This is a genomic window from Pseudomonas sp. PS01298 (assembly GCF_029959745.1).
Classification (GTDB): Bacteria; Pseudomonadota; Gammaproteobacteria; order Pseudomonadales; family Pseudomonadaceae; genus Aquipseudomonas; species Aquipseudomonas aylmerensis.
This window is the reverse complement of the sequence record NZ_JASCPP010000001.1, coordinates 115,344-173,014: the sequence shown is the minus strand read 5'-3', so window position 1 is coordinate 173,014 and position 57,671 is coordinate 115,344. Positions and strand designations below refer to the sequence as shown.

At 59.9% G+C, this 57,671-nt stretch carries 52 protein-coding genes and 1 pseudogene (1 of these 53 only partly in view); 35 read left to right on the top strand and 18 right to left on the bottom strand.

Annotated elements, in window-relative coordinates; genetic code table 11:
* Positions 1-73 precede the first annotated feature (73 nt).
* Together QMX97_RS00760 and QMX97_RS00755 are read right to left on the bottom strand one after the other, a co-directional pair.
* The gene (locus QMX97_RS00760; RefSeq protein WP_065902730.1) at positions 74-400 is read right to left on the bottom strand and encodes a DOPA 4,5-dioxygenase family protein; all 327 of its coding nucleotides are present in this window, start codon (positions 398-400) and stop codon (positions 74-76) included.
* Positions 401-431: 31 nt separating this feature from the next.
* Complete coding sequence (locus QMX97_RS00755; protein WP_282395599.1) at positions 432-1,382, bottom strand: LysR family transcriptional regulator; 951 nt, start codon at positions 1,380-1,382, stop codon at positions 432-434.
* Positions 1,383-1,485: 103 nt separating this feature from the next.
* Here QMX97_RS00755 and betC point away from each other — a divergent pair, with 103 nt between their 5' ends.
* The 3 genes and pseudogenes from betC (at position 1,486) to QMX97_RS00740 (ending at position 5,633) form a co-directional block, all read left to right on the top strand.
* Positions 1,486-3,000: a choline-sulfatase gene (gene betC / locus QMX97_RS00750; protein ID WP_282395598.1), complete on the top strand. Its 1,515-nt coding sequence runs from the start codon at positions 1,486-1,488 to the stop codon at positions 2,998-3,000.
* A 16-nt stretch (positions 3,001-3,016) separates the two neighbouring features.
* Positions 3,017-3,931: pseudogene (gene choX / locus QMX97_RS00745) on the top strand (choline ABC transporter substrate-binding protein).
* Positions 3,932-4,064: 133 nt separating this feature from the next.
* Positions 4,065-5,633 (top strand): SulP family inorganic anion transporter, encoded by a 1,569-nt coding sequence (locus QMX97_RS00740; protein ID WP_065902726.1) that lies wholly within the window; start codon positions 4,065-4,067, stop codon positions 5,631-5,633.
* A 126-nt stretch (positions 5,634-5,759) separates the two neighbouring features.
* On the opposite strand, the gene aroE is transcribed toward QMX97_RS00740, so the two are convergent.
* Positions 5,760-6,578 (bottom strand): shikimate dehydrogenase, encoded by an 819-nt coding sequence (gene aroE, locus QMX97_RS00735; RefSeq protein ID WP_065902725.1) that lies wholly within the window; start codon positions 6,576-6,578, stop codon positions 5,760-5,762.
* Positions 6,578-7,510, bottom strand: coding sequence for an oxygen-dependent coproporphyrinogen oxidase (hemF, locus tag QMX97_RS00730; protein WP_065902724.1), 933 nt, complete (start codon positions 7,508-7,510; stop codon positions 6,578-6,580). Before hemF ends, aroE begins: the two co-directional genes overlap by 1 nt.
* Before the next feature lie 160 nt (positions 7,511-7,670).
* On the opposite strand from hemF, the gene QMX97_RS00725 reads away from it, so the two are divergent.
* On the top strand, positions 7,671-8,648 hold the full coding sequence (locus QMX97_RS00725; protein ID WP_065902722.1) for an NADPH:quinone reductase: 978 nt from the start codon (positions 7,671-7,673) through the stop codon (positions 8,646-8,648).
* Positions 8,649-8,715: 67 nt separating this feature from the next.
* Here QMX97_RS00725 and QMX97_RS00720 read toward each other — a convergent pair whose 3' ends face one another.
* From QMX97_RS00720 to QMX97_RS00710, 3 genes are all read right to left on the bottom strand, one after another.
* Entirely contained in the window at positions 8,716-9,273 is a 558-nt protein-coding gene (locus tag QMX97_RS00720; protein WP_065902720.1) for an L-threonylcarbamoyladenylate synthase, read from the bottom strand.
* A 54-nt stretch (positions 9,274-9,327) separates the two neighbouring features.
* A complete protein-coding gene (gene dprA / locus QMX97_RS00715) occupies positions 9,328-10,422 on the bottom strand; it encodes a DNA-processing protein DprA (protein WP_065902719.1) in 1,095 nt (364 codons plus the stop codon).
* Positions 10,423-10,485: 63 nt separating this feature from the next.
* Entirely contained in the window at positions 10,486-11,262 is a 777-nt protein-coding gene (locus QMX97_RS00710; RefSeq protein WP_106805563.1) for a peptidoglycan-binding protein, read from the bottom strand.
* A gap of 135 nt (positions 11,263-11,397) precedes the next feature.
* Here QMX97_RS00710 and def point away from each other — a divergent pair, with 135 nt between their 5' ends.
* The 5 genes from def (at position 11,398) to QMX97_RS00685 (ending at position 16,078) form a co-directional block, all read left to right on the top strand.
* Positions 11,398-11,904, top strand: a complete 507-nt coding sequence (gene def, locus QMX97_RS00705; RefSeq protein WP_053127413.1) for a peptide deformylase — start codon at positions 11,398-11,400, stop codon at positions 11,902-11,904.
* Positions 11,905-11,973: 69 nt separating this feature from the next.
* Positions 11,974-12,927, top strand: coding sequence for a methionyl-tRNA formyltransferase (gene fmt, locus QMX97_RS00700; RefSeq protein ID WP_282395592.1), 954 nt, complete (start codon positions 11,974-11,976; stop codon positions 12,925-12,927).
* Positions 12,924-14,234, top strand: a complete 1,311-nt coding sequence (gene rsmB / locus QMX97_RS00695; protein ID WP_201146228.1) for a 16S rRNA (cytosine(967)-C(5))-methyltransferase RsmB — start codon at positions 12,924-12,926, stop codon at positions 14,232-14,234. The genes fmt and rsmB overlap by 4 nt, the downstream gene beginning before the upstream one ends.
* 22 nt (positions 14,235-14,256) lie before the next feature.
* Complete coding sequence (gene trkA, locus QMX97_RS00690) at positions 14,257-15,630, top strand: Trk system potassium transporter TrkA (protein WP_065902713.1); 1,374 nt, start codon at positions 14,257-14,259, stop codon at positions 15,628-15,630.
* A 136-nt stretch (positions 15,631-15,766) separates the two neighbouring features.
* Complete coding sequence (locus QMX97_RS00685) at positions 15,767-16,078, top strand: hypothetical protein (RefSeq protein ID WP_106805565.1); 312 nt, start codon at positions 15,767-15,769, stop codon at positions 16,076-16,078.
* A gap of 130 nt (positions 16,079-16,208) precedes the next feature.
* Here the strand turns inward: QMX97_RS00685 and QMX97_RS00680 are convergent, their stop codons facing one another.
* The gene (locus tag QMX97_RS00680; RefSeq protein WP_282395590.1) at positions 16,209-17,096 is read right to left on the bottom strand and encodes a lysophospholipid acyltransferase; all 888 of its coding nucleotides are present in this window, start codon (positions 17,094-17,096) and stop codon (positions 16,209-16,211) included.
* 40 nt (positions 17,097-17,136) lie between these two features.
* Positions 17,137-17,694, bottom strand: a complete 558-nt coding sequence (tag, locus tag QMX97_RS00675) for a DNA-3-methyladenine glycosylase I (RefSeq protein WP_065902709.1) — start codon at positions 17,692-17,694, stop codon at positions 17,137-17,139.
* An 81-nt stretch (positions 17,695-17,775) separates the two neighbouring features.
* On the opposite strand from tag, the gene glyQ reads away from it, so the two are divergent.
* The 4 genes from glyQ to QMX97_RS00655 all read left to right on the top strand — a co-directional run bounded on the left by glyQ (position 17,776) and on the right by QMX97_RS00655 (position 22,172).
* Positions 17,776-18,729: a glycine--tRNA ligase subunit alpha gene (gene glyQ, locus QMX97_RS00670; protein WP_003187265.1), complete on the top strand. Its 954-nt coding sequence runs from the start codon at positions 17,776-17,778 to the stop codon at positions 18,727-18,729.
* Complete coding sequence (gene glyS, locus QMX97_RS00665) at positions 18,726-20,780, top strand: glycine--tRNA ligase subunit beta (RefSeq protein ID WP_065902707.1); 2,055 nt, start codon at positions 18,726-18,728, stop codon at positions 20,778-20,780. Before glyQ ends, glyS begins: the two co-directional genes overlap by 4 nt.
* A complete protein-coding gene (gene gmhB, locus QMX97_RS00660) occupies positions 20,780-21,319 on the top strand; it encodes a D-glycero-beta-D-manno-heptose 1,7-bisphosphate 7-phosphatase (RefSeq protein WP_174245652.1) in 540 nt (179 codons plus the stop codon). The genes glyS and gmhB overlap by 1 nt, the downstream gene beginning before the upstream one ends.
* 82 nt (positions 21,320-21,401) lie before the next feature.
* Positions 21,402-22,172 carry a lysophospholipid acyltransferase family protein gene (locus tag QMX97_RS00655; RefSeq protein ID WP_065902705.1) on the top strand — a complete coding sequence of 257 codons (771 nt, stop codon included), beginning with the start codon at positions 21,402-21,404 and terminating at the stop codon, positions 22,170-22,172.
* A gap of 182 nt (positions 22,173-22,354) precedes the next feature.
* Here the strand turns inward: QMX97_RS00655 and QMX97_RS00650 are convergent, their stop codons facing one another.
* Positions 22,355-24,634, bottom strand: coding sequence for a CHASE2 and HATPase_c domain-containing protein (locus QMX97_RS00650; RefSeq protein WP_282395585.1), 2,280 nt, complete (start codon positions 24,632-24,634; stop codon positions 22,355-22,357).
* A gap of 3 nt (positions 24,635-24,637) precedes the next feature.
* Complete coding sequence (locus QMX97_RS00645) at positions 24,638-25,552, bottom strand: FecR domain-containing protein (protein WP_282395649.1); 915 nt, start codon at positions 25,550-25,552, stop codon at positions 24,638-24,640.
* A gap of 314 nt (positions 25,553-25,866) precedes the next feature.
* Here QMX97_RS00645 and QMX97_RS00640 point away from each other — a divergent pair, with 314 nt between their 5' ends.
* On the top strand, positions 25,867-26,592 hold the full coding sequence (locus QMX97_RS00640) for a response regulator transcription factor (RefSeq protein WP_282395584.1): 726 nt from the start codon (positions 25,867-25,869) through the stop codon (positions 26,590-26,592).
* Between the two features lie 94 nt (positions 26,593-26,686).
* Here the strand turns inward: QMX97_RS00640 and gyrB are convergent, their stop codons facing one another.
* From gyrB to dnaA, 4 genes are read right to left on the bottom strand one after another with little or no spacing between them, the layout of a single operon-like run.
* Complete coding sequence (gene gyrB, locus QMX97_RS00635; RefSeq protein ID WP_065902697.1) at positions 26,687-29,104, bottom strand: DNA topoisomerase (ATP-hydrolyzing) subunit B; 2,418 nt, start codon at positions 29,102-29,104, stop codon at positions 26,687-26,689.
* Between the two features lie 4 nt (positions 29,105-29,108).
* Positions 29,109-30,212 carry a DNA replication/repair protein RecF gene (gene recF / locus QMX97_RS00630; protein ID WP_065902696.1) on the bottom strand — a complete coding sequence of 368 codons (1,104 nt, stop codon included), beginning with the start codon at positions 30,210-30,212 and terminating at the stop codon, positions 29,109-29,111.
* Positions 30,213-30,232: 20 nt separating this feature from the next.
* Complete coding sequence (dnaN, locus tag QMX97_RS00625) at positions 30,233-31,336, bottom strand: DNA polymerase III subunit beta (protein ID WP_053258802.1); 1,104 nt, start codon at positions 31,334-31,336, stop codon at positions 30,233-30,235.
* Between the two features lie 38 nt (positions 31,337-31,374).
* Entirely contained in the window at positions 31,375-32,892 is a 1,518-nt protein-coding gene (gene dnaA / locus QMX97_RS00620) for a chromosomal replication initiator protein DnaA (RefSeq protein ID WP_106805571.1), read from the bottom strand.
* Between the two features lie 585 nt (positions 32,893-33,477).
* Here dnaA and rpmH point away from each other — a divergent pair.
* The 5 genes from rpmH (at position 33,478) to mnmE (ending at position 37,406) form a co-directional block, all read left to right on the top strand.
* Positions 33,478-33,612, top strand: coding sequence for a 50S ribosomal protein L34 (rpmH, locus tag QMX97_RS00615; protein ID WP_003213577.1), 135 nt, complete (start codon positions 33,478-33,480; stop codon positions 33,610-33,612).
* 16 nt (positions 33,613-33,628) lie between these two features.
* A complete protein-coding gene (gene rnpA / locus QMX97_RS00610; RefSeq protein ID WP_003177079.1) occupies positions 33,629-34,033 on the top strand; it encodes a ribonuclease P protein component in 405 nt (134 codons plus the stop codon).
* On the top strand, positions 34,026-34,271 hold the full coding sequence (gene yidD / locus QMX97_RS00605) for a membrane protein insertion efficiency factor YidD (RefSeq protein WP_010207715.1): 246 nt from the start codon (positions 34,026-34,028) through the stop codon (positions 34,269-34,271). The genes rnpA and yidD overlap by 8 nt, the downstream gene beginning before the upstream one ends.
* 2 nt (positions 34,272-34,273) lie before the next feature.
* Positions 34,274-35,956 carry a membrane protein insertase YidC gene (gene yidC / locus QMX97_RS00600; RefSeq protein ID WP_065902690.1) on the top strand — a complete coding sequence of 561 codons (1,683 nt, stop codon included), beginning with the start codon at positions 34,274-34,276 and terminating at the stop codon, positions 35,954-35,956.
* 79 nt (positions 35,957-36,035) lie between these two features.
* Entirely contained in the window at positions 36,036-37,406 is a 1,371-nt protein-coding gene (mnmE, locus tag QMX97_RS00595) for a tRNA uridine-5-carboxymethylaminomethyl(34) synthesis GTPase MnmE (RefSeq protein ID WP_213551889.1), read from the top strand.
* A 68-nt stretch (positions 37,407-37,474) separates the two neighbouring features.
* Here the strand turns inward: mnmE and QMX97_RS00590 are convergent, their stop codons facing one another.
* From QMX97_RS00590 to QMX97_RS00580, 3 genes are all read right to left on the bottom strand, one after another.
* Positions 37,475-39,910 carry a TonB-dependent siderophore receptor gene (locus tag QMX97_RS00590; RefSeq protein ID WP_282395576.1) on the bottom strand — a complete coding sequence of 812 codons (2,436 nt, stop codon included), beginning with the start codon at positions 39,908-39,910 and terminating at the stop codon, positions 37,475-37,477.
* Between the two features lie 90 nt (positions 39,911-40,000).
* Positions 40,001-40,945 (bottom strand): FecR domain-containing protein, encoded by a 945-nt coding sequence (locus QMX97_RS00585; protein WP_065902684.1) that lies wholly within the window; start codon positions 40,943-40,945, stop codon positions 40,001-40,003.
* Positions 40,945-41,451: a sigma-70 family RNA polymerase sigma factor gene (locus QMX97_RS00580; protein WP_065902682.1), complete on the bottom strand. Its 507-nt coding sequence runs from the start codon at positions 41,449-41,451 to the stop codon at positions 40,945-40,947. Before QMX97_RS00580 ends, QMX97_RS00585 begins: the two co-directional genes overlap by 1 nt.
* Positions 41,452-42,005: 554 nt before the next feature.
* On the opposite strand from QMX97_RS00580, the gene mnmG reads away from it, so the two are divergent.
* From mnmG to glmS, 16 genes are all read left to right on the top strand, one after another.
* Positions 42,006-43,898, top strand: a complete 1,893-nt coding sequence (gene mnmG / locus QMX97_RS00575) for a tRNA uridine-5-carboxymethylaminomethyl(34) synthesis enzyme MnmG (protein WP_282395573.1) — start codon at positions 42,006-42,008, stop codon at positions 43,896-43,898.
* Entirely contained in the window at positions 43,895-44,539 is a 645-nt protein-coding gene (rsmG, locus tag QMX97_RS00570) for a 16S rRNA (guanine(527)-N(7))-methyltransferase RsmG (protein ID WP_065902677.1), read from the top strand. The genes mnmG and rsmG overlap by 4 nt, the downstream gene beginning before the upstream one ends.
* A gap of 18 nt (positions 44,540-44,557) precedes the next feature.
* Entirely contained in the window at positions 44,558-45,355 is a 798-nt protein-coding gene (locus tag QMX97_RS00565; RefSeq protein ID WP_010207696.1) for a ParA family protein, read from the top strand.
* A 9-nt stretch (positions 45,356-45,364) separates the two neighbouring features.
* Positions 45,365-46,237: a ParB/RepB/Spo0J family partition protein gene (locus QMX97_RS00560; protein ID WP_015886650.1), complete on the top strand. Its 873-nt coding sequence runs from the start codon at positions 45,365-45,367 to the stop codon at positions 46,235-46,237.
* Between the two features lie 148 nt (positions 46,238-46,385).
* Entirely contained in the window at positions 46,386-46,793 is a 408-nt protein-coding gene (locus QMX97_RS00555) for a F0F1 ATP synthase subunit I (RefSeq protein ID WP_043048220.1), read from the top strand.
* 16 nt (positions 46,794-46,809) lie between these two features.
* A complete protein-coding gene (gene atpB / locus QMX97_RS00550) occupies positions 46,810-47,679 on the top strand; it encodes a F0F1 ATP synthase subunit A (protein ID WP_034101609.1) in 870 nt (289 codons plus the stop codon).
* A 134-nt stretch (positions 47,680-47,813) separates the two neighbouring features.
* Positions 47,814-48,071, top strand: a complete 258-nt coding sequence (gene atpE, locus QMX97_RS00545; protein WP_002555987.1) for a F0F1 ATP synthase subunit C — start codon at positions 47,814-47,816, stop codon at positions 48,069-48,071.
* A gap of 56 nt (positions 48,072-48,127) precedes the next feature.
* Positions 48,128-48,598, top strand: coding sequence for a F0F1 ATP synthase subunit B (locus QMX97_RS00540; protein WP_015886647.1), 471 nt, complete (start codon positions 48,128-48,130; stop codon positions 48,596-48,598).
* A 12-nt stretch (positions 48,599-48,610) separates the two neighbouring features.
* Positions 48,611-49,147, top strand: coding sequence for a F0F1 ATP synthase subunit delta (locus tag QMX97_RS00535; RefSeq protein ID WP_015886646.1), 537 nt, complete (start codon positions 48,611-48,613; stop codon positions 49,145-49,147).
* Between the two features lie 21 nt (positions 49,148-49,168).
* Complete coding sequence (gene atpA, locus QMX97_RS00530; RefSeq protein ID WP_003177064.1) at positions 49,169-50,713, top strand: F0F1 ATP synthase subunit alpha; 1,545 nt, start codon at positions 49,169-49,171, stop codon at positions 50,711-50,713.
* Between the two features lie 50 nt (positions 50,714-50,763).
* Positions 50,764-51,624: a F0F1 ATP synthase subunit gamma gene (atpG, locus tag QMX97_RS00525; RefSeq protein ID WP_003233565.1), complete on the top strand. Its 861-nt coding sequence runs from the start codon at positions 50,764-50,766 to the stop codon at positions 51,622-51,624.
* A 27-nt stretch (positions 51,625-51,651) separates the two neighbouring features.
* Positions 51,652-53,028 carry a F0F1 ATP synthase subunit beta gene (atpD, locus tag QMX97_RS00520; protein WP_015886645.1) on the top strand — a complete coding sequence of 459 codons (1,377 nt, stop codon included), beginning with the start codon at positions 51,652-51,654 and terminating at the stop codon, positions 53,026-53,028.
* Positions 53,029-53,072: 44 nt separating this feature from the next.
* On the top strand, positions 53,073-53,489 hold the full coding sequence (locus QMX97_RS00515) for a F0F1 ATP synthase subunit epsilon (protein ID WP_003177061.1): 417 nt from the start codon (positions 53,073-53,075) through the stop codon (positions 53,487-53,489).
* A gap of 122 nt (positions 53,490-53,611) precedes the next feature.
* Positions 53,612-54,979: a bifunctional UDP-N-acetylglucosamine diphosphorylase/glucosamine-1-phosphate N-acetyltransferase GlmU gene (glmU, locus tag QMX97_RS00510; protein ID WP_282395567.1), complete on the top strand. Its 1,368-nt coding sequence runs from the start codon at positions 53,612-53,614 to the stop codon at positions 54,977-54,979.
* Between the two features lie 229 nt (positions 54,980-55,208).
* The gene (locus QMX97_RS00505; protein ID WP_028618576.1) at positions 55,209-55,976 is read left to right on the top strand and encodes a DeoR family transcriptional regulator; all 768 of its coding nucleotides are present in this window, start codon (positions 55,209-55,211) and stop codon (positions 55,974-55,976) included.
* Positions 55,977-55,986: 10 nt separating this feature from the next.
* Positions 55,987-57,671, top strand: partial view of a glutamine--fructose-6-phosphate transaminase (isomerizing) gene (gene glmS, locus QMX97_RS00500; protein WP_065902670.1) — the 5' portion only. 148 nt of this gene lie beyond the right edge of the window; 1,685 of the gene's 1,833 nt are visible here — the first part of the coding sequence; its start codon is at positions 55,987-55,989; its stop codon lies beyond the right edge, outside the window.

The window sequence follows — 57,671 nt, the reverse complement described above, 5'->3', positions numbered from 1 at the left end:
GGAACCGGCCTGGCGGCAATAGCGCTCTTGAGGCGCCATCGCCGACAGGCCGGATCCTGCATCAGGTCGCAGGTCAGAAAATAGACAGGTCCAATTCGCGCATCGCCCCCATCCAGATCGCGTAGTCGGTGTGATCTTTCAGGTCATCGCCGGTATCGGGGTGCAGGAACACCACCAGGCCATTGCGGTTGAGCGCCAGCCACGGCAACACCACGCCGATGTATTCGGCGTCGAACGCCAGTTGGCAACTCCAGTCCGGGTGCGGGCCGACGGGCCGTTCATGCACGCGGCCCATGCGCAGCGGAAACAGCCTGGCACCGTCCTCGCACAAGGCCCGCGCCTGGTCGATGGTGCTGGCGTCAAAGTAGATGTGGGCGTGGTAGCCCTTGATACGTTGCATGTCGGACTCCGGATCCACTGTGCGCCAAATCCTAGACCGCAATCGATGGCAGGGCCAGCCCGGTCAGCGACTGCGCGCTGCTGGCCTGCTCCGCCACCAGCCAGTCGACAAAACGCTCGACCAGTTGCCCACGCCGCTTGCGCTGGGGTTGCACCACGTAATAGCCGAAGCGCGAGATCACGGTGTCGCCGATTGGCCGGCACAGCCAGTTCTGTTCCAGCAGGTTATCCACCAGGTGGCGCCAGCCGATGGCCACGCCCTGGCCGGCAATCGCCGCCTGGATCAGCAGGGTGTAGTTGTCGAAGCGCAGTTGCCCCGGTGTGGGCGCGGTGCTGATGCCCAGCTCGCGAAACACACCACTCCAGTCGAACCATTGGCTGTTGTTTTCCTGGCGCAGGTGCAGCAAGGGGAAATCCTGCAAATTCTGAACGGTCAGCGGCACGGCCTGGTCCTTGAGCCACTGCGGGCTGCAGACCGGGAATACTTCCTCGTTGAACAGCCACAGGCTGTCGCCCTGTTTGAACCGGCCATCACCGAAGAGCACTGCGACGTCGATATCGCTGCGCAGGGTCGCGTGGTTGCGCTCGCTGGTCACCAGGCTCACGTCGACCTGAGGGTTGGCCTGGTGGAAGCGATGCAGGCGCGGCATCAGCCAATAGGCGGCGAAGGCGAAGTCGGTGGCCACTTGCAGCACTTCATGCTGGTCCTGCTGGGTAATCGCGCTGAGGCCGTGATTAATGCTTTGCAGGCCGCCTTGCACATGCTCGAACAGCAGGGCACCGGCGTCGGTCAGCTCGATGCCACGGTAGATGCGATCGAACAGGCGGATCGCCAGCTGTTCTTCCAGGCGCTTGATCTGCTGGCTGATCGCGGGCTGGGTGGTGCTCAGCTCCATCGCGGCAGCGGTAAAGCTGCGGTGGCGCGCGGCGGCTTCGAAGGCGCGCAACAAGTCGAGGGACAGGTCACCGAGGGCTTCATACATAAGCTGTGCTTATCCTAGACATTGCTTTTCATGGGCTTTACCCCATTTTCCATGGGCTGCATGCTCATTCGCATAAACACCGCCTATGGAATGCCGAAGACCCATGAAGCGCAAGAACATTCTTTTCATCATGGCCGATCAAATGGCCGCGCCGCTGCTTCCGTTCTACGGACCTTCCCCGATCAAGTTGCCCAACCTGAGCCGCCTCGCCGCGCAGGGTGTGGTGTTCGACGCCGCTTATTGCAACAGCCCGCTGTGCGCGCCGTCGCGATTTACCCTGGTCAGCGGCCAGTTGCCGAGCAAGATCGGCGCCTACGACAACGCAGCGGATTTCCCCGCCGATGTCCCGACTTATGCCCACTACCTGCGTCGTCTCGGTTATCGCACGGCGCTGTCGGGCAAGATGCATTTCTGTGGCCCCGATCAGTTGCATGGCTATGAAGAACGCCTGACCAGCGATATCTACCCGGCCGACTACGGTTGGGCAGTGAATTGGGATGAGCCGGACGTACGCCCCAGCTGGTACCACAACATGTCCTCGGTGCTGCAAGCCGGCCCTTGTGTGCGCACTAATCAGCTGGATTTCGACGAAGAGGTGGTGTTCAAGGCCCAGCAATACCTGTTCGACCATATCCGCGAAGACGGCGACCAGCCGTTCTGCCTGACCGTGTCGATGACCCACCCGCACGACCCGTACACCATTCCCAAGCCGTTCTGGGACCTGTACGACGATGCCGACATCCCTTTGCCTGCAACACCCGCGCGAGGCGACCTCGACCCGCATTCGCAACGCCTGCTCAAGGTCTACGACCTGTGGGACAAGCCGCTGCCGCTGGCCAAGATCCGCGATGCCCGCCGCGCCTACTTCGGCGCGTGCAGCTATATCGACAGCAATGTCGGCAAGCTCCTGCAAACCCTGGAAGACACCGGCCTGGCCGATGACACGATCATCATCTTCTCCGGCGACCATGGCGACATGCTTGGCGAGCGTGGCCTCTGGTACAAAATGCACTGGTTTGAAATGGCTGCGCGCGTGCCGCTGCTGGTCAGTGCGCCGGGGCAGTTTGCCGCGGGCCGCGTGACCCACGCCGTTTCCACTGCCGACCTGTTGCCGACCCTGGTGGAGCTGGCCGGCGGCGAGCTGGACCCACGCCTGCCGCTGGATGGCCGCTCGCTGCTCCCGCACTTGCTGGGGCAGGGCGGGCATGACGAAGTGTTCGGCGAATACATGGCCGAAGGCACCATCAGCCCGCTGATGATGATCCGCCGTGGCGCCTACAAGTTCATCTACAGTGAGGACGATCCTTGCCTGTTGTTTGATGTACATAACGACCCGCACGAGCGGGAGGACCTCAGCCAGGCACCGGAACACCGGCCACGGTTCGAGGCGTTTTTGCGTGAAGCGCGGGCCAAATGGGACATCCCGGCGATCCACCAGCAGGTGCTCGCCAGCCAACGCCGTCGTCGCCTGGTGTTTGAGGCGCTGACCCAAGGCAAGCTGAAGAGCTGGGATCACCAGCCACTGGTCGACGCCAGTCAGCAATACATGCGCAACCATATCGACCTCGACGACCTGGAGCGCAAGGCACGTTATCCACAACCCTGCCAAAACCAATAAATACAGAGGGAAGGCCATGCAAAAATTGACTGTGGTGCTGGGCATGCTGGCGTTGAGCTGCGCCAACGTGTACGCCGACACCGGTTGTGAGACGGTGAAGATGGCCGATCCAGGCTGGAGCGACATTGCCGCGACCAATGCCATCACCGGTTTCCTGTTGAGCGGCATGGGCTACAAGGCCAAGGTCGACACCCTGGCGGTGCCGATCACCTTTGGCGGGCTCAAGGATGGCTAGGTGGATGTGTTCCTCGGCAACTGGATGCCGGCGCAACAGGGCTTCTACGACAAGTTCGTGGCCAATGGCGATGTGGTGCAACTGGCGAAAAACCTCGACGGCACCGAGTTCACCCTCGCCGTACCGGACTATGTGTGGGACGCCGGGGTACATGACTTCGCCGACCTGAACAAATTTGCCGACAAGTTCGACAAGAAGATCTACGGCATCGGCTCCGGCGCGCCGGCGAATATCTCGCTGCAGGAGATCATCAAGAAAAATGACTTCGACCTTGGCCAGTGGAAGCTGGTGGAATCCAGCGAACAGGCGATGCTTGCCGAGGTGTCGCGGGCAGTGAAGAAACAGAAGTTCGTGACCTTCCTCGGCTGGACGCCGCACCCGATGAACGTGCAGTTGAAAATGCATTACCTCAAGGGTGGCGAAAAGTACTTCGGTGACACCGGCAGCGTGTACACCTTGACCCGCAAGGGTTATGCACAAGCCTGCCCGAATGTCGGAAAACTGCTGACCAACCTGAGTTTCACCCAGGACATGGAGAACGCGATCATGGCGCAGGTGGCCAACAACAAAGTCAGCAATGCCGATGCGGCGAAGGCGTGGATCAAGGCTAACCCGGCGGTATTGGACAAGTGGCTGGACGGCGTGAAAACCGTGGATGGCCAGGATGCACTGGCCGCCGTAAAAGCCAAACTCTGAAGGCAACACCACCCCCTGTAGGAGCCGGCTTGCCGGCGAAGCACTCGAAAACGCCGCGTTTTTTCACACAACCCGCGTTATCGTTACCCACCTTCGCTGGCCCGCCAGCTCCTACAGTATTTCGAGCAGCCCGATGCCCCGGCCCACCCGCCAATCACTCTTCCCCTTCCTCGCCTGGCTCCCGCGCCAGACCCGCGCCAGTGTCGGCCGCGACGCGATGGTCGGCCTCAGCGGTGCCGTGCTCGCCTTGCCGCAGTCGATTGCCTACGCGCTGATTGCCGGTCTCCCACCCGAATACGGCCTGTACGCCGCCATCATCCCGGTGCTGATCGCCTGCCTCTGGGGCTCGTCCTGGCACCTGATCTGCGGCCCCACGGCGGCCATTTCCATTGTGCTCTACGCCAGCGTCAGCCCGTTGGCCGTGCCCGGATCACAGGACTACATCACCTTGATCCTGCTGCTGACCTTCCTCGCCGGGGTGTTCCAGTGGCTGCTGGGCATGTTGCGCTTCGGCGCGCTGGTGAATTTCGTCTCGCATTCGGTGGTGCTGGGTTTCACCCTCGGCGCCGCCGTGGTGATCGCACTGGGGCAATTGCCTAATCTGCTCGGGCTGGATTTGCCCAGCCAGGCCACAGCGATCAACAGCCTGCTGGCGCTGATCGACCATGGCGGCGAGTGGGACCACGCTTCCTTGGGCCTCGGTTTAGGCACGTTGCTGGTGGGTGCGTTGCTCAAAGTGCTGGTGCCGCGCTGGCCGACACTGCTGATCGCGCTGGCCCTTGGCAGCCTGGCCGCCTGGGTATGGCCGGCGATGTTCGGGCATGTGGCGCTGGTCAGTTCGTTTATCGGCAAGCTGCCACCGTTCAGCCCGTTGCCGATGGACCTGGACATGATCCTGCGCCTGCTGCCCAGCGCCGTTGCAGTGGGCATGCTGGGGCTGGTGACCAGCCTGTCGATTGCCCGCTCGCTGTCGGCGCGCTCGCAACAATTGCTCGATGCGAACCAGGAAGTTCGCGCGCAGGGTTTATCCAATATTGTTGGCGGATTTTTCTCCGGCTATCTGTCAGCCGGTTCCTTTACCCGCTCCGGCCTCAGCTACGAGGCCGGTGCCTGCTCACCCTTGGCCGGGGTGTTTTCTGCCCTCTGGGTCGCGCTCTTCGCACTGTTTGGTGCGGCGCTGATCGCGCATATTCCGATCCCGAGCATGGCCGCCAGCATCTTGCTGATTTGCTGGGGCCTGGTTGACCAACGCGGCATTCGCGCATTGTTCCGGGTCAGCCGCGCCGAGTTCGTGGTGATGAGCCTGACGTGCGTCGCCACGTTGTTGCTGGAGCTGCAAACGGCGATCTACGCGGGGGTGCTGGCCTCGCTGTTTTTCTACCTCAAGCGCACGTCGCAACCGAGGGTCCAGCAGTGGCGCGACGGAGATGAAGATGTGTTGCGCGTGGGCGGCTCGATCTTTTTCGGCGCCAGCCATTACCTGCAAGTGCGCCTGCAAAGCCTTTCGGGCGAGCGGGTGGTGATCGAGGCGCAGCAGATCAACTTTATCGACTATTCCGGCGTCGAGATGCTGCACCAGGAAGCGCGGCGGTTGCGGGGGTTGGGGCGTAGCCTGACGTTGCGCCGGGCCAGGCCGCAGGTGGTGGAAGAGTTGAAAAAGCTGGAAGGGGCGGATAAATGCCCCATCCATTTCGAAGACTGAACGCGGTTAAACCTGTGGAAGCTGGCTTGCCTGCGGTTGCGGTGTATCAGTGCCAGGTGTGTGGCTGACCCACCGCTATCGCAGGCAAGCCAGCTTCCACATTGGCCATGCCCACATCAGATAGCTTCAGGCCAGCTGCCGCCGCAGCTCAGCTAAAACCGGGGCCGACTCCGGGCGCACGCCGCGCCACAGGAAGAACGCTTCCGCGGCCTGTTCCACCAGCATGCCCAGGCCATCCATCGCCACGGCGGCACCTTGCTCAGTAGCCCAGCGACAGAACGCGGTCGGTTCCTTGGCGTACATCATGTCGTAGCAGAACGTCTTGCCCGGTTCGATCAGGCTGCCGGCAATCGGCGGTACATCGCCTGACAGGCTGGCGGACGTGGCGTTGATGATCACGTCCACCGGCTCACGCAGCCAATCGAAACCACTGGCGGACACCGGGCCCAGATCGTCGAACAGCTCGGCGAGCAATTCGGCTTTTTCCACCGTGCGGTTGGCGATGATCAGTGAGGCGGGCCGCTCGGCCAGCAACGGCTCCAGCGCGCCGCGCACCGCACCACCGGCACCCAGCAACAGAATGCGTTTGCCCTGCAGGCTTAACCCGGCGTTGACCGTCAGGTCGCGCACCAGGCCGGCGCCGTCGGTGTTATCGCCGAGCAAGGTGCCGTCGGCCAGTTTGCTCAGGGTGTTCACAGCACCGGCGCGTTGGGCGCGTTCGGTCAAGGTATTGGCCAGGCGGTAGGCGTCTTCCTTGAACGGCACGGTGACGTTGGCACCACGGCCCTGCTGAAAAAACTCACGGGCGCAGGCGGTAAAATCCTCCAGCGGCGCCAGCAGGGTGCTGTAGTCCAGGTGCTCGCCGGTCTGCTCGGCGAACATCCGGTGAATCAGCGGCGACTTGCTGTGGCCGATAGGGTTGCCGAATACCACATAACGATCCATCAGACGGCCGCCTTGGGCGCAGCCACGCCAAGCCAGTCGCGGTCTTGCAGGAAGTAGTCAGTGAGGCGTGCTTCTTCGCTGCCGGCTGCGGCTTTCCAGTCGTAGCTCCAGCGCACTTGCGGCGGCAGCGACATCAGGATCGACTCGGTACGCCCGCCCGACTGCAGTCCGAACAGGGTGCCGCGGTCGTAGACCAGGTTGAACTCAACGTAGCGGCCGCGGCGAAACTCCTGGAATTCGCGCTGCTGCTCGGTGTAGGCCATGGCTTTGCGGCGCTGCACGATGGGCAGGTAAGCGTCGATGTAGGCGTCGCCGATCGCGCGGATGAAGGCGAAGCAGGTGTCGAAGTCCCACTCGTTCAGGTCATCGAAGAACAGCCCGCCGATACCCCGGGGCTCGTTGCGATGCTTGATGTGGAAGTAGCTGTCGCACCAGGCCTTATAGCGCGAGTAGACCTCTGCACCGAACGGCGCACAGGCCTGCTCGGCCACACGGTGCCAGTGGATGCAGTCTTCTTCGTTGCCGTAGTAGGGCGTGAGGTCGAAGCCGCCACCGAACCACCACACCGGCTCTTCGCCGTCTTTTTCAGCGATGAAAAAACGCACGTTGGCGTGGGAAGTCGGCACATGCGGGTTGTGCGGGTGGATCACCAGCGACACGCCCAGGGCTTCAAACCCGCGACCGGCCAGCTCGGGGCGATGCGCGCTGGCGGACGGTGGGAGGCCGCTACCGAACACGTGGGAAAAGTTAACGCCGCCTTTTTCGATCACCGACCCGTTTTCGATCACACGGGTGCGCCCGCCGCCGCCGGCAGGCCGGGTCCAGGCGTCTTCGATGAAGCGAGTGTCCGTCTCGAAGGTTTCCAGGGCGCTGCAAATGCGGTCTTGCAGGTCAAGCAGGTAGGCCTTTACAGCCTCGGTGCGGGTAGTCATGGCATCACCTTGAATCGGGCAAAGCTACGCGAGGCCATTGGGCGTCGGCGGCAAATGGGCGCACAGGATACCACTGCACCCTGTGTCGCCGCAGTTGACGAAGGTCAAGCTTAGGAGTGGGATAGTGGGCTACGCGAAATAGACCTCAGGAGAAGTGCAGATGGCCAAACGTATCCAGTTCAGCGCCCATGGCGGCCCCGAAGTGCTTGAGTATGTGGACTACACGCCGGCAGAGCCGGGCCCGCAGCAGGTTCGCGTGCGTAACGAGGCCATCGGCCTGAACTTCATCGACACCTATTTTCGCAGTGGGCTCTACGCGCCGCCGGCCCTGCCATCGGGGCTCGGCGCGGAAGGCGCCGGCGTGGTCGATGCGGTCGGCAGTGAAGTCAGCCAGTTCAAGGTCGGCGACCGCGTGGCCTATGGCAGCGGCCCGCTGGGCGCCTACAGCGAATTGCACGTGCTGCCCGCCGCCAACCTGGTGCACCTGCCGGACGACATCAGCTTCGAACAAGCCGCCGGCGCCATGCTCAAGGGCCTGACCGTGCAATACCTGCTGCGCCAGACCTATGAGCTCAAGGGTGGCGAGACCATCCTGTTCCACGCCGCTGCCGGTGGCGTGGGCTCCCTGGCCTGCCAATGGGCCAAGGCGCTGGGCGTCAAGCTGATCGGTACGGTCAGCTCGCCGGAAAAAGCCGCGTTGGCCAAATCCCTCGGTGCCTGGGAAACCATCGACTACAGCAAGGAAAACGTCGCACAGCGCGTCCTGGAATTGACCGACGGCAAAAAGGTCCCGGTGGTGTACGACGGCGTCGGCAAGGACACTTGGCTGACCTCTTTGGACAGCGTGGCACCACGCGGCCTGGTGGTGAGCTTCGGTAACGCGTCAGGCGCGGTGGACGGGGTGAACCTGGGGATTCTGGCAGCCAAGGGCTCGCTGTACGTGACCCGCCCGACCCTGGCGACCTACGCCAGCAACCCGAAAGACTTGCAGGCCATGGCTGACGACCTGTTTTCGATGATCAAGAGCGGCAAGGTGCGCATTGATATCAATCAGCGGTTTGCGCTGGCGGATGCGGCCAAGGCGCAGACGGAGCTGTCGGGGCGTCGCACCACCGGGTCGACCATTCTGCTGCCGTAAGGCTTGAGGGTGCCATCGCCAGCAAGCCGGCTAAAGCGGGCCTGCCGGCGATGGGCACGATGCGCCCTCAGGACGGCCGCACCACCTCACCGGTTGCCAGGTTTCGAATCAGGCTCGGGTTCTTGCGCCCACCCAGGGCGCCGCCCAATACCAGGTCCACCTGGCCGCGGAAGTACTGCTCCACGCGAATTCGCGTGCGCGCGGCAGGACGGCCTTGAGGATTGGCCGACGTCGAAATCAACGGCCCGACCAGCGAACACAGGTCCCGCACCAGTGGGTGGTCGGTGACGCGCAACGCGACGGTGTCGTGCATCCCGGTCACCCATTCCGGCAACAGATCCTGGTGGGGCACCAGCCAGGTGTTCGGCCCCGGCCAAGTGCTGGCCATGCGGTCGATCCAGTCCTGCGGGAAGTCTTCGAAGAGAAAATCGAACTGGCGAATGTTGTCCGCCACCAGGATCAGGCCCTTGTCTACCGAGCGGTTCTTGATCGCGAGCAGACGGTCGACTGCCTCTTCATTCCACGGATCGCAGCCCAAGCCCCACACCGCCTCGGTTGGGTAGGCGATCACCGCGCCTGCGCGAATTTCTCGTGCGGTTTCCAGCACACGCCACCTGTTGACCATTGCTCACTCTCCGGACTAAAGCTCTGCGCAGTTTACCGATCTTCGTTACAAAACCTAGCAGCGCGCAAGCCAGCGCCCGCTTTCGCAGATCACCTGGCCTTCCAGCTCCAGTTCCGTCAGGGTCGCCAACACCTGGGACAACGGACGCCCGCTGGCAATCGCCAACCCCTCACTGGTGTGAGGCGCCGCGTGCAGCAGCGCCACCAGCGGATGCACCACCGGTATCGGCACCGGGCGAGACAACGCCTGCCAGCCGCGCAACCCTTCCAGAATGTGCTCGATGGTTTCCACCAGTACCGCGCCGTCGCGGATCAACTGGTGGCAGCCCTTGGCGCCGGGATGATGGATAGAGCCCGGAATCGCATACACCTCACGCCCCTGTTCAGCCGCCAGTTTCGCCGTAATCAATGAGCCGCTGGCGATGCTGGCTTCCACCACCAGCACGCCCAGGGACAGCCCGCTGATGATTCGGTTGCGTCGTGGAAAGTTGGCCGCATGGGGCGCGGCATCCAGCGCAAACTCGGAAACCACTGCGCTGCCATGGGCAATCATCGCTTCTGCCAGGCGTTTATGGCGCTGTGGATAAAAATTTTCCAGCCCCGTGCCGAGCACGCCGATGGTCTGGCCGCCGACGTCCAATGCCGCTTGATGAGCCGCACCGTCGATGCCCAACGCCAGGCCACTGGTGATGACAAAACCGGCGCTTGCCAGGCTGCGGGAAAAGGCAGCGGCGGTGTCCATCCCTGGGCGTGATGCCCGGCGACTGCCGACCATCGCCAACTGCGGTTTTTCCAGGATCCCGGGGTCGCCTGCGACGAATAAAAGCGGCGGCGCATCGTCGATCTGGGCAAGCAAGGCGGGGTAGTCCGGCTGGTCCCACATCAGCAAATGCTGGGCCGGGTGCTCAAGCCAGCCCAATGCCCGGCTGGCACCGTCGCGGATCTCGTGACTGCGCCGAGCCTCGGCGCTGATGGCTGGCAAACCCAGGGAACGCCAGGCACTGGCCGGCGCGCTGATAGCCTTTGAGGCCGAGCCGAATGCCTCGATCAATAAGCGGAAACGCTTCGGGCCCACCTCCGGCAGCCTGTGCAAGCGTAGTCGGGCTTCCAGTTCTGAAGGGGATATTTCACTGCTGTTTATCGGATACATCTGATCATCCTTGACCGGAACAAGCTGTGGATAACTCTGTTGGTAACTTATTTAGCAGGCTATTTATTGCGTTTGATCAGCACTCTCGAAACGATCCATTACGGCCAGGGGTCGGGAAGCACTGAGCACCAGGCCATAACTGAGCTTTTCATAGGTGCGAAACACCAACAGCGTGCCGGCGCGTTCGTCCGGTAGCGTGACCGGTGCGCCAGTCAGGGTGTCGCGCACGGTCGCGCCGGCCTTGATCAATGTCAGCAGTTGGCCTTCGACCACACCGTCACGGCGGCCTTTGTTCAGGGTGACGGCATCCAGCACGCCGATCTGGGTCACGCCCCTGGGGATATCGATGATCTGTCCCGCAATGAACGGCGCCGACCGGGATGCGCCAAAGTTGGCCGGATCGATGGCAGGTTGGACGCGCAGCAAGCGATCGCCAGGCCGGACCTCCTGGGTGACCCGATGCACGGCGAGGGTGGTGAGATCACCTGCGGTTACAAATTGTGCGGTGCCGATGTCATCCGCGTTGATACCCAGCAGCTCCTGGGTGTGCGGATCGGTGTAAGCCTTGCCGCGTCGCACGATTGCATAACCCGGCTGGGCAGGGTCCAGGACGCCCCGGGCATGCACGTGCTCGTCATGGGCGCCCAATACCCGGCCGTTGCCGGCGGCGACAATGTAGGGCGCGGTGTCCAGGTCGGTGGGCGAATCAAGAATGCGGTTGTGCAACAAAAAGCGCTGGATGGCCTGATAGGCCGGCGGATCCAGGCGCTGGACGGGTGCAGGAAGCAGGGCCATGGCAAGCGGGGCCCACAGCAGCAAGACGAGTAGCGATTTCCTCATGGGGTGAATCTCCTTTATTATGTGCGTTCGCGTGAAATGCCATAGCCTTCGCGGCTTGCGAGCCTTTCACACCGGCTGTCTGGGTCCATCCCAACGCCGATTTGCCTCTACCTCACATGTGCAGCAATTACGCTTATGGCTATTTTGAACATCCTCGAATTCCCCGACTCGCGCCTGCGCACGATCGCCAAACCGGTGGCCGTAGTGGACGACAAGGTTCGTCAGTTGGTCGATGACATGTTTGAAACAATGTATGAAGCCCCGGGCATCGGCCTCGCCGCGACCCAGGTCAACGTGCATCAGCGCGTCGTGGTCATGGACCTGTCGGAAGACCGCAGCGAACCGAGGGTGTACATCAATCCCGAGTTCGAACCGCTGACCGACGAGATGGGCGAATACCAGGAAGGCTGCCTGTCGGTGCCGGAGTTCTACGAGAACGTCGAACGCCCGCTGCGCGTGAAGATCAAGGCCCTGGACCGCGACGGCAAGCCGTTCGAGCTGATCGCCGAAGGCCTGCTGGCAGTCTGCATCCAGCACGAATGCGACCACCTCAACGGCAAGCTGTTTGTCGATTACCTGTCCACGCTCAAACGTGACCGGATCAAGAAGAAGCTGGAAAAAAAGCATCGCCAGCAAGCTTGATGCCCTTCTTCCAAAGGCTTGCTGCGGCAAGCCTTTTTCTTTTGTGACTGCTTTTAACCGAGACCTCCCATGACCGAGCCATTGCGCATTGTTTTTGCCGGCACCCCCGAATTCGCCGCCGAACACCTCAAGGCGCTGCTTGCCAGCCCCTATGACATCGTCGCGGTGTACACCCAGCCGGATCGCCCGGCCGGTCGCGGGCAAAAACTGATGCCGAGCCCGGTCAAGCAACTGGCGCTCGAGCACAACATTCCTGTGCTGCAACCGCCGACCCTGCGCAATGCCGAGGCCCAGGCCGAACTGGCCGCGCTGCAGCCGGACTTGCTGGTCGTGGTCGCTTATGGCCTGATCCTGCCGCAAGCGGTGCTGGATATCCCACGCCTGGGTTGCATCAACAGCCATGCGTCGCTGCTGCCGCGCTGGCGCGGTGCGGCGCCGATCCAACGCGCCGTGGAAGCCGGTGACCGTGAAAGCGGCGTCACCGTGATGCGCATGGAGGCTGGCCTGGACACCGGTCCGATGCTGCTCAAAGTCACCACCCCGATCACCGCCGCAGACACTGGCGGCAGCCTGCACGACCGCCTGGCCGAACTGGGCCCGCCTGCCGTGATCCAGGCCATCGCCGGGCTCGCCGCCGGTACCCTGGAAGGCGAAGTGCAGGACGACAGCCTGGCCACCTACGCCCACAAGCTGAACAAGGACGAGGCGCGCATCGACTGGAACCGCCCGGCCGTGGAGCTGGAGCGCCTGGTGCGCGCGTTCAACCCGTGGCCGATCTGCCACAGCAGCCTCAATGGCGAAGCCCTGAAGGTATTAGCCGCCACCCTGGCCGACGGTAAAGGTGCTCCCGGTGAAATCATCGGCGCCAGCAAGGACGGCCTGCTGGTCGCCTGTGGTGAGCAGGCGCTGTGCCTGACCCGTCTGCAATTGCCCGGGGGCAAGGCGCTTAATTTCAGCGATTTGTTCAACAGCCGTCGTGAGAAATTTGCCCTGGGCACGCTTCTCGGGGTGGTCGCGCAATGAATCCGCGTCTGGCCGCCGCCAAGGCTCTCGCCGCCGTCCTCAACGGCAAGGCTTCGCTGAACAGTTCGTTGCCCACGCAACTGGATAAGGTCGACGACCGCGACCGTGGCTTCACCCAGGACCTGGCCTTCGGCACTGCACGCTGGCAGCCGCGCTTGTCGGCGCTGGCGGCCAAGCTGCTGCAAAAGCCCTTCAAGGCGGCGGATGCCGATGTCGAAGCATTGCTGCTGGTGGGCCTCTACCAGTTGCTCTACACCCGTGTGCCGGCCCACGCGGCCATCGGCGAAACCGTCGGTTGCGCCGATAAACTGAAAAAGCCCTGGGCCAAGGCGCTGCTCAATGCCGTGCTGCGCCGCGCCCAGCGTGAAAGCGAAGCGCTGCTGGCCGAGCTGGAGCATGACCCGGTGGTGCGCACCGCCCACCCGCGCTGGCTGCAAAAGTCCCTGAAAGCCTTCTGGCCCGAGCAATGGGAAGCCATTTGCGCGGCCAACAATGCACACCCGCCGATGATCCTGCGGGTCAACCGTCGCCATCACCACCGGGACAGCTACCTGCAACTGCTGGCGGACGCGGGCATTGGCGCTACTGCCTGCGTGTACAGCGTCGACGGCATTGTGCTCGACGCCGCCACCGATGTGCGCAGCCTGCCGGGCTTTGCCGAAGGCTGGATCAGCGTGCAGGACGAAGCCGCGCAACTGGCCGCCGACCTGCTCGACCTGGCCCCCGGCCAGCGGGTGCTGGACGCCTGCTGCGCGCCTGGCGGCAAGACCTGTCACATTCTTGAGGTCGAAAAAGACCTCGCCGGTGTGGTCGCCGTCGACCTGGAAGCCAAGCGCCTGGTGCGCGTGCGGGAAAACCTCGCACGCCTGGGCCTGAGTGCCGAGCTGATCGCCGCCGACGGCCGCGACACCGCCACCTGGTGGGATGGCAAGCCGTTCCAGCGCATCCTGCTCGACGCCCCCTGTTCCGCCACCGGTGTGATCCGTCGCCACCCGGACATCAAGCTGACCCGCCAACCCGACGACATCGCCGCCCTGGCCGTGCTGCAAGGCGAGTTGCTCGACGCACTGTGGCCGACCCTTGAAGTCGGCGGCATCCTGCTCTACGCCACCTGCTCGACCTTGCCCACCGAAAACACCGAGGTGATCCAAGCCTTCCTCGCCCGCACCAGCGGTGCGCGTGAGCTCGATCTCGCCACGGCCGCCGGCATCAAGCAGCCCCATGGTCGCCAATTGCTTGCACAGGAAGGCGGACACGACGGCTTCTATTACGCCAAACTGATCAAGATTGCCGCCGCACGCGGCTGAATGGGTTTAAGGGAGTGACCGGATGAAAATCATCATCCTTGGGGCAGGGCAGGTCGGTGGCACGCTGGCCGAGCATTTGGCCAGTGAAGCCAACGACATCACTGTGGTCGACACCGATGCCGAACGCCTGCGCAACCTTGGCGACCGCCTGGACATCCGTACCGTGCAGGGCCGCGCGTCATTTCCGACGGTACTGCGCCAGGCCGGTGCCGACGACGCCGACATGCTGGTGGCGGTGACCAACAGCGACGAGACCAATATGGTCGCCTGCCAGGTCGCCCACACCCTGTTCCACACGCCGACCAAAATCGCCCGCGTGCGTGAGGCGGCTTACCTGACCCGTGCCGGGCTTTTCGACAACGACGCGATTCCAGTGGACGTGCTGATCAGCCCGGAACAGGTGGTGACCCACTACATCAAGCGCCTGATCGAAATCCCCGGGGCCTTGCAGGTGATCGACTTCGCCGAGGGCAAGGCCCAACTGGTGGCGGTGAAGGCCTACTACGGCGGTCCGTTGGTGGGCCAGCAATTGCGCCAGCTGCGCGAACACATGCCGAATGTGGAAACCCGCGTGGCGGCGATTTTCCGACGCGACCGACCGATCCTGCCCCAGGGCGACACCGTGATCGAGGCCGACGACGAAGTATTTTTCATCGCTGCCAAAGCCAATATTCGTGCGGTGATGAGCGAAATGCGCCGGCTGGACGAGACCTACAAACGCATCGTCATCGCCGGTGGCGGGCAGATTGGCGAGCGCCTGGCCGAAGCCATCGAGAGCCGCTATCAGGTCAAGATCATCGAGATGAATCCTGCACGCTGCCGGCATTTGTCCGACACCCTCGACAGCACCGTCGTCCTCCAAGGCAGCGCCTCGGACCGTGACCTGCTGATGGAGGAGAACATCGCCGACGCCGATATCTTCCTGGCGCTGACCAACGATGACGAGGCCAACATCATGTCGTCCTTGCTGGCCAAGCGATTGGGCGCCAAGAAGGTGATGACCATCATCAACAACCCGGCCTATGTCGACCTGATCCAGGGCGGCGATATCGACATCGCCATCAGCCCGCAGCTGGCGACCATCGGCACCTTGCTTGCCCACGTGCGCCGTGGCGATATCGTCAGCGTGCACTCCCTGCGCCGTGGCGCGGCGGAAGCCATCGAGGCGATTGCCCACGGCGATGCGAAATCGAGCAAGGTGATCGGCAAGGCCATCCGCGATATCGGCCTGCCGCCGGGTACCACCATTGGTGCGATCATTCGCGACGAAGAAGTGATCATTGCCCACGACGACACGGTGATCGCCACGGGTGACCATGTGATCCTGTTCCTGGTGGACAAGAAACATATCCGTGATGTGGAGAAGTTGTTCCACGTGGGGCTGAGCTTTTTCTGATCAGCATATTCAGCTGATCCTGCCGCCCTCATCGCGGGCAAGCCCGCTCCCACAGGAGATCGCTTTCCTGCTATGGAAGCGGGTTTGCCCGCGAGGGCGTTATTGAAAACCCGACCTAGCTAAAGGATGCACAGCCATGCTCGAATCCCTGGAAAAAATGCTCGCCAAGGGTGTGGATAACTCATTGCTACGCTTTGGCTTGGGCAAGGGGTATCTGGACTTGAAGGACAACGCCAAGGCGGCGGAGCATCTGCATAAGTGCGTCGAGTTTGACCCGAAGTATTCGGCGGCGTGGAAGCTGTTGGGCAAGGCCCATCAGGCCAACGGTGACAGTGCCGCAGCGCGGCTGGCGTGGGAGAAGGGGATCGAAGCGGCCCTGGCGCATGGCGATAAACAGGCCGAGAAAGAGATGACGGTGTTCCTGAAGAAACTTGATCGCCAGGCCTGAAAGAGACTCTTGTGGGAGCTGGCTTGCCTGCGATGCAGGCAACTCGGTCCTTCAGTTACACCGAGGTGATGCCATCGCAGGCAAGCCAGCTCCCACACTAGATCTGCATGGGTCTACAGATCGAGGTACATCAATACCACCGCGCCTCGCCCGGCGGGCGTTTCTTGAAGCGCTTCATGCTCCACATGTACTGGCTCGGGTAGGCGCCGACATAACGCTCCACCACCTTGCTCATCGCCGCGCAGGAGGTGGCAGTGTCGGTGCTGTACATGTCTTCCGGCGCCGCTTCCAAGATCACCTTGTAACCCGAGCCGTCCGGCAGCCGCAGGGCATGCAGGAATACGCCGACGGCCTTGTGGCCCGCCAACATGTTCGGCACGAACTTGCTGGTCAGGGCCTGGGTGGCGAAAAACGGTACGAAGATGCCGGCCGACTCCGCCGGCTCCGGGTCGGCAGGGATGCCCACCTGGCCGCCTTTGCGCACTTCCTTGATCACACTGAGGATGCCTTCCTTGGTGGAGGCCGCCACGCGGTTACCCAATTGCACGCGCTGTTTGCGCAGCAATTCGTCCACGGCCTTGAGCTTGGGCGGACGGTAAAAGATGATCGGTTTGCACTGGCTGCAATAGAAGTGGTTCAACACCTCCCAGTTGCCCAGGTGGCTGGTGATACCGACCACGCCCTTGCCCGAGGCCAGGGCTTCATGCAGCACTTCCAGGCCTTCGACTTCGCGCACCAGGTCGATGGAGCGCTGGGCCGGCCAGATCCAGGCGCAGGCGCTTTCGGTCAGCGACTTGCCGATGTCCATCAAGCTGCGACCGACCATGCGTTCGCGCTCGACCGGGTCCATCTCGGGGAAGCATTTGGAGAGGTTGATCCGCACCGTGTCGCGAGAGCGGTTGGGGGTCTTCCACATGATCCAGCCAATCGCCGTGCCGACCGCTTGAACCGCGCGCCAGGGCAATAGGGCAAACAACCGAAGAGCGCCTACCAGCAAGGCGCCTTTAAACTTTTCCACAGGTCACTCCTGATCGTGTGTGGTGCGCAAAGCGGCCATTCTAACCGGCGTTGGCCAAGTCCGCGTAACGGTCGCAATCCTGAGTGTGGTCCATGACCATGCCCGAGGCCTGCATGAACGCGTAACAGATGGTCGGGCCGACGAAGGTGAACCCGGCTTTTTTCAGGGCGCGGCTCATGGCCTCAGCCTCCGGCGTAATGGCCGGGACCTGGCTGCGGTCCTTGAAATGATTGACCTTGGGCACGCCGCCCACAAACGACCACAGAAACTCCACCGGGTCCTCCAGCGCCAGCCAGGCAGCGGCATTGCGTCGGGTGGCGTTGAGCTTGAGGCGATTGCGCACGATGCCCGGGTCGAGCATCAGCGCTTCGATTTCTGCATCGGTCAGCTGTGCCAGGCGCTGGGCATCAAAGCCGAACAAGACCTTTCGATAATGCTCGCGTTTGCGTAAAACGGTGATCCAGGACAGGCCCGCCTGGAACCCTTCGAGCAAAAGCAACTCGAACAAACCCTGCGCATCGCGCAGCGGCGTTCCCCACTCTTGATCGTGATAAGCCATGTACAGCGGATCTTCAGAACACCAAAAGCAGCGTGGCATAAGGCTCCAGGGAGTGGTGGCAGGGCCGAATCGGGTATACTCCCGCTCTTTAAATCGCAGCCCAAGTAACAGGTGAATTTCGTGAGCCAGCCTACGCCAGCCGTGCGTACCTTCCAAGACTTGATCCTCGCCCTCCAGCAATACTGGGCCGAGCAAGGTTGTGTGGTACTTCAGCCCTACGATATGGAAGTAGGCGCCGGCACTTTCCACACCGCTACCTTCCTGCGGGCCATCGGCCCGGAAACCTGGAACGCCGCTTATGTGCAGCCCAGTCGTCGCCCGACTGACGGCCGCTACGGCGAAAACCCGAACCGTCTGCAGCACTACTACCAGTTCCAGGTAGTCCTGAAGCCGAACCCGGACAACTTCCAGGAACTGTACCTGGGCTCGTTGAAACATGTCGGTCTGGACCCGCTGGTCCACGACATCCGTTTCGTCGAAGACAACTGGGAATCGCCAACACTCGGCGCCTGGGGCCTGGGCTGGGAAGTCTGGCTCAACGGCATGGAAGTGACCCAGTTCACCTACTTCCAGCAAGCGGGCGGCATCGAGTGCTACCCGGTGACCGGCGAGATCACCTACGGTCTCGAGCGCCTGGCCATGTACCTGCAAGGCGTGGATTCGGTCTACGACCTGGTGTGGGCTGACGGCCCGTTCGGCAAAGTCACCTACGGCGACGTGTTCCACCAGAACGAAGTGGAGCAGTCCACCTACAACTTCGAACACGCCAACGTCGACAAGCTGTTCGAACTGTTCGACTTCTATGAAAGCGAAGCCAAGCGCCTGATCGAACTCGACCAGCCGCTGCCGTTGCCGAGCTATGAAATGGTGTTGAAGGCGTCCCATACCTTCAACCTGCTGGATGCTCGCCGTGCCATCTCGGTAACCGCGCGCCAGCAATACATCCTGCGTGTGCGCACCCTGGCGCGTTCCGTCGCCCAAGCCTACCTGCTGGCTCGCGCCAAGCTGGGCTTCCCGATGGCTACCCCGGATTTGCGTGATGAAGTGTTGGCTAAGCTGGAGGCTGCACAATGAGTGCTCAAGATTTCCTGGTTGAACTGGGCACCGAAGAGCTGCCACCCAAGGCACTCAATACCCTGGCCGACGCATTCCTGGCCGGTATCGAAAAAGGCCTGCACAGCGCTGGCCTGAAGTTTGAAGCGAAAAAAGTCTACGCCGCGCCACGTCGCCTGGCCGTATTGCTGACCGCGCTGGAAACCCAGCAGCCAGACCGTAACATCAACCTGGACGGCCCACCGCGCCAGGCCGCTTTCGATGCTGACGGCAACCCGACCCAAGCGGCCCTGGGCTTTGCCAAGAAGTGTGGCGTCGAGCTGAGCGAAATCGATCAGAGCGGCCCGAAACTGCGTTTCAGCCAGGTCATCAAGGGCAAGCCAACGGCCAGCCTGTTGCCGACGATCGTGGAAGATTCCCTGAACGACCTGCCGATCCCCAAGCGCATGCGCTGGGGCGCGCGCAAGGAAGAGTTCGTGCGTCCGACCCAATGGCTGGTGATGCTGCTCGGTGACCAGGTCATCGACTGCACGCTCCTTGCCCAGAAGGCCGGCCGTGATTCCCGTGGCCACCGCTTCCACCATCCACAGAGCGTGCGCATCACCTCGCCAGCCAACTACCTCGATGACTTGCGTGCAGCCTACGTGCTGGCCGATGCCAACGAGCGTCGCGAGCTGATCAGCAAGCGCACCGAAGAGCTGGCCCGCCTGCAGGAAGGCACCGCCATCGTGCCGCCAAGCCTGCTCGACGAAGTGACCGCGCTGGTTGAATGGCCGGTGCCGCTGGTGTGCTCGTTCGAAGAGCGTTTCCTCGACGTGCCGCAAGAAGCATTGATCACCACCATGCAGGACAACCAGAAGTACTTCTGCCTGCTGGACGTGGATGGCAAGTTGCTGCCGCGCTTTATCACCGTGGCCAACATCGAGAGCAAGGACCCACAACAGATCATCGCCGGTAACGAGAAAGTCGTGCGCCCGCGCCTGACCGACGCCGAGTTCTTCTTCAAGCAAGACAAGAAGCAGAAGCTCGAAGACTTCAACCTGCGCCTGCAAAACGTGGTGTTCCAGGAAAAACTCGGCAGCGTCTACGACAAAGCCGTGCGCGTCTCCAAGCTGGCCGCCTACATCGCGCCACGCATTGGTGGGGATGCTGCCTGGGCTGCGCGTGCAGGCTTGCTGTCCAAGTGCGACCTGGCCACCGAGATGGTCGGCGAGTTCCCGGAGATGCAAGGTGTTGCCGGCTACTACTACGCCCTCAACGACGGCGAACCGGACGATGTCGCTCTGGCGTTGAACGAGCAGTACATGCCGCGCGGTGCCGGCGCTGAACTGCCGACCACCCTGACCGGTGCAGCCGTGGCGATCGCCGACAAGCTGGACACCCTCGTGGGTATCTTCGGTATCGGCATGTTGCCTACCGGCAGCAAAGACCCGTATGCCCTGCGCCGTGCGGCCCTGGGCGTGCTGCGTATCCTGATCGACAAGAAGCTGGACCTCGACCTGACCCAGGCCGTGGTGTTCGCGGTCGGCCAGTTCGGCGGCAAGGTCAAGCAAGCCGGCCTGGCCGAGCAAGTGCTGGAGTTCGTGTTCGACCGCCTGCGTGCGCGTTACGAAGACGAAGGCGTGGATGTCTCGGTGTACCTGTCGGTACGTGCCCTGCAGCCGGGTTCGGCGCTGGACTTCGACCAACGCGTACAAGCCGTGCAGGCCTTCCGCAAACTGCCTGAGGCCGATGCCCTGGCCGCCGTGAACAAGCGCGTGTCGAACCTGCTGAGCAAGGCCGAAGGCCTGGGCAACGCCGATGTCGACCCTGGCCTGTTTGCCGATGCCAAGGAGTTCTCGCTGAACTCGGCCATTGCCAAGGCAGAGAACGCGGTGAAGCCGCTGATCGCCGAACGCAACTACGCCGAAGCCCTGGCGCGCCTGGCCACCTTGCGTGAGCCGGTGGATGCGTTCTTCGAAGCAGTGATGATCAATGCCGAAGACGCGGGTGTACGCAAAAACCGCTACGCCATGCTGGCGCGTCTGCGTGGCCTGTTCATCAATATCGCCGACATTTCCGTACTGGGCTGATCATGTTGAAACTGCTGATTCTCGATCGGGACGGGGTGATCAATTACGACTCCGACGCTTACATCAAGTCGGTGGCGGAGTGGATTCCACTGCCCGGCTCGATCGAGGCCATCGCGCAGTTGAGCAAAGCCGGCTGGACGGTGGCCATCGCCACCAACCAGTCCGGCATCGCCCGCGGTTACTACGACATCGCCACCCTGGACGCCATGCACGCGCGCTTGCGCACGTTAGTGGCCGAGCAGGGCGGTGAGGTGGGGCTGGTGGTGTACTGCCCCCACGGGCCGGATGAGGGCTGCGATTGCCGCAAACCCAAGCCTGGCATGTTGAAAACCATTGCAGAACATTACAAGGTGCCCTTGGCTGGGCTATGGTTCGTCGGGGACAGCCTCGGTGACCTGGAGGCGGCCAAAGCCGTCGACTCTCAGCCAGTTTTGGTTAAGACCGGGAAAGGCGAAAAGACCCAGGCGAAAAACCTGCCGGTAGGCACCTTGATTTTTGACGATCTGGCGGCGGTTGCCGCAGAACTTATCAACAACTAGCCGCCCTCGACTTCCTGACCAAGGACCGTTCGGGAGTGCGCTTTTAACAGGCGGGCGTTGTCCCGCAACGGTAAATGCCGCCATGTCGATTTTGCAGGCCATCAGAACCTTTTTCTTTTACCTGCTGTTGGGCACCAGTTCTTTCCTCTGGTGCACCCTGAGCTTTTTTATCGCGCCCTTCCTGCCGTTCAAGGCGCGCTATCGCTTTATCAACGTCTATTGGTGCCGCTGCGCGTTGTGGCTGACCAAGGTGTTCCTCAATATCCGTTTCGAGGTGAAGGGCGCCGAAAACGTGCCGGACCAGCCGTGCGTGATTCTGTCGAACCACCAGAGCACCTGGGAGACGTTCTTCCTCTCGGCGTACTTCTCGCCCCTGAGCCAGGTGCTCAAGCGTGAGCTGCTGTACGTGCCGTTCTTCGGCTGGGCCATGGCCATGTTGCGTCCCATCGCGATTGACCGTGACAACCCCAAGGCGGCGCTCAAGCACGTGGCCAAGAAGGGCGACGAGCTGCTCAAGGACGGCGTTTGGGTGTTGATCTTCCCCGAAGGTACCCGCGTGCCATACGGCACCGTAGGCAAGTTCTCACGCGGTGGTACCGCGTTGGCAGTCAACGCCCACCTGCCGGTCTTGCCGATTGCGCATAACGCCGGCAAGTACTGGCCAAAGACCGGCTGGGCCAAGCGTGAGGGCACCATCACCGTAGTGATTGGCGAACCGATGTATGCAGAAGGTGAAGGCCCGCGCGCCATTGCCGCGCTGAATGACCGTGCTGCGGCCTGGAATGAAGCGCAGCAGCGGGCCATGGGTTCGCTGCCGCCAGAGCCGGTTGTGGTCGACACGCCGGTGGTATGAGCATCTGTGGATAACCTGTGTACGGTTTGTTGGCGAATGGGTCTTTTTGACTTATAAGAAGCTGATTTACTTACATATTTCCCAAGCTCATAAAATAGCGGAAAAGGTGCATAAGTTTTTCTCGCAGAAAAAAACCGGTCCTTGGGACCGGTTTTTTATGCACAGCAGGAAAGTGGGTTTTCTCACTCTTCCCACAGCGGCAGCTGCAGGCTGAACGTGGTGCCTTTACCGACCACGCTTTCGCAACTGATCCGCCCTCCATGACGCTCGAGAACGGCTTTGACCATGGTCAGGCCCAGCCCCAGGCCTTCACTGCCCTGCGCGGAATCGAAGCGTCGGTACTGGCTGAACAGCTCCGGTAAATCCTGCGCAGCGATCCCTGGCCCCTGGTCGCTGATGCGGCATTCCAACCAACCTTGCACAGTGGCGTGACTCAGCCGGACGGTGGTACCCGACGGGGAGTACTTGATCGCGTTCTCCAGCACGTTGAACAACGCGCGCGTGAGTAACGATTGATCGGCCCACACCATGCCCTCATCGGCTTCATCCAGGTCGTGCACCAAGTGAATGCCCTTGAGCTGGGCGATCAACGCGACTTGATCGAAGGCATCCATCACCAGCATCGCGAACAGGGTCGGCTGGAATTGATAGCCATCAGCCTCGGCTTTCGCCAGCTGTACGAACGACTCGGTAAGGCTCAAGGCGCGTCGTACCTGCTGCTCGATCTGGGCGAATACCGGTGACTCGCCGTTGTGCACGTCCAGCAACGCGAGGATCGCCGAGTGCGGCGCGCGCAGGTCATGGGACAGGAAGCGCAGCATGGTCTCGCGATGCTGCTGGGCATCACGCTCCTTGCTCAGGTCCGTCAGGCTCAACAGCCAACCGAGTGCGACATCACCTTCTGCCGGCAGCAAGGGGGCCAGCTCCATGCGCAGGCTGCGCTGGCGGATATCTCGGAACTCGACGAGTTCGAGTGCGGACAGGGCAGGGCGCACACCATTGTGCAGCGGAGGATAACCGAGGTCGGCGAGTTGTTCGATGAGGTTTTCGTTGACCAGGTCATTGCCGAACACCTCACGGGCAATGCGATTTGCCAGCAAAATATTGCCGCCGGGGTCGGTAATCAGAGTGGCTACCGGTAAGCACTCCAGGCCATCGGCCATAAAGCGCCGCGTATCTCGCGTGCGGCTCACGGCTTGCTCCAGCGCGAAGATACGCCCCTGCAACACATCGCCATGGCTGGCGGGCGCGCGCCGGCGCTCGGGCAGCACTTTGGGCTCGTTATCCAGCCGCGCCAGCTCCCAGCCGAAATAGGCGAGGATCGCGCTCAGGCGCCGCCAGTTCCAGATCAGGTAGCTCAGTAACAAACCAATCAAGCAGGCCGCCGGCGACCACCAGTGGCCCAGGCGCAGCAGCGCCCAGGCACCGAACAACGCCGTGGCCATGCAGCCCAGGGTCATCCATAGCGCATAGCGCGGGCGGTACAGCAACAATCCCAGCAACAATGCGACCAGCGACGTCGCCAGGGTTGCCGCCAGCCATGCGGGCACGTCAACGATGCTTCGCCCTTGCAGCAAGCCATTGAGCACATTGGCCTGGATCTCTACGCCGGCCGTGGTGCCAACGGTGGAGGAGAGGGGCGTGACGAATCGATCGCCCATTCCGGAGGCTGTGGCGCCCACGAGAATCAGACGGTCGCGCAGTTGCTCGGGAGGCACCTCACCGTTTAATACACTGACGTAGGACACGCTAGGGAAATGCGTGTGCGGCGCAATGAACGGGATGCGAATGGCATGCTCCCGGTGCCAGTGTTGATCGATCGGCTCGCGTGCCTCTCCCGGCATCGGCGACTTCTCACCGCTCATCTCATAGGCCAGCCATGCCAACTGCGCAACAGCAGCATCCGGTGGGCCCTCGCGCATATACAAGCTGCGCACCACGCCATCGTTGTCGGCTTCCACGTTGATATGGCCAACGCCCCTGGCGCATTTCAGCAGCGCGGACATTTGCTCGCCTGGCCGGCTGTAGCTGGCGGTGCTATCGCGCAACAGTGGCAACAACACGTTACCGGCGTTGCACACGGCATCGGCCAGGCGTTTGTCATTAACGGGGTTGCCGGGCTCGCTGAAGATCACATCAAACAGGATGCCGGCGGGTTGTGCGGCATTCAGGCGGTCGATGAGGTCGGCGTGCAAACTGCGCGGCCAAGGCCATTGACCGAGCTTTTTCAGGCTTTGATCGTCAATCGTCACCAGCAAAATACGCGGGTCCACCGGCAGTGGGGTCAGCCGACGCAGGCTGTCATACAACGGGTTGTTCAAGGCAAGGCCGGGGCTCAATGACAGATAGGCCGTGATCGGCAGCAGCAGTAAACCGATCCACAGCCACTCGCGGACCAGGCCATGGAACAAGCGCTGGGCGTGGGTGGGCTGGCGTTTCTCGGGCTTGCCCCAGAGCATCATCGGTCAGCCACCGGTAGCCTGCGCCTGTGCGGCGGGCGGGTAGTAGAAAATGTCATAGACCCCGGTTTCTCCTTCCAGTCCGTGGGCGTCATACGCCGACAAACGCACGTGATAAAACGACGACTTGAGCCCAGTGAAGCTCATTTTCGGCTCACTGGAGAAGTTTTCCTGCTTGATGTTCATGAAGGCTTTATCAGTCGCCACCTGGGCGCGATAACGTTGCGCGCCCGCCAATGGCCGCAGGTATAGACGCCAGACGGGCGCGTCGCCTTTCTGCCCATCCTGGCCAATGAGTTTCGGCGCGGGCAGCAACGCTAACGGCTCAAGCTCGCCTTGTTTCTTGAACAGCAGCCCTTGTCGCGCGCCGACCTTTACTTCGCTGCCAGACGGGCCAGCCTTGCTGTCACGGTTGACCGCGACCTGGCCGTCGAGTACTTCGAGCACCGATTGCTCACCATCGTCGCGCACTCGAAAGTGTGTGCCACGTACCCCCAGCACGCCCACCGGCGTGACGATCTGGAAGCGATCATAATCGGTGGCCCGCTTGATCACATACGCTTCGGCCTGGCCTTGTTCGAGCATCACTTGGGGGATCAACTGCTTCTCGTCGAGGTGCAGGCGCACCTGGGAACTGGACGGCAGCACCACCCGAGAACCGTCGCCGAGCAACAGGCTGACAAATGCCGCAGCGGATGTTCTCACCCCCTCTTGCTCATCAATGGTCATGCCCTCCTGCAAAGGCGTCACCTTGCCGCGTACATCGAGCTTCCAGGCTTCCCCGGTCAGGTGCTGGACAACAGCCGGCAACGGCTGCGCACGGCACAGGGTATGGTCATCAATATAGGCCGGCCGCGCTTTGGCCGATGCACCCGCAACCCCTACCGCCAGGATCAACAGGGAGGGAAGGGCGCGAAGCATTGAATGGGGGGAAAGCGTCATGGTTCTCATCAATGTCCAGGTTCCAGAGGACGTCTGACATCGGCACGCGGGCATTTACGGCAGCGCATGTGTCGGCTGATCCTTTTACTTACCCTCGGGAGCCGGTATCTTTCCCACAGAGGTACCCAGGACTTTCAGGGGGTTACGGCCCTTTGATATCAGCGTACCGAGAGATCCAAGGGGTCGTCGAATCTGACCACAATTATTCAGATTCAATGGCCGGCAACTGCGCAGTATGTGCCGTTATTCATTGGCCGTCGGCTGCCCGATATTAAGAACAAAGGACCCTCGACATGCGTGTCGCAATACTGGATGACGAACCTGCCGAGTTGCGGCGGGTGGAACAGACACTGCGACAGATCCCCGGCACCGCGGAGCAGCCTTGGTCCCTGCATTGCTTCGAGCGTGGTGAAGACCTGCTACGCCAACTGCGCCGGGAAACCTTCGACCTGCTGATACTCGACTGGCAACTGCCCGATATCAATGGCATTGCCTTGCTGCGCTGGACCCGCGAACACATGGAATCGCCGCCCGCCGTCATCATGCTCACCAGCCGCGATGCCGAGAGCGATATCGTCACGGCGCTCAATAGCGGCGCCGACGACTACGTCAGCAAACCCTTTCGTCCCAACGAACTGAAAGCCCGTGTCTCTGCAGTGTTGCGCCGCCACGGCCTGCAGAAGTCGGCGACCCAAGAGGTGCAAAGCTTCAACGACCTGACCTTTGACGATGCTGAACTGACGGTGACCCGAGCCGGCAAACCGATCAACCTGACCGAGCGTGAATACCGCCTGGCCAGTTGCCTGTTCGCCAACCTGGCCCGACCGCTGTCTCGTGAGTACCTCTATGAGCGCTTCTGGACTCATGAAGAAATGGTCTCGTCTCGCCCACTGGATACGCATATCTACCGGCTGCGTAACAAGCTTGGGCTGACGGCGGATCGGGGTTGGCAGCTGTTAACGATCTACGGGTATGGGTATCGGTTGGAGAGTGTCGCAACGGCGCCATCGCCCAACTGAAATGGCGATGTTCCACGTGGAGCATTTAAAATCTGCCCAATAAAAAAGGCCAACGCTGAGCGTTGGCCTTTTTGTTTTCAGCGGTCTTGCCTGATCAGAAGTCCAGGTTGGACACCGCCAATGCGTTGCTTTCGATGAAGTCACGGCGAGGTTCGACCGCATCACCCATCAGGGTGTTGAAGATCTGGTCTGCGCCAATGGCGTCTTCGATGGTCACGCGCAGCATGCGACGCTGAGCCGGGTCCATGGTGGTTTCCCACAGCTGATCCGGGTTCATTTCGCCCAGACCTTTGTATCGCTGGATGGTGTGACGCTTGGTGCTTTCAGCCATCAGCCAGTCGAGGGCTTCCTTGAATTCCTTGACCTGCTTCTTGCGTTCGCCACGCTGGATATAAGCGCCGTCGTCCAGCAGGGTGCTGAGTTGCGCGCCCAGGGTTACCACGGTCTTGTAGTCATTGCTGCCGAAGAAGTCGCGGTTGAAGGTGACGTAGTTCGACAGGCCGTGGGAGATCAGTTCGACCTCTGGCAGCCAGACATTACGTTCACGGTCTTCGCGCAGACTGGCTTTGTACACCAGGCCAGATTTCTCCACGGTGCGCAGGCGCACTTCGTACTGGGCCAGCCAATCCTGCATGTGAGCGTGGTCACCCAACTGCTCCAAGCTTACGGATGGCAGATAGATGAAGTGCTCGGTCAACTCCTGCGGATACAGGCGCGACAGACGCTTCAGAGTCTTCATCACCATGCGGAAGTCGTTAACCAGGCGCTCCAGCGCTTCACCGGAAATGCCCGGGGCTTCGTCGTTCAAGTGCAGGCTGGCATCTTCCAGGGCTGACTGCGTCATGTACTCTTCCATGGCGTCGTCGTCTTTGATGTATTGCTCTTGCTTGCCCTTTTTCACTTTGTACAACGGCGGCTGGGCGATGTAGATGTAGCCGCGCTCGATCAGCTCCGGCAACTGACGGAAGAAGAACGTCAGCAGCAGGGTACGGATGTGCGAACCGTCGACGTCAGCATCGGTCATGATGATGATGTTGTGGTAGCGCAGCTTATCGATGTTGTACTCGTCACGGCCGATACCGCAGCCCAACGCTGTGATCAAGGTGCCGACTTCCTGAGAGGAAATCATCTTGTCGAAGCGCGCCTTCTCGACGTTGAGGATCTTGCCCTTCAACGGCAGGATCGCCTGGGTGCGACGGTTACGACCCTGCTTGGCGGAACCGCCAGCAGAGTCACCTTCCACCAGGTACAGCTCGGAGAGGGCAGGGTCCTTCTCCTGGCAGTCAGCCAGTTTGCCTGGCAGGCCGGCGATATCCAGTGCGCCTTTACGGCGGGTCATCTCGCGAGCTTTACGCGCCGCTTCACGGGCACGAGCCGCGTCGATCATCTTGCCGACAACCAGCTTGGCTTCGTTCGGGTTTTCCAACAGGAAGTCCGAGAAGTACTTGCCCATTTCCTGTTCGACGGCGGTCTTCACTTCGGAAGACACCAACTTGTCTTTGGTCTGGGAGCTGAACTTTGGATCCGGCACTTTCACCGAGATAATCGCGGTCAGGCCTTCGCGCGCATCGTCACCGGTAGTGGCAACTTTGTGCTTCTTTGCCAAGCCTTCGGCTTCGATGTAGGTGTTCAGGTTACGCGTCAGTGCGGAACGGAAACCCACCAGGTGAGTACCACCGTCGCGCTGAGGAATGTTGTTGGTGAAGCACAACAGGTTCTCGTTGAAGCTGTCGTTCCACTGCAGGGCGATTTCCACGCCGATGCCGTCTTCGCGCTGGATGTTGAAATGGAACACCTGGTTGACCGCAGTCTTGTTGGTGTTCAGGTATTCAACAAACGCACGCAGGCCGCCTTCGTACTTGAACAGCTCTTCCTTGCCGCTGCGCTCGTCCTTGAGGACGATACCCACACCGGAGTTGAGGAAGGACAATTCACGAATCCGCTTGGCCAGGATGTCCCAGCTGAAATGGATGTTCTTGAAGGTTTCAGCCGATGGCTTGAAGTGGATCTGAGTACCGGTCGATTCGCTGTCGCCAACGATCTTCATCGGCTCTTTCGGTACACCGTGGACATAGGTCTGTTCCCAGATCTTGCCACTGCGGCGAACGGTCAGGATCAGCTCTTCGGACAGTGCGTTCACCACCGACACGCCCACACCGTGCAAACCGCCGGAGACTTTATAGGAGTTGTCGTCGAACTTACCGCCGGCGTGGAGCACGGTCATGATGACCTCTGCCGCCGAAACGCCTTCTTCTTTGTGCACGTCTACCGGAATACCGCGACCGTTGTCGCGCACGGTAATCGACTCATCCGGATGGATGATGATGCTGATGTCGTCGCAGTGACCGGCCAAAGCTTCGTCGATGGAGTTGTCGACCACCTCGAACACCATGTGGTGCAGACCGCTACCGTCATCAGTGTCGCCAATGTACATACCGGGACGTTTGCGTACGGCATCCAAACCTTTCAGCACTTTAATGCTGGTCGAGTCGTACGTGTTTTCTTCGCTCATGCCTTCACTCCCGATGGTCGTGGGTCTGGGTGATACGGCCTTGTTCCACGTGGAACAAAGCGACTGGCGTATCCGTGTGCCAGCCTTCCCTCAATAATTCGTGGTCTACACAGGTGATGAACACCTGGCAGCGTAATTCTTCCAACAAGCGGCATAACGCGCGGCGGTGCTGCTCGTCGAGTTCGGACGGCAAGTCATCCACCAGATAAATACACTGACCGCGGCGGGCTTGGCTAACCAAGTGGCCTTGGGCAATCCGCAGTGCACACACCACCAACTTCTGCTGACCCCGGGACAAGATGTCCGCGGCATTGTGTGCGCCCAATCTAAGACGCAAATCAGCCCGTTGTGGGCCGGCCTGGGTATGACCCATTTGCTGATCCCGCTGCAAAGACGTGGCGAGCACGGCACTCAGGTCGCGCTCTTTGTCCCAACCACGGTAATAACTCAGCGTCAGCCCCTCGAGATCTAGCAACTCGCTCAAGGTCTGCTCAAAGACTGGTTTCAAGGCTTTGATATAGGCGCGGCGGTATTCATCTATTTCGTCGCTGGCCAGGCACAGTTCCCGGTCCCAGGCCGCTTGCGAAGCGGCGTCAAGTGTACCATGCCGCAGCCACGAGTTCCGCTGCCGCAGGGCCTTCTGCAGGCGCTGCCAAGTGGCCATGAAACGCGGTTCCACGTGGAACACTCCCCAATCGAGGAATTGCCTGCGGATTTTCGGTGCACCTTCCAACAGCCGAAAGCTGTCGGGGTTGATCAGTTGCAATGGCAGGATTTCCGCCAACTGCGCGGCACTACGAGCATTTTGCCCGTCGATGCGAATCTGGAACTCCCCACCGCGATCACGCGATATCCCCAGGCTGCTGTGCCCACCTTCCGCCAGTTCGACTTGGCCAAACACCGTGCACGCCAGTTGCTCGTACTGAATCACCGGTAACAGGCGCGCACTGCGAAATGAACGGGCGAGACCCAACAGGTGAATGGCTTCCAGCACGCTGGTTTTGCCACTGCCATTGGCGCCGTGGAGAATATTGATGCGGGGGGAGGGGGAGAAGGTCACCGGGTGCAGATTGCGCACCGCGGTGACCGAGACGCGACTGAGGGACATCTAGCTTCTGCTGAGCATGATTACAGGCGCATCGGCATGACAACGTAAGCCGAGTCGTCGTTGTCGGATTCCTGCACCAGGGCACTGCTGTTGGAGTCGGACAGGATCAGGCGAACCTGTTCGGTCGTCATCACACCCAGCACGTCGAGCAGATAGCTCACGTTGAAGCCGATTTCCAGCGAGCCGCCGTTGTAGTCGACGCCCACTTCTTCTTCCGCTTCTTCCTGCTCCGGGTTGTTGGCCTGGATCTTCAGCTGACCATTGGCCAGTTGCAGGCGGATGCCACGGTACTTTTCGTTGGACAGAATCGCGGTACGGCTGAACGCTTCGCGCAGGGCCTGACGATCACCAATCACCAACTTGTCGCCGCCCTTAGGCAGGACACGCTCGTAATCCGGGAATTTGCCGTCAACCAACTTGGAGGTGAAGGTGAACTCGCCGGTGGTCGCACGGATGTGGTGTTGACCCAGGACGATGCTGACGTTGCCATCCGGCTCGGTGAGCAAACGCGCCAGCTCGAGGATACCTTTGCGCGGCACGATGACCTGGTGGCGATCCGGCTGGCCGATGTCGGCTTTCATCGAGCACATGGCCAGGCGGTGACCGTCAGTGGCTACAGCGCGGATGATGCCTTCGGAGACTTCCAGCAGCATGCCGTTGAGGTAGTAACGCACGTCCTGCTGCGCCATGGCGAAGCTGGTGCGTTCGATCAAACGACGCAGTTTGCTTTGCTCCAGGCTGCACGTCAGCGAGCCAGGACCTTCTTCCACGGTCGGGAAATCATTGGCTGGCAAGGTGGACAAGGTAAAGCGGCTGCGACCGGCCTTGACCACCAACTTCTGCTCATCAACCTTGATGTCGATCAGCGCGTCATTCGGCAGGCTTTTGCAGATGTCCATCAGCTTGCGCGCCGGTACGGTGATCTCGCCAGGCTCGGCGGGTTCTTCCAGCTGCACACGACCCACCAGCTCGACTTCCAGGTCAGTACCGGTCAAGGACAATTGCTGGCCTTCGACCACCAGCAATACGTTGGAGAGCACCGGCAAGGTCTGTCGGCGCTCGACGACGCCTGCGACCAGTTGCAGGGGTTTCAACAGGGCTTCGCGTTGAATGGTGAAATGCATGGTCTAGTCCCTTGCCTTAATAAGCTGCGCTGGTGTCATCAAGTTGTCAGTGTACGCAGCAGGTTCTTGTAGTCCTCGCGAATATCCGCGTCGGATTCCTTAAGTTCATTGATCTTGCGGCATGCGTGCAAGACCGTTGTGTGGTCGCGACCACCAAACACATCACCGATTTCCGGCAGGCTGTGGTTGGTCAACTCCTTGGAGAGGGCCATGGCCACCTGACGGGGACGTGCCACCGAACGCGAACGGCGCTTGGACAGCAGGTCGGAGATCTTGATCTTGTAGTACTCGGCCACGGTGCGCTGGATGTTATCCACACTCACCAGCTTGTCTTGCAGGGCCAGCAAGTCTTTCAGGGATTCACGAATCAACTCGATGGTGATGTCGCGGCCCATGAAGTGCGAGTGCGCAATGACCCGCTTAAGCGCGCCTTCCAGCTCACGCACGTTGGAACGAATGCGTTGGGCAATAAAGAAAGCAGCATCATGCGGCAGGTCGACCTTCGCCTGGTCGGCCTTTTTCATCAGGATCGCAACGCGGGTTTCCAGCTCCGGCGGCTCGACCGCCACGGTCAGGCCCCAGCCGAAACGTGATTTCAGGCGTTCTTCCAGGCCTTCGATTTCCTTCGGATAACGGTCACTGGTCAGGATGACCTGCTGGCCGCCTTCGAGCAGGGCGTTGAAGGTGTGGAAAAACTCTTCCTGGGAACGTTCTTTGCGCGCGAAGAATTGAATGTCATCGATCAGCAACGCATCAACCGAGCGGTAGAACCGTTTGAACTCGTTGATGGCATTGAGCTGCAAGGCCTTGACCATGTCAGCCACGAAGCGCTCCGAGTGCAGGTACACGACCTTGGCATTCGGGTTCTTCTTTAATAGGTGGTTACCCACAGCGTGCATCAAGTGGGTCTTACCCAAACCGACGCCGCCATAAAGGAACAGCGGGTTGTAACCATGCTTGGGGTTATCGGCGACCTGCCAGGCGGCCGCGCGGGCCAGCTGGTTGGATTTACCTTCGACGAAGTTCTCGAAGGTAAAGGTGCGGTTCAGGTAGCTGGTGTGCTTGAGCGCGCCTTCGACCTGCACGGTGCGCTGTTCGGCGCGAACCGGCGCCTGCTGGGAGCTTGCGCCCGCCATCGGGTCAAAACTGTCGCGGGACGGTTCTTCGTGTTCGGGCGCATTTTTTTGCGCGGCGGATTTCGAAGGTGTCGGCGCAGGAGCTGGCGTGTTGTTGACCGGTGAGGTCGCCGCCTGAGCCTGCGATGCCGCAGCCGCCAACGGCGCGTTCGGCGCAGCACGCGGGACTGAACTGCGTTTGCTGCCTATTAATAAGGAGAGCACCGGCGCGAGACCATTGCCATGTTCATCGAGCAATTCGAGAACGCGGCTCAGGTACTTCTCGTTGACCCAGTCGAGGACAAAACGGTTAGGCGCATAGACACGCAACTCGTCGCCTTCGGCTTCGACCTGTAGCGGACGGATCCAGGTGTTGAATTGCTGGGCAGGCAGCTCTTCGCGCAAAAGCTCCACGCACTGCTGCCAAAGTTCCACTGACACGGATATCCCCTAAGTTGAAAGCCGGTGAGGCAAAAACAGCCGCCATTGTAGCGGCCAGCCGTCCACTTATCCACATGTAGGTTGCGCACAGGACGCCCAAAATCAACGCGTTAAGTTAGAAAAAGGCGACCAATGGTCTGTGCATAAGCTCTGTGGATAAGCCTACCTAAGCTCGTTGTACAAGTGGGGTCGAAAGTCTGTGGGTAACTGGCCTGTGGATAACAACCTATTCCACACACAGCTTATCCGACAGTGCAGCACAGGCAGAGCACCGTTTTCCCCCGTAGTTGTCATTCTCTGTACATCAGGCAGTTCATGGCCTCAGGGCACTTATCCACAGAGGATCGCCTGCCTAGCTTTTATAAGCTTTACAGAAAAGCTTTAAATACCTTCCTTCTTTATTTTTATATCTATGGCATTGCTCGTGAAAGCCGAGCGCATGGAAAACGGCGAATGGCCGGTAAAGATCTAATTAAAGGAAAAGCTGGTTGGAAATTGACCTAGAGGCTTGCTTTCTCTAGAATCGCCGGTCTCTTAAAACGGGGGCCATTCCGGCCCGTTGTGGACGAACCAGGTAACAACGCCATGAAACGTACTTTCCAACCAAGCACCATCAAACGCGCCCGTACCCACGGCTTCCGTGCTCGCATGGCTACCAAGAACGGCCGTGCTGTCCTGTCGCGTCGCCGCGCCAAAGGTCGTGCGCGTCTGGCAGTTTGATAATCCGGTACTGGTGGTGAGTCAGGACTTCAGTCGGGAAAAGCGTCTGCTAACCCCCCGGCACTTCAAGGCAGTCTTTGACTCCCCCACCGGCAAGGTTCCGGGGAAAAATCTCCTGCTCCTTGCGCGTAACAACGATCTTGATCATCCCCGTCTCGGGTTGGTGATCGGCAAGAAGAGCGTAAAGCTCTCCGTTGAGCGCAATCGCCTCAAGCGTCTGATGCGCGAATCGTTTCGCCTCCACCAGGACACTCTGGTTGGTTGGGATATTGTTATCGTCGCGCGCAAAGGCTTGGGTGATGTAGAAAACCCCGAATTGATTCAGCATTTCGGCAAGCTCTGGAAACGTTTGGCGCGTACCCACAAGCCAGCACCAGCAGTCAGCACCGAAACTGTAGGGGTAGACAGCCTTGATGCGTAAACTGGCCCTCGTTCCGATCCAGTTTTATCGCTATGCCATTAGTCCTCTGATGGCCAGCCACTGTCGTTTCTACCCCAGTTGTTCCTGCTACGCGTTAGAGGCCATAGAAAATCATGGTCTTCTGCGCGGTGGCTGGCTGACCTTTCGTCGTTTAGGTCGCTGTCATCCGTGGAATCCCGGTGGTTATGACCCGGTTCCACCTATCCCTACCTCCCGTTCTTCTTCGATGGCCGAGTAATCATGGATATTAAACGCACGATCCTGATCGTCGCCCTGGCAATCGTGTCCTACGTCATGGTTCTTAAGTGGAACCAGGACTACGGCCAGGCTGCCCTGCCGACTCAGAATGTTGCTACCAATCAGGCTGCGCCGGCTATTCCGGACACCCCGCTGGGTAACAATGCGTCCGCGAGTGCCGATGTTCCCAGCGCGAATGGCGAGACAAGCGCCCCTTTAGAAACGCCAGTGGTCACCAATAAAGACCTCATCCACGTGAAAACGGATGTGCTCGACCTGGCTATCGACCCACAAGGTGGTGATATCGCGCAGTTGAAACTGCCGCTGTATCCACGTCGCCAAGACCATCCGGATGTCCCGTTCCAACTGTTCGATAACGGTGGTGAACGGACTTATCTGGCGCAAAGTGGCCTGACCGGCACCAACGGTCCGGATGCACGTGCTACCGGTCGTCCGGTTTATTCGACCGAGCAAAAGACTTATCAATTGGCTGACGGCCAGAACCAGTTGAACGTCGACCTGAAATTCAGCCTCGACGGCGTCAATTACATCAAGCGTTTCAGCTTCACCCGTGGGTTGTACGACTTGAAGGTCACTTACCTGATCGACAACGAAAGCGACAAGCCATGGAGCGGCAACCTGTTTGCCCAGCTCAAGCGTGACGCCAGTTCCGACCCTTCTTCCAGCACCGCCACTGGCACCGCGACTTACCTGGGCGCTGCCCTGTGGACAAGTAACGAGCCGTACAAAAAAGTGTCGATGAAAGATATCGACAAGGGCTCGCTGAAAGAAACCGTCCAAGGTGGCTGGGTTGCCTGGCTGCAACACTACTTCGTGACCGCCTGGATCCCGAACAAGGGTGACGCGAACCTGGTTCAAACCCGCAAGGACAGCCAGGGTAACTACATCATTGGCTTCACTGGCCCGGCGTTGACCGTCGCTCCAGGTGCCAAGGCCGAGACCAGCGCTACCCTGTACGCCGGTCCGAAAAGCCAGGCCGTGCTGAAAGAGTTGTCCCCAGGTCTTGAGTTGACTGTGGATTACGGCTTCCTCTGGTTCATTGCCCAGCCGATTTTCTGGTTGCTGCAACATATCCACAGCATTGTGGGTAACTGGGGCTTCTCGATCATCTTCCTGACCATGCTGATCAAAGGGATTTTCTTCCCGCTGTCGGCCGCCAGCTACAAGTCGATGGCGCGTATGCGTGCCGTTGCACCGAAACTGGCCGCGCTGAAAGAGCAACATGGTGATGACCGGCAGAAAATGTCGCAGGCCATGATGGAGCTGTACAAGAAAGAGAAGATCAACCCGCTGGGTGGATGCTTGCCGATTCTGGTGCAGATGCCGGTGTTCCTGTCGTTGTACTGGGTACTCCTGGAAAGCGTGGAAATGCGCCAGGCGCCGTTCATGCTGTGGATAACTGACTTGTCGATCAAAGACCCGTTCTTTATCCTGCCGATCATCATGGGCGCGACCATGTTTATCCAGCAGCGTCTGAACCCGACTCCGCCGGATCCGATGCAGGCCAAGGTAATGAAAATGATGCCAATCATCTTCACCTTCTTCTTCCTGTGGTTCCCTGCTGGTCTGGTGCTGTACTGGGTGGTCAACAACGTGTTGTCGATCTCTCAACAGTGGTACATCACACGTAAAATCGAAGCGGCTACCAAAAAAGCTGCGGCGTAATTTACTCTGTGGATAACCACTCAAGACGCCCCCTAGTGGGGCGTTTTGCTTTCTGTCACTTTTGTTCTGGAACCTGCTGATGAGCGCTCCTCGTGAAACCATCGCTGCTGTCGCTACCGCTCAAGGTCGCGGCGGTGTCGGTATCGTTCGTATTTCCGGGCCGCTTGCCGGCAGGGCAGCACAGGCGATCAGCGGTCGCGAGTTGAAGCCGCGGTATGCCCATTACGGGCCGTTCCTGGACGCTGACAACAGTGTGCTGGACGAGGGCCTGGCGCTTTATTTTCCGGGCCCGAATTCATTCACCGGTGAAGACGTCCTTGAATTGCAGGGCCACGGCGGCCCGGTAGTGCTGGATATGTTGCTGCAGCGCTGCCTGCAATTGGGTTGCCGCCTGGCTCGCCCGGGCGAATTCAGTGAGCGCGCCTTCCTTAACGACAAGCTCGACCTGGCCCAGGCTGAAGCCATTGCGGACTTGATCGAAGCCAGTTCTGCACAGGCGGCACGCAATGCGTTGCGCTCGTTGCAGGGGGCTTTTTCCCTGCGTGTGCATAACTTGACCGAGCAATTGATCAGCCTGCGCATTTACGTGGAGGCTGCGATCGATTTTCCGGAAGAGGAAATCGACTTTCTTGCCGATGGCCACGTCCTGGCAATGCTGGATAAAGTCCGCGATGAGTTATCCACAGTACTGCGTGAAGCCGGGCAGGGCGCGTTGTTGCGTGACGGTATGACCGTGGTGATTGCCGGCCGGCCGAATGCGGGCAAATCCAGTCTGCTCAACGCCCTGGCAGGTCGCGAAGCCGCGATTGTCACCGAGATCGCCGGCACCACCCGTGACATCCTGCGCGAACATATCCACATCGACGGCATGCCGTTGCACGTGGTCGACACCGCTGGCCTGCGCGACACTGAAGACCAGGTGGAAAAGATCGGCGTCGAACGCGCCCTCAAGGCAATCGGCGAAGCCGATCGCGTGCTGCTGGTGGTGGATGCCACGGCACCGGAGGCTGTGGATCCTTTTGCACTGTGGCCGGAATTCCTCGAGCAACGGCCGGACCCGGCCAAAGTCACCTTGATCCGCAACAAGGCCGACCTGACGGGTGAAGCCATCGCCCTCGAAACCAGCGAGGATGGCCACGTCACCATCAGCCTGAGCGCCAAGTCGGCAGGCGAAGGGCTGGAATTGCTGCGTGAGCATCTCAAGGCGTGCATGGGCTTCGAGCAGACGTCGGAAAGCAGCTTCAGTGCGCGCCGCAGGCACCTGGAGGCACTGCGCCACGCCAGCGCGGCGTTGGAGCATGGTCGAGCGCAGCTGACCCTGGCAGGGGCGGGGGAGCTGCTGGCTGAGGATTTACGCCAGGCGCAGCAGCTGCTGGGGGAAATCACCGGTGCATTCAGCTCCGATGATTTGTTGGGACGGATCTTTTCCAGCTTCTGCATCGGCAAATAACCAGGTTATCCACAACCCCTGCCGGCGACAGTGGCCTGAAGACGTCCAGATGCTTCAGGCCTCATCCATCACCAGTTATACGAAACTGTCCCAAGCAGTGTACGGCTGTCGCCCCAATAGCAGCGGCCCGCATCGTTACAGCCGGACACATATTCCTTGTCGAACAGGTTCTTCGCGTTCAGATCCACAGACCAGTGTTTGTCTATCTGATAACCCACTGACGCATCCACCAAGGTTACACTTCCCGCGTCGAGTTTTCCGTACAGCGATGGCCCCGTGTAGGAAAAGGTGCTGTCGAAATAACGCACACCGCCGCCGAGGGACACGCCTTTCAACTGGCCGTCGAGGAACCGGTACTTGCTCCACACCGACGCCTGGTTGCGTGGAACTCCGCTCATCTGGTGTCCTTCGACCAGCGACGTGGCCGAGTCCTTGGTAATACGTGCGTCCGTGTAGGTGTAGGCCGCAGTGAGGTTCAGGTTGGGCGTAATGTTGCTGTTGACCTCCACCTCCACGCCCTTGGCTCGGCTCTCGCCAACCTGGCGATAACTGTTGGTGGTGGCATCGAGGTAGGTGTCGTCCTGCTTGCGCAGGTCATACACCGATAATGTCATCGCGGTGTCCCAGCCGATCGGCTCGTATTTCACACCCACTTCGTACTGGCTGCTGGTGATCGGCTTCAAGGGGGAGCCGGCATTGGAAATCTGCTGCACCGGTACAAACGCGGTGGAGTAGCTGACATACGGCGTCAGGCCGTTGTCGAACTGATACATCACCCCGCCCTGATAGGTGAACTTGCGATCCTGCGAGTCGGTATTGCTGGCCTTGTTCACTTTGTCACGGAAGTCACTGTCGACCCAGTCCTGGCGGCCTCCCAGCAGAAACAGCCAGTGGTCATACTTGCTCTGGATCTGTGCATAAACCCCTTTCATCTGCTGTTCGAGCAAGGTGTTTTGCACCGCGACCGGCGTAAGCGGGTCGCGCAGGTATACCGGGTTATACACATTGATGGTGCCGGCGAAGCCAGCGTCCCAGTCCTGGTTGAATGAGGTGCGGTCGTAGCTGGCGCCGAACAACAGGGTATTTTCCAGTTCGCCCAGCTGGAATTTGCCTTCAAGCTGGTTATCCAGGGAGTAGACCATCGACTTGTTGTAGCGGTCGTAGGCGGTCATGTTCAGTTGGGTACCGAAACCACGATTATTCAGCGCGCTTGGCCAGGTTTCATGCCGGTTGATGCGTGACTGCATATAGCGCGAGTTCTGGCGGAACTGCCAGTCGTCGTTGAGGGTGTGGCTGAATTCGTAGCCGGTGCTCCAGGCTTCGCGTTCGAAGGTGTTCCAGTCCGGATCACCGAGCATGGTGTGCTTGGACAGCTTACCGTTGGGGTTTTTAAGCAACGTGCCGGCAGCCGGTAGGCCGAGTTCCAGGTTGGTGTGGTCTTTCTGATAGTTGGCCAGCAGGGTGAGGGTGTTGTAGTCGTCGAAATTCAAGGTCAGGGAGGGCGCGATATAGAGCCGATCATCCGGGACGTGATCGGTCTGGGTGTCGGACTTGCGACCCAGCATCACCACGCGGCCAAGGATATTCTCGTTGTCATTGAGCGGACCGGAGATATCCACACCCACCTGGCGACGGTTGTTCGTGCCATACCCCAACTGCACCTCGCCTTGCGGGGTAGAAGTCGGGTGTTTGCTGACCAGGTTGACCAAGCCACCTGGGGCGTTTTCACCGTAGAGCAGGGAAGACGGACCACGGAAAATCTCGACCCGCTCCAGGCCATAAGGCTCGCTGGTGGTGTCGTACCGATTGCCTTGTACGCGTAAGCCATCACGTAGCAGGCCGTAGCCATAATCCGTGGCGTTGAAACCGCGAATGAAGAACAGGTCGCCCGCCAGGCTGTCGCCGGCCGCAAAGGGTGGAGCGAAGATGCCGGGTACATAGCCCAATACTTCAGTCAGGCTCTGGGATTTCTGGTCCTTGATGCGCTGGCCGGTGACCACCGAGACCGAGCGCGGTGTTTCCGACAGCGGCGTGCTGGTCTTGGTACCGATGCGGCTGTTTTGCGCCTTGTAGCCAACATCCGCGGCGATGTCCTGATTGAACCCCGCCTGTTGATAAGTACTCACGGTTGTTGGGGCGAGGGTCAGTTGACCTTCGGGAGCCGCCTGCAGGACATAGCTGCCGGGGGCCTGGGCGACAGCCTGCAGTCGCGAGTCTTGCAGGAGCAGTGCGAAGCCCTGATCCACCGAATAGTCCCCCTCCAGCCCTGGGGTGTTCAATTGCGCGGTTTGCTGGGGCGAAAAGGACAGAATCACATTGGCCCGGGCGGCAAACTGGCTCAAGGCGCCGTCCAGCGGGCCAGCCCCAATGGTGTAGTGCTGCACCGCGCTAGCAGCCATCGCACCCGTGCAGAGCAACATGCTGGTGGCGGCAGACGTGAGCAGCAAACCGCAGCTCATGCCGTGGTAGGAGAGTCGTTGGCGGATCTTGGTAGGAAGGCGCATAGGTGGATAAGCCCTGAAGGTAGCGTCGTGATTACCTGTAGGGCCGCGCCAGGTAAAAAAAAGATAACCCCCTTGTGGATAATTTTTCCCTCAACCGATGCGCTTCACCGATACCCAATAACGGGTGAAGTATTTCACCTGGATCGGCAGGGTTGCTTGCAGGTTGGCCAATACCGCGTCGGTGGCGTCCAGGCGAAACGTGCCGGAAACACGCAGGCGTGCCGAGGCCGGATCGCACTGCAGCATGCCCGGCCGATAGCGGGCGAGGTCGTCGATCACATCCCCAAGCCTTGCATCCAGCACGATCAGTTGTCCGTCGACCCAGGCTGCCTGGGTGCGGCCATAAGGCTGGTTGAGCCCCACGTGCTGTCGGTCGAAGTCGACGCTTTCACCTGCTCCGAGCAGTCGGACATGATCGGGTTGGTTACCCGGCGCCACACTGACTCGATCTTCCAGCACACCAACGCGCGTGGCGTCCGGCAATTGGCGCACGGTAAACCGCGTGCCCAATGCCTGGATCCGGCCCTGGCGCGTCTCCACATAAAAGGGTGTCTGCCCGCCGGACTTGCCGGTGTGGATAAGCACTTCACCTTCGCGCAGGCGTATCAAACGCTGGCGACCGTCGAACAGCACATCAATTGCGGTGTTGGTATTCAGGTCTATCCGCGTGCCATCCGCCAGCTCGATGCGCCGTCGCGTGCCCACCGGTGTGCGGTAGTCAGCCCAGACATTGCCCAGGGAAGTATGTTGCTGGACATTCCAGCCCAGGTAGCCGGTAGCACCAAGTACCAGCATCCACTTGAGCACCTGGCGGCGTTGTTGCGTGGTCGACAATGCGCGGCGCGTAAGGTCCTGGGGCAGGGCGCCGAGGCTGCGCTGCAACTGCTCCATCTGGTTCCACGCAGCCAAGTGGGACGGATCACCATTGAGCCATTGCTGCCAGGCATGACGCTCGGCGGCGGTCGGCGGCTGGGATTGAAATTGCACAAACCAACTGGCGGCGGCCTCGAAGGTCTTGCGATCGGGCGCAGCCATCAAAGACTGGCCATGATCAGCGAGCATTCGGTCAGGGCGCGGATCATGTGTTTCTTCACAGTGGTCAACGAGACCTGCAACTGGTCGGCAATCTGTTGATAAGTCAGCCCGTCGATCTGCGAGAGCATGAAGATCCGCCGTGCCCGTTCACCCAGGCCAGCCAGCGCTTTATCCACAGCTACCAGGGTCTCGATGATGATCGCCTTGTCTTCTTCACTGATGGCGGTGGCTTCGGGACGTTCGGCCAAGGTCTGTTTATAAGCCTGTTCGATGGCATGGCGGCGGTAACGATCAATCACCAACCCCCTGGCAATGGTCGCCAAGTAGTCGCGCGGTTCGAGGATCTGTCCCGCATGTCGCCCTCCCAGAATGCGCACGAACGTATCGTGCGCAACATCAGCGGCATCGCAGGCGTTATGCAATTTACCTTTGAGCCATCCGTGCAGCCACGAGTGGTGTTGCTCATAGATGTGCTGGACGGCAACGGTGTGTGAAGAAGGGGACATAGGGCATGACAAGCGAGGTTAATGATAATCGCTATTATTAACTGCGCCGTGGTTTTCTCACAATAGCTCTGTTTTTGCCGCAGTCGAAGGATTCTGGTGGCCTCGTCGTGGGCGCTATTCACTCGGATCCAGCAATTTCTGTGGATTAAGCCCTGTGAATAACCGCCCCTGTGCCCAGTTGATAACAGGGCTTGAAACCTGAGCAAAAACCCCTCTGTGGATAACCACCTGTTTAATCCACAGGCTTAAAGCACTTATCCAAGGGCCTCCCTGGCACATGACCACAGACTTTTGAAACGCTGTACACAACGTAAATAAAGGCTTGTAGAGATCTATCCACAGAAACCATGCTCAGTAGAAATAAACATAAAAACAAAGATTTAATAAATTTCTCTCTTTTAATTTCTATTGTCTGTGATTCATCCACAGCTGGTTAAATTTTGTGCAAAGGGTTCTTTAGGAAGGGCTAAGTCCCTATACTTGCCGCCAAAGCTCTAAAACCAGCTCAACCAATCAATTCCTAATTACCTACATAAGCAGGCACGAGGTGCGTGGTGGATTTCCCTTCCCGTTTTGAAGTGATCGTCATCGGCGGCGGTCATGCCGGTACCGAGGCAGCACTGGCGTCAGCACGCATGGGCGTAAAAACCCTGTTGCTCACGCATAACGTGGAAACCCTCGGTGCAATGAGTTGCAACCCCGCTATTGGTGGGATCGGCAAAAGCCATCTGGTCAAGGAAATCGATGCCCTTGGTGGCGTCATGGCCGAAGCAACCGATAAGGGTGGTATTCAATTTCGCGTGCTCAACAGCCGCAAAGGCCCGGCAGTGCGTGCCACTCGGGCACAAGCCGACCGCATCCTGTACAAGGCGGCGGTACGCGAAACCCTGGAAAACCAGCCTAACCTGTGGATATTTCAACAAGCTGCCGATGACCTGATCGTCGAACAGGACCAGGTCCGCGGTGTTGTCACGCAAATGGGCCTGCGGTTCTTCGCAGAATCCGTGGTGCTGACCACCGGTACGTTCCTCGGCGGACTTATCCACATCGGTATGCAGAATTATTCGGGCGGTCGCGCCGGTGATCCGCCGTCGATTGCCCTGGCGCATCGCCTGCGTGAACTGCCACTGCGCGTCGGGCGCCTGAAAACCGGGACCCCGCCGCGTATTGACGGGCGTTCTGTGGATTTCTCGGTGATGACCGAACAAGCCGGCGATACACCGATTCCGGTGATGTCGTTCATGGGCTCCAAAGAGCAGCACCCGAAACAGGTGAGCTGCTGGATTACCCATACCAATGCGCGCACCCACGAAATCATCGCGGCCAACCTCGACCGCTCGCCGATGTATTCCGGGGTGATCGAGGGCATTGGCCCACGTTATTGCCCATCGATCGAAGACAAGATCCACCGCTTTGCCGACAAGGAAAGCCACCAGGTCTTCATCGAACCGGAAGGCCTGACCACTCACGAGCTGTACCCGAACGGGATTTCCACCTCGCTGCCGTTCGACGTGCAAATCCAGATCGTGCAATCGATCCGTGGTATGGAAAACGCTCACATCGTGCGTCCGGGCTACGCCATCGAGTACGACTATTTCGACCCGCGTGACCTGAAGTACAGCCTGGAAACCAAGGTGATCGGCGGTCTGTTCTTTGCTGGCCAAATCAACGGCACCACCGGTTACGAAGAAGCCGGCGCCCAGGGTTTGCTGGCCGGGACCAACGCGGCATTGCGCGCACAGGGCAAGGACAGCTGGTGCCCGCGTCGCGATGAAGCGTATATCGGCGTACTGGTTGATGACCTGATTACCCTGGGTACCCAGGAACCGTACCGGATGTTTACTTCCCGGGCGGAATATCGCCTGATCCTGCGCGAAGATAACGCCGACCTGCGCTTGACCGAAAAAGGTCGCGAGCTGGGCTTGGTCGATGAGGCGCGCTGGGCGGCCTTCTGCAAAAAACGCGAAAGCATCGCGCTCGAAGAGCAGCGCCTGAAAAGTACCTGGGTTCGCCCGGGCACCGAGCAGGGCGACGCGATCGCGGAAAAATTCGGCACGCCACTGACCCACGAATACAACCTGCTGAACCTGCTGTCCCGTCCGGAAATCGACTACGCTGGTCTGGTCGAAGTGACCGGCCAGGGCGCAGAAGATCCACAGGTCGCCGAACAGGTCGAGATCAAGACCAAGTACGCCGGTTACATTGATCGCCAACAGGACGAGATTGCTCGCCTGCGCGCCAGTGAAGACACCAAGCTGCCTGTGGATATCGACTACACCGGGATTTCCGGGCTGTCGAAAGAAATCCAGAGCAAGCTGGGGATAACTCGACCTGAGACCCTCGGCCAGGCTTCACGTATTCCTGGCGTCACCCCGGCGGCCATTTCGCTGTTGATGATTCATTTGAAAAAACGCGGCGCGGGCCGTCAGTTGGAGCAAAGCGCTTGAGTTCGTTGGTCACCTCGCAACACGCCGAAGAGTTATCCACAGGTGCACGCCAGTTGGGCGTGGACCTGACCGAAGCCCAGCACACGCTGCTGCTGGGTTATCTGGCCCTGTTGATCAAATGGAACAAGGCTTACAACCTGACCGCGGTGCGCGACCCCGATGAAATGGTCTCGCGTCATTTGCTCGACAGCTTGAGCGTGATGCCGTTTATCGAAAACGGTCGCTGGCTCGACGTAGGCAGTGGCGGCGGCATGCCCGGTATTCCGCTGGCCATCCTGTTTCCGGACGCGCAAGTGACGTGCCTGGACAGCAACGGCAAGAAAACCCGCTTCCTGACCCAGGTCAAACTCGAACTCAAGCTGGATAACCTGCAAGTTATCCACAGCCGGGTCGAAGCGTTCACGCCTGAGCAGCCTTTCAACGGAATTGTTTCCCGGGCGTTCAGCAGCATGGAGAACTTCAGCAACTGGACTCGCCACCTGGGCGACCGCGATACCCGCTGGCTGGCAATGAAGGGCGTCCATCCAAGCGACGAGCTGTTAGCATTGCCGGCAGACTTCCACCTCGATAGCGAACACGCCTTGGCCGTACCCGGTTGCCAAGGCCAACGCCATCTGCTGATACTGCGCCGCACGGCATGATTGGGAACACAAGCAAGAATGGCTAAGGTATTCGCGATAGCGAACCAGAAAGGTGGCGTGGGTAAAACCACCACCTGCATCAACCTCGCAGCATCCCTGGTCGCCACCAAGCGTCGGGTGCTGTTGATCGATCTCGATCCACAGGGCAACGCCACCATGGGTAGCGGTGTGGATAAACACGGCCTGGAAAACTCGGTCTACGACTTGCTGATTGGCGAGTGCGACCTGGCCCAGGCCATGCACTATTCCGAACACGGCGGTTATCAACTGCTGCCGGCCAACCGCGATTTGACCGCGGCGGAAGTGGTGCTGCTGGAAATGCAGATGAAAGAAAGCCGTCTGCGCAGCGCCTTGGCGCCGATCCGCGAGAATTACGACTACATTTTGATCGACTGCCCGCCGTCACTGTCGATGCTGACACTGAACGCGCTGGTGGCCGCCGATGGGGTGATTATCCCCATGCAGTGCGAGTACTACGCGCTGGAAGGTTTGAGCGACCTTGTGGATAACATCAAGCGCATCGCCGAGTTGCTCAACCCGAACCTGCAGATCGAAGGCCTGCTGCGGACCATGTTCGATCCGCGCCTGAGCCTGATGAACGATGTGTCGGCGCAGCTCAAGGAACACTTTGGCGATCAGCTATACGACACGGTGATCCCGCGCAACATCCGTCTGGCCGAAGCCCCGAGCTACGGCATGCCGGCCCTGGCGTACGACAAACAATCGCGGGGTGCCATTGCCTACCTGGCACTGGCCGGCGAAATGGTTCGTCGCCAGCGCCGCAACTCACGCACCGCTGCAGCCCAGCCAACTTAAGGAATCCCCATGGCCGTCAAGAAACGAGGTCTCGGACGTGGACTGGATGCACTGTTGAGTGGTCCGACCGTCACATCGCTTGAAGAGCAAGCGGTGCAGGCCGACGAGCGCGAGCTGCAACACCTGCCCCTGGACCTGATCCAGCGCGGCAAATACCAGCCACGCCGGGACATGGACCCCCAGGCGCTGGAAGAACTGGCCAATTCGATCAAGGCCCAGGGCGTGATGCAGCCGATCGTGGTACGCCCGATCGGTGGCGGACGCTTCGAAATCATCGCCGGTGAACGCCGCTGGCGTGCCAGCCAGCAGGCTGGCAAGGACACCATCCCGGCGATGGTGCGTGATGTGCCGGATGAAACGGCCATCGCCATGGCGTTGATTGAGAATATCCAGCGTGAAGACCTTAACCCGATCGAAGAAGCGATTGCGTTGCAGCGTTTGCAGCAGGAATTCCAGCTGACCCAGCAACAAGTGGCCGAGGCTGTGGGTAAATCCCGGGTCACCGTGTCCAACCTGCTGCGCCTGATCGCGTTGCCGGAAGTCATCAAGACCATGCTGTCCCACGGTGACCTGGAGATGGGCCATGCCCGTGCTTTGCTCGGATTGCCGGAAAATCAACAGGTTGAGGGGGCGCGACACGTTGTCGCACGAGGGCTCACCGTTCGTCAGACAGAGGCCCTGGTTCGCCAATGGCTCAGTGGTAAACCTGCACCGGTCGAAACGGCCAAACCTGATCCGGATATTGCACGTCTGGAGCAGCGCCTGGCCGAGCGCCTGGGCTCTGCGGTGCAAATTCGCCACGGCAAGAAAGGCAAAGGCCAATTGGTCATCGGATATAACTCTCTCGATGAGCTTCAGGGCGTCCTTGCCCACATCCGCTGAAACATTTGCTTATGTAGCGCGTGATCGGAAATCACTACCCGGCAGTTGAATAGGGGCAGAACCGCCCCTATACTCTGCGCGCATTTTGTCGGCACAAATTATGCCAAGTTATTGATTTCCGGCAGCCGACCATTGAGGAGCAAGAGTGATGGAAACCCGCACGCCAAACACGTTGCCGTTCCATCGCTTGGCCGTTTTCCCGGTTTTATTGGCTCAGTTAGTCATTTTGCTGATCGCCGCATTGGCGCTTTGGTATTGGCATGGAGTCGTAGCCGGGTATTCAGGACTTTGCGGAGGCCTGATAGCCTTGCTGCCCAATATGTATTTTGCTCACAGGGCCTTTCGGTTTTCCGGCGCCCGAGCAGCCCAGGCTATCGTCCGGTCCTTTTATGCCGGCGAAGCAGGGAAACTGATTTTGACGGCAGTGCTGTTTGCACTGACCTTTGCAGGTGTGAAGCCATTGGCGCCGCTGGCTGTATTCGGCGTCTTCGTGTTGACCCAACTGGTCAGCTGGTTCGCTCCCCTGCTAATGAAAACAAGACTTTCGAAACCTTAGGGCGTTTGAGGCAACCATGGCAGAAACAACCGCTTCGGGCTATATCCAGCACCACTTGCAGAACCTGACCTTCGGTCAGCTTCCCAACGGCGGCTGGGGCTTCGCCCACACCGCAGCAGAAGCCAAAGAAATGGGCTTCTGGGCTTTCCACCTGGATACTCTGGGCTGGTCGGTCGCACTGGGCCTGATTTTCGTCCTGATTTTCCGCATGGCGGCAAAGAAGGCGACTTCCGGTCAACCAGGTGCCCTGCAGAACTTCGTTGAAGTATTGGTCGAATTCGTCGATGGCAGCGTGAAAGACAGCTTCCATGGCCGTAGCCCGGTGATTGCACCGCTGGCACTGACCATCTTCGTCTGGGTGTTCCTGATGAACGCCGTCGACCTGATCCCGGTCGACTGGATTCCTCAGCTGGCCATCCTGATCTCGGGCGATCACCACATTCCATTCCGTGCGGTTTCCACCACGGACCCTAACGCCACCCTGGGCATGGCCCTGTCGGTGTTCGCGTTGATCATTTTCTACAGCATTAAGGTCAAGGGCATCGGCGGCTTCATCGGCGAACTGACCCTGCACCCGTTCGGCAGCAAGAACATCTTCGTTCAAGCCCTGCTGATCCCGGTGAACTTCCTGCTGGAGTTCGTGACCCTGGTCGCCAAGCCGATTTCCCTGGCCCTGCGACTGTTCGGCAACATGTATGCCGGCGAACTGGTGTTCATTCTGATCGCTGTGATGTTCGGCAGCGGTCTGCTCTGGCTCAGCGGCCTGGGCGTGGTTCTGCAGTGGGCGTGGGCTGTGTTCCACATCCTGATCATCACCCTGCAGGCCTTCATCTTCATGATGCTGACCATCGTCTACCTGTCGATGGCGCACGAAGAGAACCATTAAGACCAGTCTCGACTAGTCTGATGTCCTTCCCGGTCACCCGGGAAGGTGGGCTCTAACGGCCTATGAAACGATTTGTTTTACCGCTTTAAAATCTAAAAAACCTAAACCATACGACGTAAAAGTCGGGAGGAAAGATGGAAACTGTAGTTGGTCTAACCGCTATCGCTGTTGCACTGTTGATCGGCCTGGGCGCCCTGGGTACTGCCATTGGTTTCGGCCTGCTGGGCGGCAAATTCCTGGAAGGCGCAGCGCGTCAGCCAGAAATGGTTCCAATGCTGCAAGTTAAAATGTTCATCGTCGCCGGCCTGCTCGACGCCGTGACCATGATCGGCGTTGGTATCGCACTGTTCTTCACCTTCGCGAACCCCTTCGTTGGTCAACTCGCTGGCTAATCACTCGACTTTTCGAGTGATTGGGGTGATGGACAACGAATGAGCGAGGTGTTGGCGTGAACATTAATGCAACCCTGATTGGCCAATCCGTTGCGTTCTTCATTTTTGTAGTGTTTTGCATGAAGTTCGTGTGGCCTCCGGTCATCGCGGCTTTGCACGAACGTCAGAAGAAGATCGCGGATGGTTTGGACGCTGCCAGCCGTGCAGCTCGCGACCTGGAGTTGGCCCAAGAGAAAGTGGGTCATCAACTGCGCGATGCTAAAGCACAGGCAGCTGAAATCATTGAGCAAGCCAAGAAACGCGGTAACCAGATCGTCGAAGAGGCTGTTGAAAAAGCCCGCGTCGAAGCTGACCGTGTGAAGGCTTCGGCTCATGCCGAGATCGAACAGGAACTGAACGGCGTCAAAGACGCGCTGCGTGCCCAACTGGGTGCTCTGGCGGTCGGCGGTGCTGAGAAGATCCTCGGTGCCACAATCGATCAAAACGCGCACGCGGAGCTGGTTAACAAACTGGCTGCTGAAATTTAAGCGAGGGCGATCATGGCAGAACTGACCACGTTGGCCCGACCTTACGCTAAGGCAGCCTTCGAGCACGCCCAGGCCCACCAGCAGCTGGCCTCTTGGTCAGCCATGCTCGGCCTGGCTGCAGCAGTGTCGCAAGACGACACCATGCAGCGCGTGCTCAAGGCCCCGCGCCTGACGAGCGCAGACAAGGCCGCCACTTTTATTGAAGTGTGCGGCGACAAGTTTGATGTGAAAGTGCAGAACTTCATCCATGTCGTTGCCGAAAACGACCGTCTCCCGCTACTGCCGGAGATCGCCGCTCTGTTCGACCTGTACAAGGCCGAAGCAGAGAAATCGGTAGACGTTGAAGTGACCAGTGCTTTTGCATTGAACCAAGAACAGCAAGACAAACTCGCCAAGGTTCTCAGTGCACGACTCAATCGGGAAGTGCGCCTGCAAGCTTCGGAGGACGCATCCCTGATTGGTGGTGTTGTTATCCGTGCCGGCGACCTGGTTATCGATGGCTCGATTCGCGGCAAAATCGCGAAACTTGCCGAAGCATTGAAATCTTGAGTTTGAAGGGGCAGCAGAGCAATGCAGCAACTCAATCCTTCCGAAATAAGTGAAATTATCAAGGGCCGCATCGACAAGCTCGATGTGACCTCCCAAGCCCGTAACGAAGGCACTGTCGTCAGCGTATCTGACGGCATCGTGCGGATTCACGGTCTGGCCGACGTTATGTACGGCGAGATGATCGAGTTTCCGGGCGGCGTCTACGGTATGGCCCTCAACCTGGAGCAAGACTCCGTAGGTGCCGTTGTATTGGGCGCGTACACCAGTCTGGCTGAAGGCATGAGCGCCAAGTGCACCGGCCGCATCCTGGAGGTTCCGGTTGGTAAGGAACTGCTGGGCCGCGTAGTCGACGCACTGGGTAACCCTGTTGACGGCAAAGGTCCACTGGGCAACACCGAGACCGACGCGGTCGAGAAAGTTGCTCCAGGCGTGATCTGGCGTAAGTCGGTAGACCAGCCTGTACAGACTGGCTACAAGGCTGTCGATGCCATGATCCCTGTCGGCCGTGGCCAGCGTGAGCTGATCATCGGTGACCGTCAGATCGGTAAAACCGCTCTGGCGATCGACGCGATCATCAACCAGAAGAACAGCGGCATTTTCTGCGTCTACGTAGCTATCGGTCAGAAGCAATCGACCATCGCCAACGTGGTTCGCAAGCTGGAAGAAAACGGCGCCCTGGCCAACACGATCATCGTGGCTGCCAGTGCTTCGGAATCTCCTGCGCTGCAATTCCTGGCACCGTACTCCGGTTGCACCATGGGTGAATTCTTCCGCGACCGCGGTGAAGACGCGCTGATCGTTTATGACGATCTGTCCAAGCAAGCAGTGGCTTACCGCCAGATTTCCCTGCTGCTGCGCCGTCCACCAGGCCGTGAAGCCTACCCAGGCGACGTGTTCTATCTCCACTCCCGTCTGCTGGAGCGCGCATCCCGCGTTTCCGAAGAGTACGTAGAGAAGTTCACCAACGGCGCAGTGACCGGCAAAACCGGTTCCCTGACCGCACTGCCGATCATCGAAACCCAGGCTGGCGACGTTTCCGCGTTCGTTCCGACCAACGTGATTTCCATCACCGACGGTCAGATCTTCCTGGAATCGGCCATGTTCAACTCGGGCATCCGCCCTGCAGTGAACGCCGGTGTTTCGGTATCCCGTGTGGGTGGTGCCGCTCAGACCAAGATCATCAAGAAGCTCTCCGGTGGTATCCGTACCGCTCTGGCTCAGTACCGTGAACTGGCGGCATTCGCCCAGTTCGCTTCTGACCTGGACGAAGCGACCCGTAAGCAACTTGAGCATGGTCAGCGCGTTACCGAGCTGATGAAGCAGAAGCAATACGCCCCGATGTCGATCGCTGACATGGCGTTGTCGCTGTATGCCGCTGAGCGTGGGTTCCTGACCGACGTTGAAATCGCCAAGGTCGGCAGCTTTGAACAAGCGCTGATTGCTTACTTCAACCGCGATCACGCCGAATTGATGGCGAAGATCAACGTGAAGGGTGACTTCAATGACGATATCGACGCTGGCATGAAAGCCGGTATCGAGAAGTTCAAGGCCACCCAAACCTGGTAAGCCGCAGCGGGAGCCGCAAGGCTCCCGCTTGCTAACCTGATAGGTGTTACATGGCAGGCGCAAAAGAGATTCGCAGTAAGATTGCGAGCATCAAAAGCACGCAAAAAATTACCAGCGCCATGGAAAAAGTGGCGGTCAGCAAAATGCGCAAGGCACAAATGCGCATGGCTGCTAGCCGTCCTTATGCGGAGCGTATCCGCCAGGTAATTGGGCATCTGGCCAACGCCAACCCGGAATACCGCCACCCGTTCATGATCGACCGCGCAGTCAAGCGTGTGGGTTATGTGGTAGTGAGCAGTGACCGTGGTTTGTGCGGTGGTCTGAATACCAACCTGTTCAAGGCCCTGGTCAAGGACATGGCGGTAAACCGCGAAAACGGCGTCGAGATCGATCTGTGTGTTGTTGGTAGCAAGGGTGCGGCCTTTTTCCGCAACTTCGGCGGTAACGTCGTTGCAGCTATCAGCCACCTGGGTGAAGAGCCGTCGATCAATGATTTGATCGGCAGTGTGAAGGTGATGCTGGATGCGTACCTGGAAGGCCGGATTGACCGCCTGTCCGTGGTATCCAACAAGTTCATCAACACCATGACCCAGCAGCCAACCGTGGAGCAATTGATTCCACTGGTGGCGACTCCGGATCAGGAACTCAAGCACCACTGGGACTACCTCTACGAACCAGACGCCAAAGAGCTGCTTGACGGCTTGATGGTGCGCTACGTGGAGTCGCAGGTGTACCAGGCGGTGGTCGAGAACAACGCAGCTGAACAAGCGGCGCGGATGATCGCGATGAAAAACGCTACCGATAACGCCGGTGATCTGATCAGCGATTTGCAGCTGATCTACAACAAGGCGCGTCAGGCTGCGATCACCCAAGAGATCTCGGAAATCGTCGGCGGCGCTGCCGCGGTTTAACGGTTCAAATATTCAGAGGATCCAGCTATGAGTAGCGGACGTATCGTTCAAATCATCGGCGCCGTTATCGACGTGGAATTTCCACGCGACAGCGTACCGAGCATCTACAACGCGCTGAAAGTACAAGGCGCGGAAACTACTCTGGAAGTTCAGCAGCAGCTGGGCGACGGCGTAGTTCGTACCATTGCGATGGGTTCCACCGAAGGCTTGAAGCGCGGTCTGGACGTTGTCGACACTGGCGCTGCCATCTCCGTACCGGTCGGTAAAGCGACCCTGGGCCGGATCATGGACGTACTGGGCAACCCGATCGACGAAGCTGGCCCGATCGACACCGAAGAGCGCTGGGGCATTCACCGTCCAGCACCTTCGTTCGCCGAGCAAGCTGGCGGCAACGACCTGCTGGAAACCGGCATCAAGGTTATCGACCTGGTTTGCCCGTTCGCCAAGGGCGGTAAAGTTGGTCTGTTCGGTGGTGCCGGTGTAGGCAAGACCGTAAACATGATGGAACTGATCCGTAACATCGCCATCGAGCACAGCGGTTATTCCGTGTTCGCCGGTGTGGGTGAGCGTACTCGTGAGGGTAACGACTTCTACCACGAGATGAAGGACTCCAACGTTCTGGACAAAGTGGCACTGGTTTACGGTCAGATGAACGAGCCGCCGGGAAACCGTCTGCGCGTAGCACTGACTGGCCTGACCATGGCCGAGAAGTTCCGTGACGAAGGTAACGACGTTCTGCTGTTCGTCGACAACATCTACCGTTACACCCTGGCCGGTACTGAAGTATCCGCACTGCTGGGCCGTATGCCTTCGGCAGTAGGTTACCAGCCGACCCTGGCTGAAGAGATGGGCGTTCTGCAAGAACGTATCACTTCGACCAAGGAAGGTTCGATCACTTCGATCCAAGCGGTATACGTACCTGCGGATGACTTGACCGACCCATCGCCTGCGACCACCTTCGCCCACTTGGACGCCACCGTCGTACTGTCCCGTGACATCGCTTCCCTGGGTATCTACCCAGCGGTCGATCCACTCGACTCGACTTCGCGCCAGCTGGATCCGAACGTGATCGGCCAGGAGCACTACGACACCGCTCGCGGCGTCCAGTACGTGCTGCAGCGTTACAAAGAACTGAAGGACATCATTGCGATCCTGGGTATGGACGAGCTGTCGGAAACCGACAAGCAGTTGGTATCCCGCGCTCGTAAGATCCAGCGCTTCTTGTCGCAGCCGTTCTTCGTGGCTGAAGTCTTCACCGGTGCCTCGGGTAAATACGTTTCCCTGAAAGACACCATTGCTGGCTTCAAAGGCATCCTCAACGGTGACTACGACCACCTGCCAGAACAAGCGTTCTACATGGTCGGCGGCATCGAAGAAGCGATCGAGAAAGCCAAGAAACTGTAATCCAGGCGCCCGGAAACGGGCGCTCATCAGGTTGAGGCAATCAGATGGCTATGACAGTCCATTGCGATATCGTCAGCGCGGAAGGGGAAATCTTCTCCGGTCTGGTAGAAATGGTGATTGCACACGGCGAACTCGGTGACCTGGGTATTGCCATGGGCCACGCGCCGTTGATCACCAGCTTGAAGCCAGGTCCGATCACTCTGACCAAGCAAGGCGGGGAAAAGGAGGTGTTTTACATCTCCGGTGGTTTCCTCGAGGTTCAGCCGAACATGGTCAAGGTACTTGCCGACACCGTGCAACGTGCTGGCGACCTGGATGAAGCCTCCGCTCAGGAAGCCGTCAAGGCTGCCGAGAAGGCCCTGAACGAAAAGGGTGCGGACTTCGACTACAGCGCTGCTGCTGTACGTCTGGCCGAGGCTGCAGCCCAGCTGCGCACGCTCCAGCAGATCCGCAAGAAGTAAGCGGCCAAGCCGTAATACTTATGCGCGATTGATTAAAAAGGGTAGCCTCGGCTACCCTTTTTCTTTTTCAGCAAAACACATCTCTGGTCTGAAGCAGGACCGCTCAGGATTGGTAGCCATTCATGTCTCTTGAAATCGTCATTCTCGCCGCAGGCCAGGGCACCCGCATGCGTTCAGCCCTGCCCAAGGTGCTGCATCCGGTCGCCGGCAATTCGATGTTGGGCCATGTTATCCACAGCGCTCGGCAGTTGGACCCCCAGCGAATTCACGTGGTGATCGGCCACGGTGCCGATGTGGTGCGCGAGCGCCTGGCTGCCGATGACCTGAATTTCGTTCTGCAAGACAAGCAACTGGGTACTGGCCACGCCACCGCGCAAGCCGTGCCGTTCATTACCGCCGACACCGTACTGATCCTCTATGGCGACGTGCCGCTGATCGAAGTGGAAACCTTGCAGCGCCTGCTCAAACACGTAGTGCCTGGCCAGATGGGCCTGCTGACCGTTGAGCTGGACGACCCTACCGGTTATGGACGCATCGTGCGCAACGCCGACGGCAAGGTCGCAGCCATTGTTGAACACAAGGATGCCAGCGAAGCCCAACGCGCGATCACCGAGGGCAACACCGGCATTCTTGCGGTGCCAGCCAACAAACTCGCCGACTGGATGAGTCGTCTGTCCAACAACAACGTCCAGGGCGAGTATTACCTCACCGACGTGATCGAGATGGCCGTGAGTGATGGCCTGCTGGTCGCCACCGAGCAACCCCACGACCCGATGGAAGTGCAGGGCGCCAACGACCGCAAGCAACTGGCCGAACTGGAACGTCACTATCAACTGCGCGAAGGCCGTCGCCTGATGGCCCAGGGCGTGACCTTGCGCGACCCGGCGCGCTTCGATGTACGCGGTGAGGTCACCGTTGGCCGCGACGTGCTGATCGACATCAACGTGATCCTCGAAGGCCGTGTGGTCATCGAAGACGACGTAGTGATTGGCCCGAACTGCGTGATCAAGGACAGCACCCTGCGCAAAGGTGTGGTGGTCAAGGCCAACAGCCATATCGACGGTGCCGTGATGGGCGAGGGCAGTGACGCTGGCCCGTTCGCGCGGTTGCGTCCGGGTAGCGTGCTGGGAGCCAAGGCCCATGTGGGTAACTTCGTTGAATTGAAGAATGCCAAGTTGGACGCGGAAGCTAAAGTCGGCCACTTGACCTACCTGGGTGACGCCACTGTAGGCGCGCGAACCAACATTGGCGCCGGCACTATCACGTGTAACTACGATGGCGCCAACAAGCACCAGACCACCATTGGGGCGGACGTGTTTATCGGTTCCAATAACTCCTTGGTTGCTCCGGTCACCCTCGACGATGGCGCCACCACAGCAGCCGGCTCAACCATCAACCAGGATGTGGATAAGTCTCAACTGGCCGTCGCCCGCGCCCGCCAGCGCAACATCGACGGTTGGAAACGCCCGGTCAAAATCAACAAGACCTGAGTTATCCACACCCTCATCGGCAAACGCTATCTCCTGTGGGAGCTGGCTTGCCTGCGATAGCGGTCTGGCATTCACCATGAATGTCGCCTGACACGCCGCGATCGCAGGTAAGCCAGCTCCCACATTTTTTGCTCCGAGTATTCAAAAAGCTCATTCCCGCGCTTGACGATCTTTCGCCAATAGGTTTTGATTGCCTTCGTTATCTTTCGAAGCGAAACTTATCATCACCATGTCGAAACGAAATACACCCCAACGACGCCACAACATCCTGACCTTGCTCAATGAACAGGGCGAAGTCAGCGTGGACGAATTGGCGAAGCGTTTCGAAACGTCGGAAGTGACCATCCGCAAGGACCTCGCTGCCCTCGAAAGCAACGGCCTGCTGCTGCGCCGCTACGGTGGCGCGATCACCATGCCGCAGGAACTGGTCGGCGACGCCGCCCAACCCATCTCGGTTTACAAGCGCGCCATCGCGCGGGCCGCCGTGATGCGTTTGCGTGAGCACGCCCGCATCATCATCGACAGCGGCAGCACGACGGCGGCCATGATCCCCGAACTGGGCCACCAGCCCGGCCTGGTGGTGATGACCAACTCCCTGCACGTGGCCCGCGCCTTGAGCGAACTGGAGCACGAGCCAGTGCTGTTGATGACCGGCGGCACCTGGGACCCGCATTCGGACTCATTCCAGGGCCAGGTTGCCGAGCAGGTGCTGCGGTCCTACGACTTTGACCAGTTGTTCATCGGCGCCGATGGCATCGACCTGGAGCGCGGTACCACTACCTTCAACGAATTGTTGGGCCTGAGCCGCGTGATGGCCGAGGTCGCCCGTGAAGTGGTGGTGATGGTCGAATCCGACAAGATCGGCCGCAAGATCCCCAACCTGGAACTGCCCTGGAGCAGCGTCCATACCCTTATTACCGATGATCGCCTGCCGCTTGAGGCCCGCGACCAGATCCAAGCCCGCGGCATTACGCTGATATGCGCGGCAATCATCTAGGAGAAATACCATGTGTGGAATTGTAGGCGCAGTCGCTGAACGCAACGTCACCGCCATCCTGCTTGAAGGTCTCAAGCGCCTGGAATACCGCGGCTATGACAGCGCCGGTGTGGCGGTCTTCACCAACGCCGGCAAGCTTGAGCGCATGCGCCGCCCGGGCAAGGTCGCCGAGCTGGAGCAAGCCCTGCTCGGCGAGCCGCTGGTCGGTCGCCTGGGGATTGCCCACACCCGCTGGGCCACCCACGGTGCGCCGTGCGAACGCAATGCCCACCCGCACTTCTCCGGTGACCTGGCCGTGGTGCACAACGGCATCATCGAAAACCACGAAGTACTGCGCGAACAACTCAAGGGCCTCGGCTATGTGTTCACCTCGGACACCGATACCGAAGTCATCGCCCACCTGCTCAACCACAAGCTCAAGGACCACAGCGACCTGACCACCGCCCTCAAGGCCACGGTCAAGGAACTGCATGGCGCCTACGGCCTGGCGGTGATCAGCGCCAGCCAACCGGACCGTGTGGTGGCCGCTCGCAGTGGTAGCCCGCTGGTGATCGGTCTGGGCCTGGGTGAGAACTTCCTCGCGTCCGACCAATTGGCCCTGCGCCAGGTCACCGACCGCTTCATGTACCTGGAAGAAGGCGATATCGCCGACATCCGCCGTGAAAGCGTGTCGATCTGGGACGTCGACGGCAACCCCGTCGAGCGCGAAGCCGTGCAATACCGTGATGGCGCCGAAGCCGCCGACAAGGGCGAGTTCCGCCACTTCATGCTCAAGGAAATCCACGAGCAGCCTTCGGTGGTGCAGCGCACCCTGGAAGGTCGCCTGAGCCAGAACCAGGTGCTGGTCAACGCGTTCGGCCCGCAAGCTGCCGAGCTGTTCGCCAAAGTGCGCAATGTGCAGATCGTCGCCTGCGGCACCAGCTACCACGCCGGCATGGTTGCGCGTTACTGGCTCGAAGAGCTGGCCGGCATCCCGTGCCAGGTCGAAGTCGCCAGCGAGTTCCGCTACCGCAAGGTGGTGGTGCAGCCTGACACCCTGTTCGTGACCATCTCCCAGTCCGGCGAAACCGCCGACACCCTGGCCGCCCTGCGCAACGCCAAGGAGTTGGGCTTCCTCGCGAGCCTGGCGATCTGCAACGTCAGCATCAGCTCGCTGGTGCGCGAATCCGACCTGACCCTGCTGACCCAGGCTGGTCGCGAAATCGGCGTGGCCTCCACCAAAGCCTTCACCACCCAACTGGTCGGCTTGTTGCTGCTCACCCTGTCCCTTGGCCAGGTTCGCGGCACATTGGCCGCCGGTGTCGAAGCCACCCTGGTAGAAGAACTGCGTCGCCTGCCGACCCGCCTGGGTGAAGCCCTGGCCATGGACAGCACAGTGGAAAAAGTCGCCGAACTGTTCGCCGACAAAAACCATACCCTGTTCCTCGGCCGTGGCGCGCAATACCCGGTGGCGATGGAAGGCTCGCTGAAGCTCAAGGAAATCTCCTACATCCACGCCGAAGCCTACCCGGCCGGCGAATTGAAGCACGGCCCACTGGCCCTGGTGGATGACGACATGCCGGTGGTGACCGTCGCGCCGAACAACGAGCTGTTGGAAAAGCTCAAATCCAACCTGCAGGAAGTGCGCGCCCGTGGCGGCCAGTTGATCGTGTTTGCCGATGAGAAAGCCGGCATGGTCAACGGTGAAGGCACCCA

Coding starts and splice junctions, on each gene's coding strand:
- QMX97_RS00760 (WP_065902730.1), bottom strand. CDS start 400: ATGCAACGTATCAAGGGCTACCACGCCCACATCTACTTTGACGCCAGC.
- QMX97_RS00755 (WP_282395599.1), bottom strand. CDS start 1,382: ATGTATGAAGCCCTCGGTGACCTGTCCCTCGACTTGTTGCGCGCCTTC.
- betC (WP_282395598.1), top strand. CDS start 1,486: ATGAAGCGCAAGAACATTCTTTTCATCATGGCCGATCAAATGGCCGCG.
- QMX97_RS00740 (WP_065902726.1), top strand. CDS start 4,065: ATGCCCCGGCCCACCCGCCAATCACTCTTCCCCTTCCTCGCCTGGCTC.
- aroE (WP_065902725.1), bottom strand. CDS start 6,578: ATGGATCGTTATGTGGTATTCGGCAACCCTATCGGCCACAGCAAGTCG.
- hemF (WP_065902724.1), bottom strand. CDS start 7,510: ATGACTACCCGCACCGAGGCTGTAAAGGCCTACCTGCTTGACCTGCAA.
- QMX97_RS00725 (WP_065902722.1), top strand. CDS start 7,671: ATGGCCAAACGTATCCAGTTCAGCGCCCATGGCGGCCCCGAAGTGCTT.
- QMX97_RS00720 (WP_065902720.1), bottom strand. CDS start 9,273: ATGGTCAACAGGTGGCGTGTGCTGGAAACCGCACGAGAAATTCGCGCA.
- dprA (WP_065902719.1), bottom strand. CDS start 10,422: ATGTATCCGATAAACAGCAGTGAAATATCCCCTTCAGAACTGGAAGCC.
- QMX97_RS00710 (WP_106805563.1), bottom strand. CDS start 11,262: ATGAGGAAATCGCTACTCGTCTTGCTGCTGTGGGCCCCGCTTGCCATG.
- def (WP_053127413.1), top strand. CDS start 11,398: ATGGCTATTTTGAACATCCTCGAATTCCCCGACTCGCGCCTGCGCACG.
- fmt (WP_282395592.1), top strand. CDS start 11,974: ATGACCGAGCCATTGCGCATTGTTTTTGCCGGCACCCCCGAATTCGCC.
- rsmB (WP_201146228.1), top strand. CDS start 12,924: ATGAATCCGCGTCTGGCCGCCGCCAAGGCTCTCGCCGCCGTCCTCAAC.
- trkA (WP_065902713.1), top strand. CDS start 14,257: ATGAAAATCATCATCCTTGGGGCAGGGCAGGTCGGTGGCACGCTGGCC.
- QMX97_RS00685 (WP_106805565.1), top strand. CDS start 15,767: ATGCTCGAATCCCTGGAAAAAATGCTCGCCAAGGGTGTGGATAACTCA.
- tag (WP_065902709.1), bottom strand. CDS start 17,694: ATGCCACGCTGCTTTTGGTGTTCTGAAGATCCGCTGTACATGGCTTAT.
- glyS (WP_065902707.1), top strand. CDS start 18,726: ATGAGTGCTCAAGATTTCCTGGTTGAACTGGGCACCGAAGAGCTGCCA.
- QMX97_RS00655 (WP_065902705.1), top strand. CDS start 21,402: ATGTCGATTTTGCAGGCCATCAGAACCTTTTTCTTTTACCTGCTGTTG.
- QMX97_RS00650 (WP_282395585.1), bottom strand. CDS start 24,634: ATGATGCTCTGGGGCAAGCCCGAGAAACGCCAGCCCACCCACGCCCAG.
- QMX97_RS00645 (WP_282395649.1), bottom strand. CDS start 25,552: ATGCTTCGCGCCCTTCCCTCCCTGTTGATCCTGGCGGTAGGGGTTGCG.
- QMX97_RS00640 (WP_282395584.1), top strand. CDS start 25,867: ATGCGTGTCGCAATACTGGATGACGAACCTGCCGAGTTGCGGCGGGTG.
- gyrB (WP_065902697.1), bottom strand. CDS start 29,104: ATGAGCGAAGAAAACACGTACGACTCGACCAGCATTAAAGTGCTGAAA.
- recF (WP_065902696.1), bottom strand. CDS start 30,212: ATGTCCCTCAGTCGCGTCTCGGTCACCGCGGTGCGCAATCTGCACCCG.
- dnaN (WP_053258802.1), bottom strand. CDS start 31,336: ATGCATTTCACCATTCAACGCGAAGCCCTGTTGAAACCCCTGCAACTG.
- rpmH (WP_003213577.1), top strand. CDS start 33,478: ATGAAACGTACTTTCCAACCAAGCACCATCAAACGCGCCCGTACCCAC.
- yidD (WP_010207715.1), top strand. CDS start 34,026: ATGCGTAAACTGGCCCTCGTTCCGATCCAGTTTTATCGCTATGCCATT.
- yidC (WP_065902690.1), top strand. CDS start 34,274: ATGGATATTAAACGCACGATCCTGATCGTCGCCCTGGCAATCGTGTCC.
- mnmE (WP_213551889.1), top strand. CDS start 36,036: ATGAGCGCTCCTCGTGAAACCATCGCTGCTGTCGCTACCGCTCAAGGT.
- QMX97_RS00590 (WP_282395576.1), bottom strand. CDS start 39,910: ATGCGCCTTCCTACCAAGATCCGCCAACGACTCTCCTACCACGGCATG.
- QMX97_RS00585 (WP_065902684.1), bottom strand. CDS start 40,945: ATGGCTGCGCCCGATCGCAAGACCTTCGAGGCCGCCGCCAGTTGGTTT.
- QMX97_RS00580 (WP_065902682.1), bottom strand. CDS start 41,451: ATGTCCCCTTCTTCACACACCGTTGCCGTCCAGCACATCTATGAGCAA.
- QMX97_RS00565 (WP_010207696.1), top strand. CDS start 44,558: ATGGCTAAGGTATTCGCGATAGCGAACCAGAAAGGTGGCGTGGGTAAA.
- QMX97_RS00560 (WP_015886650.1), top strand. CDS start 45,365: ATGGCCGTCAAGAAACGAGGTCTCGGACGTGGACTGGATGCACTGTTG.
- QMX97_RS00555 (WP_043048220.1), top strand. CDS start 46,386: ATGGAAACCCGCACGCCAAACACGTTGCCGTTCCATCGCTTGGCCGTT.
- atpB (WP_034101609.1), top strand. CDS start 46,810: ATGGCAGAAACAACCGCTTCGGGCTATATCCAGCACCACTTGCAGAAC.
- atpE (WP_002555987.1), top strand. CDS start 47,814: ATGGAAACTGTAGTTGGTCTAACCGCTATCGCTGTTGCACTGTTGATC.
- QMX97_RS00535 (WP_015886646.1), top strand. CDS start 48,611: ATGGCAGAACTGACCACGTTGGCCCGACCTTACGCTAAGGCAGCCTTC.
- atpA (WP_003177064.1), top strand. CDS start 49,169: ATGCAGCAACTCAATCCTTCCGAAATAAGTGAAATTATCAAGGGCCGC.
- atpG (WP_003233565.1), top strand. CDS start 50,764: ATGGCAGGCGCAAAAGAGATTCGCAGTAAGATTGCGAGCATCAAAAGC.
- atpD (WP_015886645.1), top strand. CDS start 51,652: ATGAGTAGCGGACGTATCGTTCAAATCATCGGCGCCGTTATCGACGTG.
- QMX97_RS00515 (WP_003177061.1), top strand. CDS start 53,073: ATGGCTATGACAGTCCATTGCGATATCGTCAGCGCGGAAGGGGAAATC.
- glmU (WP_282395567.1), top strand. CDS start 53,612: ATGTCTCTTGAAATCGTCATTCTCGCCGCAGGCCAGGGCACCCGCATG.
- QMX97_RS00505 (WP_028618576.1), top strand. CDS start 55,209: ATGTCGAAACGAAATACACCCCAACGACGCCACAACATCCTGACCTTG.